General features: G+C 66.5%; 56 protein-coding genes and 1 riboswitch (2 of these 57 only partly in view). Of the genes, 24 read left to right on the forward strand and 32 right to left on the reverse strand.

The features are described 5' to 3' along the window. Window positions 1-792, forward strand: partial view of a glycoside hydrolase family 32 protein gene (locus AC5RUM_RS15825; RefSeq protein WP_494035821.1) — the 3' portion only. The gene continues 723 nt to the left of window position 1, outside the view; only the last 792 of its 1,515 coding nucleotides appear in the window; the start codon falls outside the window, past its left edge; the stop codon is at window positions 790-792. Window positions 793-893: 101 nt separating this feature from the next. Here the strand turns inward: AC5RUM_RS15825 and AC5RUM_RS15830 are convergent, their stop codons facing one another. Continuing rightward, complete coding sequence (locus AC5RUM_RS15830) at window positions 894-1,487, reverse strand: DUF5655 domain-containing protein (RefSeq protein ID WP_494035822.1); 594 nt, start codon at window positions 1,485-1,487, stop codon at window positions 894-896. Between the two features lie 76 nt (window positions 1,488-1,563). After that, window positions 1,564-2,082 carry a COG4315 family predicted lipoprotein gene (locus tag AC5RUM_RS15835; RefSeq protein ID WP_494035823.1) on the reverse strand — a complete coding sequence of 173 codons (519 nt, stop codon included), beginning with the start codon at window positions 2,080-2,082 and terminating at the stop codon, window positions 1,564-1,566. Between the two features lie 185 nt (window positions 2,083-2,267). Between AC5RUM_RS15835 and AC5RUM_RS15840 the strand changes: the two genes are divergently transcribed. Genes AC5RUM_RS15840 through AC5RUM_RS15850 form a run of 3 tightly spaced genes read left to right on the forward strand, consistent with a single transcriptional unit; the run spans window position 2,268 to window position 5,343 of the window. Further along, complete coding sequence (locus AC5RUM_RS15840; RefSeq protein ID WP_494035824.1) at window positions 2,268-2,768, forward strand: sigma-70 family RNA polymerase sigma factor; 501 nt, start codon at window positions 2,268-2,270, stop codon at window positions 2,766-2,768. Further along, complete coding sequence (locus AC5RUM_RS15845) at window positions 2,765-3,439, forward strand: anti-sigma factor (protein ID WP_494035825.1); 675 nt, start codon at window positions 2,765-2,767, stop codon at window positions 3,437-3,439. The genes AC5RUM_RS15840 and AC5RUM_RS15845 overlap by 4 nt, the downstream gene beginning before the upstream one ends. Before the next feature lie 59 nt (window positions 3,440-3,498). Next, window positions 3,499-5,343: a hypothetical protein gene (locus tag AC5RUM_RS15850; RefSeq protein WP_494035826.1), complete on the forward strand. Its 1,845-nt coding sequence runs from the start codon at window positions 3,499-3,501 to the stop codon at window positions 5,341-5,343. On the opposite strand, the gene AC5RUM_RS15855 is transcribed toward AC5RUM_RS15850, so the two are convergent. The 3 genes from AC5RUM_RS15855 to AC5RUM_RS15865 form a co-directional block, all read right to left on the reverse strand. Next, the gene (locus tag AC5RUM_RS15855; protein ID WP_494035901.1) at window positions 5,340-6,167 is read right to left on the reverse strand and encodes a DUF1206 domain-containing protein; all 828 of its coding nucleotides are present in this window, start codon (window positions 6,165-6,167) and stop codon (window positions 5,340-5,342) included. The genes AC5RUM_RS15850 and AC5RUM_RS15855 overlap by 4 nt on opposite strands. A gap of 208 nt (window positions 6,168-6,375) precedes the next feature. Continuing rightward, a complete protein-coding gene (gene trmB, locus AC5RUM_RS15860; protein ID WP_494035827.1) occupies window positions 6,376-7,323 on the reverse strand; it encodes a tRNA (guanosine(46)-N7)-methyltransferase TrmB in 948 nt (315 codons plus the stop codon). 83 nt (window positions 7,324-7,406) lie between these two features. Further along, window positions 7,407-7,808 (reverse strand): hypothetical protein, encoded by a 402-nt coding sequence (locus tag AC5RUM_RS15865; RefSeq protein ID WP_494035828.1) that lies wholly within the window; start codon window positions 7,806-7,808, stop codon window positions 7,407-7,409. A gap of 202 nt (window positions 7,809-8,010) precedes the next feature. Here AC5RUM_RS15865 and AC5RUM_RS15870 point away from each other — a divergent pair, with 202 nt between their 5' ends. After that, window positions 8,011-9,336 (forward strand): MFS transporter, encoded by a 1,326-nt coding sequence (locus AC5RUM_RS15870; RefSeq protein WP_494035829.1) that lies wholly within the window; start codon window positions 8,011-8,013, stop codon window positions 9,334-9,336. A gap of 20 nt (window positions 9,337-9,356) precedes the next feature. Here AC5RUM_RS15870 and AC5RUM_RS15875 read toward each other — a convergent pair whose 3' ends face one another. Continuing rightward, on the reverse strand, window positions 9,357-10,646 hold the full coding sequence (locus AC5RUM_RS15875; RefSeq protein ID WP_494035830.1) for an MFS transporter: 1,290 nt from the start codon (window positions 10,644-10,646) through the stop codon (window positions 9,357-9,359). A gap of 23 nt (window positions 10,647-10,669) precedes the next feature. After that, on the reverse strand, window positions 10,670-11,962 hold the full coding sequence (locus AC5RUM_RS15880) for a M20 metallopeptidase family protein (RefSeq protein WP_494035831.1): 1,293 nt from the start codon (window positions 11,960-11,962) through the stop codon (window positions 10,670-10,672). A 117-nt stretch (window positions 11,963-12,079) separates the two neighbouring features. Between AC5RUM_RS15880 and AC5RUM_RS15885 the strand changes: the two genes are divergently transcribed. The 3 genes from AC5RUM_RS15885 to AC5RUM_RS15895 all read left to right on the forward strand — a co-directional run bounded on the left by AC5RUM_RS15885 (window position 12,080) and on the right by AC5RUM_RS15895 (window position 15,339). Then, a complete protein-coding gene (locus AC5RUM_RS15885; protein WP_494035832.1) occupies window positions 12,080-13,129 on the forward strand; it encodes an Lrp/AsnC family transcriptional regulator in 1,050 nt (349 codons plus the stop codon). Window positions 13,130-13,229: 100 nt separating this feature from the next. Continuing rightward, window positions 13,230-14,591, forward strand: coding sequence for an MFS transporter (locus tag AC5RUM_RS15890; protein ID WP_494035833.1), 1,362 nt, complete (start codon window positions 13,230-13,232; stop codon window positions 14,589-14,591). A gap of 157 nt (window positions 14,592-14,748) precedes the next feature. Continuing rightward, window positions 14,749-15,339, forward strand: a complete 591-nt coding sequence (locus tag AC5RUM_RS15895; protein ID WP_494035834.1) for a ferritin — start codon at window positions 14,749-14,751, stop codon at window positions 15,337-15,339. 65 nt (window positions 15,340-15,404) lie between these two features. Here the strand turns inward: AC5RUM_RS15895 and AC5RUM_RS15900 are convergent, their stop codons facing one another. Further along, window positions 15,405-15,983, reverse strand: coding sequence for a flavin reductase family protein (locus AC5RUM_RS15900; protein WP_494035835.1), 579 nt, complete (start codon window positions 15,981-15,983; stop codon window positions 15,405-15,407). A gap of 228 nt (window positions 15,984-16,211) precedes the next feature. On the opposite strand from AC5RUM_RS15900, the gene AC5RUM_RS15905 reads away from it, so the two are divergent. After that, window positions 16,212-16,562, forward strand: coding sequence for a metal-sulfur cluster assembly factor (locus AC5RUM_RS15905; RefSeq protein WP_494035836.1), 351 nt, complete (start codon window positions 16,212-16,214; stop codon window positions 16,560-16,562). Between the two features lie 44 nt (window positions 16,563-16,606). Here AC5RUM_RS15905 and AC5RUM_RS15910 read toward each other — a convergent pair whose 3' ends face one another. From AC5RUM_RS15910 to AC5RUM_RS15930, 5 genes are read right to left on the reverse strand one after another with little or no spacing between them, the layout of a single operon-like run. Continuing rightward, window positions 16,607-17,359 (reverse strand): SAM-dependent methyltransferase, encoded by a 753-nt coding sequence (locus AC5RUM_RS15910; RefSeq protein ID WP_494035837.1) that lies wholly within the window; start codon window positions 17,357-17,359, stop codon window positions 16,607-16,609. A gap of 3 nt (window positions 17,360-17,362) precedes the next feature. Beyond that, the gene (locus AC5RUM_RS15915) at window positions 17,363-17,758 is read right to left on the reverse strand and encodes a DUF1801 domain-containing protein (RefSeq protein WP_494035838.1); all 396 of its coding nucleotides are present in this window, start codon (window positions 17,756-17,758) and stop codon (window positions 17,363-17,365) included. 40 nt (window positions 17,759-17,798) lie between these two features. Then, on the reverse strand, window positions 17,799-18,143 hold the full coding sequence (locus AC5RUM_RS15920; protein WP_494035839.1) for a Rieske (2Fe-2S) protein: 345 nt from the start codon (window positions 18,141-18,143) through the stop codon (window positions 17,799-17,801). Then, a complete protein-coding gene (gene nirB / locus AC5RUM_RS15925) occupies window positions 18,140-20,653 on the reverse strand; it encodes a nitrite reductase large subunit NirB (RefSeq protein WP_494035840.1) in 2,514 nt (837 codons plus the stop codon). Before nirB ends, AC5RUM_RS15920 begins: the two co-directional genes overlap by 4 nt. After that, a complete protein-coding gene (locus tag AC5RUM_RS15930) occupies window positions 20,653-21,000 on the reverse strand; it encodes a molybdopterin oxidoreductase (protein ID WP_400580093.1) in 348 nt (115 codons plus the stop codon). Before AC5RUM_RS15930 ends, nirB begins: the two co-directional genes overlap by 1 nt. Before the next feature lie 488 nt (window positions 21,001-21,488). On the opposite strand from AC5RUM_RS15930, the gene AC5RUM_RS15935 reads away from it, so the two are divergent. Next, window positions 21,489-23,378 (forward strand): DEAD/DEAH box helicase, encoded by a 1,890-nt coding sequence (locus AC5RUM_RS15935; protein WP_494035841.1) that lies wholly within the window; start codon window positions 21,489-21,491, stop codon window positions 23,376-23,378. Window positions 23,379-23,503: 125 nt separating this feature from the next. Here the strand turns inward: AC5RUM_RS15935 and AC5RUM_RS15940 are convergent, their stop codons facing one another. From AC5RUM_RS15940 to AC5RUM_RS15965, 6 genes are all read right to left on the reverse strand, one after another. Further along, window positions 23,504-24,154 carry an MBL fold metallo-hydrolase gene (locus AC5RUM_RS15940; RefSeq protein ID WP_494035842.1) on the reverse strand — a complete coding sequence of 217 codons (651 nt, stop codon included), beginning with the start codon at window positions 24,152-24,154 and terminating at the stop codon, window positions 23,504-23,506. Window positions 24,155-24,286: 132 nt separating this feature from the next. Next, a complete protein-coding gene (locus AC5RUM_RS15945) occupies window positions 24,287-25,306 on the reverse strand; it encodes an aldo/keto reductase (protein ID WP_494035843.1) in 1,020 nt (339 codons plus the stop codon). A gap of 111 nt (window positions 25,307-25,417) precedes the next feature. Next, entirely contained in the window at window positions 25,418-25,807 is a 390-nt protein-coding gene (locus AC5RUM_RS15950) for a DMT family transporter (RefSeq protein ID WP_494035844.1), read from the reverse strand. After that, on the reverse strand, window positions 25,807-26,130 hold the full coding sequence (locus tag AC5RUM_RS15955; RefSeq protein ID WP_494035845.1) for a DMT family transporter: 324 nt from the start codon (window positions 26,128-26,130) through the stop codon (window positions 25,807-25,809). Before AC5RUM_RS15955 ends, AC5RUM_RS15950 begins: the two co-directional genes overlap by 1 nt. 10 nt (window positions 26,131-26,140) lie before the next feature. Next, window positions 26,141-26,206: riboswitch (guanidine-III (ykkC-III) riboswitch) on the reverse strand. A gap of 85 nt (window positions 26,207-26,291) precedes the next feature. Beyond that, the gene (locus AC5RUM_RS15960) at window positions 26,292-26,822 is read right to left on the reverse strand and encodes a ferritin (protein ID WP_494035846.1); all 531 of its coding nucleotides are present in this window, start codon (window positions 26,820-26,822) and stop codon (window positions 26,292-26,294) included. A gap of 76 nt (window positions 26,823-26,898) precedes the next feature. After that, window positions 26,899-27,552, reverse strand: coding sequence for a HutD/Ves family protein (locus AC5RUM_RS15965; RefSeq protein ID WP_494035847.1), 654 nt, complete (start codon window positions 27,550-27,552; stop codon window positions 26,899-26,901). 184 nt (window positions 27,553-27,736) lie between these two features. On the opposite strand from AC5RUM_RS15965, the gene AC5RUM_RS15970 reads away from it, so the two are divergent. Together AC5RUM_RS15970 and AC5RUM_RS15975 are read left to right on the forward strand one after the other, a co-directional pair. Further along, complete coding sequence (locus tag AC5RUM_RS15970; protein WP_494035848.1) at window positions 27,737-28,333, forward strand: phosphoribosylanthranilate isomerase; 597 nt, start codon at window positions 27,737-27,739, stop codon at window positions 28,331-28,333. Between the two features lie 64 nt (window positions 28,334-28,397). Continuing rightward, window positions 28,398-28,799 (forward strand): YccF domain-containing protein, encoded by a 402-nt coding sequence (locus AC5RUM_RS15975; RefSeq protein ID WP_494035849.1) that lies wholly within the window; start codon window positions 28,398-28,400, stop codon window positions 28,797-28,799. 3 nt (window positions 28,800-28,802) lie between these two features. Here AC5RUM_RS15975 and AC5RUM_RS15980 read toward each other — a convergent pair whose 3' ends face one another. The 4 genes from AC5RUM_RS15980 to AC5RUM_RS15995 all read right to left on the reverse strand — a co-directional run bounded on the left by AC5RUM_RS15980 (window position 28,803) and on the right by AC5RUM_RS15995 (window position 32,677). Further along, window positions 28,803-29,684, reverse strand: a complete 882-nt coding sequence (locus tag AC5RUM_RS15980) for a DUF4031 domain-containing protein (RefSeq protein ID WP_494035850.1) — start codon at window positions 29,682-29,684, stop codon at window positions 28,803-28,805. A 47-nt stretch (window positions 29,685-29,731) separates the two neighbouring features. Then, a complete protein-coding gene (locus AC5RUM_RS15985) occupies window positions 29,732-30,808 on the reverse strand; it encodes a hypothetical protein (protein ID WP_494035851.1) in 1,077 nt (358 codons plus the stop codon). Between the two features lie 73 nt (window positions 30,809-30,881). After that, on the reverse strand, window positions 30,882-31,880 hold the full coding sequence (locus tag AC5RUM_RS15990) for a glycosyltransferase (protein ID WP_494035852.1): 999 nt from the start codon (window positions 31,878-31,880) through the stop codon (window positions 30,882-30,884). 2 nt (window positions 31,881-31,882) lie between these two features. Next, window positions 31,883-32,677 (reverse strand): glycosyltransferase family 2 protein, encoded by a 795-nt coding sequence (locus tag AC5RUM_RS15995; protein ID WP_400580080.1) that lies wholly within the window; start codon window positions 32,675-32,677, stop codon window positions 31,883-31,885. Between the two features lie 307 nt (window positions 32,678-32,984). Here AC5RUM_RS15995 and AC5RUM_RS16000 point away from each other — a divergent pair, with 307 nt between their 5' ends. After that, on the forward strand, window positions 32,985-33,869 hold the full coding sequence (locus AC5RUM_RS16000) for a glycoside hydrolase family 16 protein (RefSeq protein ID WP_494035853.1): 885 nt from the start codon (window positions 32,985-32,987) through the stop codon (window positions 33,867-33,869). Here AC5RUM_RS16000 and AC5RUM_RS16005 read toward each other — a convergent pair whose 3' ends face one another. Further along, window positions 33,870-35,003, reverse strand: coding sequence for a metallophosphoesterase (locus AC5RUM_RS16005; RefSeq protein WP_494035854.1), 1,134 nt, complete (start codon window positions 35,001-35,003; stop codon window positions 33,870-33,872). Between the two features lie 188 nt (window positions 35,004-35,191). Between AC5RUM_RS16005 and AC5RUM_RS16010 the strand changes: the two genes are divergently transcribed. The 5 genes from AC5RUM_RS16010 to AC5RUM_RS16030 all read left to right on the forward strand — a co-directional run bounded on the left by AC5RUM_RS16010 (window position 35,192) and on the right by AC5RUM_RS16030 (window position 39,358). Beyond that, window positions 35,192-35,602, forward strand: a complete 411-nt coding sequence (locus AC5RUM_RS16010; protein ID WP_494035855.1) for a TOBE domain-containing protein — start codon at window positions 35,192-35,194, stop codon at window positions 35,600-35,602. Next, a complete protein-coding gene (gene modA, locus AC5RUM_RS16015; protein ID WP_494035856.1) occupies window positions 35,599-36,423 on the forward strand; it encodes a molybdate ABC transporter substrate-binding protein in 825 nt (274 codons plus the stop codon). Before AC5RUM_RS16010 ends, modA begins: the two co-directional genes overlap by 4 nt. Window positions 36,424-36,448: 25 nt before the next feature. Next, window positions 36,449-37,396 (forward strand): ABC transporter permease, encoded by a 948-nt coding sequence (locus AC5RUM_RS16020; RefSeq protein ID WP_494035857.1) that lies wholly within the window; start codon window positions 36,449-36,451, stop codon window positions 37,394-37,396. Continuing rightward, window positions 37,393-38,511 (forward strand): sulfate/molybdate ABC transporter ATP-binding protein, encoded by a 1,119-nt coding sequence (locus tag AC5RUM_RS16025; RefSeq protein ID WP_494035858.1) that lies wholly within the window; start codon window positions 37,393-37,395, stop codon window positions 38,509-38,511. The genes AC5RUM_RS16020 and AC5RUM_RS16025 overlap by 4 nt, the downstream gene beginning before the upstream one ends. Window positions 38,512-38,572: 61 nt before the next feature. Then, the gene (locus tag AC5RUM_RS16030) at window positions 38,573-39,358 is read left to right on the forward strand and encodes a S1 family peptidase (protein WP_494035859.1); all 786 of its coding nucleotides are present in this window, start codon (window positions 38,573-38,575) and stop codon (window positions 39,356-39,358) included. A 21-nt stretch (window positions 39,359-39,379) separates the two neighbouring features. On the opposite strand, the gene AC5RUM_RS16035 is transcribed toward AC5RUM_RS16030, so the two are convergent. Next, on the reverse strand, window positions 39,380-39,715 hold the full coding sequence (locus tag AC5RUM_RS16035) for a hypothetical protein (protein ID WP_494035860.1): 336 nt from the start codon (window positions 39,713-39,715) through the stop codon (window positions 39,380-39,382). Between the two features lie 225 nt (window positions 39,716-39,940). Here AC5RUM_RS16035 and clpB point away from each other — a divergent pair, with 225 nt between their 5' ends. Further along, the gene (clpB, locus tag AC5RUM_RS16040) at window positions 39,941-42,598 is read left to right on the forward strand and encodes an ATP-dependent chaperone ClpB (protein ID WP_494035861.1); all 2,658 of its coding nucleotides are present in this window, start codon (window positions 39,941-39,943) and stop codon (window positions 42,596-42,598) included. Window positions 42,599-42,624: 26 nt separating this feature from the next. On the opposite strand, the gene AC5RUM_RS16045 is transcribed toward clpB, so the two are convergent. Further along, window positions 42,625-43,140: a septum formation family protein gene (locus AC5RUM_RS16045; protein WP_494035862.1), complete on the reverse strand. Its 516-nt coding sequence runs from the start codon at window positions 43,138-43,140 to the stop codon at window positions 42,625-42,627. A 577-nt stretch (window positions 43,141-43,717) separates the two neighbouring features. On the opposite strand from AC5RUM_RS16045, the gene AC5RUM_RS16050 reads away from it, so the two are divergent. Further along, complete coding sequence (locus tag AC5RUM_RS16050) at window positions 43,718-43,951, forward strand: DUF3073 domain-containing protein (RefSeq protein ID WP_205652002.1); 234 nt, start codon at window positions 43,718-43,720, stop codon at window positions 43,949-43,951. A gap of 325 nt (window positions 43,952-44,276) precedes the next feature. Continuing rightward, window positions 44,277-45,116: a VOC family protein gene (locus AC5RUM_RS16055; RefSeq protein WP_494035863.1), complete on the forward strand. Its 840-nt coding sequence runs from the start codon at window positions 44,277-44,279 to the stop codon at window positions 45,114-45,116. A 5-nt stretch (window positions 45,117-45,121) separates the two neighbouring features. On the opposite strand, the gene purM is transcribed toward AC5RUM_RS16055, so the two are convergent. From purM to uraD, 6 genes are read right to left on the reverse strand one after another with little or no spacing between them, the layout of a single operon-like run. Then, a complete protein-coding gene (gene purM / locus AC5RUM_RS16060; RefSeq protein ID WP_494035902.1) occupies window positions 45,122-46,288 on the reverse strand; it encodes a phosphoribosylformylglycinamidine cyclo-ligase in 1,167 nt (388 codons plus the stop codon). Window positions 46,289-46,311: 23 nt separating this feature from the next. Beyond that, the gene (gene purF, locus AC5RUM_RS16065) at window positions 46,312-48,027 is read right to left on the reverse strand and encodes an amidophosphoribosyltransferase (protein ID WP_494035864.1); all 1,716 of its coding nucleotides are present in this window, start codon (window positions 48,025-48,027) and stop codon (window positions 46,312-46,314) included. A gap of 47 nt (window positions 48,028-48,074) precedes the next feature. Further along, a complete protein-coding gene (locus AC5RUM_RS16070) occupies window positions 48,075-48,488 on the reverse strand; it encodes a hypothetical protein (RefSeq protein WP_494035865.1) in 414 nt (137 codons plus the stop codon). 27 nt (window positions 48,489-48,515) lie between these two features. Beyond that, complete coding sequence (locus AC5RUM_RS16075) at window positions 48,516-49,373, reverse strand: fumarylacetoacetate hydrolase family protein (protein ID WP_494035866.1); 858 nt, start codon at window positions 49,371-49,373, stop codon at window positions 48,516-48,518. A 10-nt stretch (window positions 49,374-49,383) separates the two neighbouring features. Beyond that, complete coding sequence (gene uraH, locus AC5RUM_RS16080) at window positions 49,384-49,722, reverse strand: hydroxyisourate hydrolase (protein WP_494035867.1); 339 nt, start codon at window positions 49,720-49,722, stop codon at window positions 49,384-49,386. Then, window positions 49,719-50,216, reverse strand: coding sequence for a 2-oxo-4-hydroxy-4-carboxy-5-ureidoimidazoline decarboxylase (gene uraD / locus AC5RUM_RS16085; RefSeq protein ID WP_494035868.1), 498 nt, complete (start codon window positions 50,214-50,216; stop codon window positions 49,719-49,721). Before uraD ends, uraH begins: the two co-directional genes overlap by 4 nt. A 537-nt stretch (window positions 50,217-50,753) precedes the next feature. Between uraD and AC5RUM_RS16090 the strand changes: the two genes are divergently transcribed. The 3 genes from AC5RUM_RS16090 to AC5RUM_RS16100 all read left to right on the forward strand — a co-directional run. Then, window positions 50,754-52,055, forward strand: a complete 1,302-nt coding sequence (locus AC5RUM_RS16090) for a glycosyltransferase family 2 protein (RefSeq protein WP_494035869.1) — start codon at window positions 50,754-50,756, stop codon at window positions 52,053-52,055. A 99-nt stretch (window positions 52,056-52,154) separates the two neighbouring features. After that, window positions 52,155-54,413 (forward strand): hypothetical protein, encoded by a 2,259-nt coding sequence (locus AC5RUM_RS16095; protein ID WP_494035870.1) that lies wholly within the window; start codon window positions 52,155-52,157, stop codon window positions 54,411-54,413. A 38-nt stretch (window positions 54,414-54,451) separates the two neighbouring features. Continuing rightward, window positions 54,452-54,898, forward strand: the start of a protein-coding gene (locus tag AC5RUM_RS16100; RefSeq protein WP_494035871.1) for a hypothetical protein. 1,488 nt of this gene lie beyond the right edge of the window; only the first 447 of its 1,935 coding nucleotides appear in the window; it begins with the start codon at window positions 54,452-54,454; its stop codon lies off the right edge, out of view.

The raw sequence follows: 54,898 nt of genomic DNA on the forward strand, positions 1-54,898 counted from the left end.
GGCGGCCAGTACTTCATCGGAACGTTCGACGGCGTGACCTTCCGCTCCGAAACGACCGTCACCGAGGGTGAACAGGCAGACGGGAGCCGGATGGCCGACTACGGCTGGCTGGACTGGGGCCGGGACTACTACGCGGCGGTGTCCTTCAGCAACGCCCCCGACGGTCGGCGGCTCATGATCGCCTGGATGAACAACTGGCAGTACGCCGCGTCGACGCCTTCGGAGGGCTGGCGCAGCGCCATGTCCCTGGTCCGGGAGGTCCGGCTGGAATCCCGGGGCGGACGTCCCGTGCTGATCCAGGAAGCGGTGGATCCCTTCGCGGCCTCCGGAACCGGGCTGTTCACGCTCGGCAGGCAGGAACTGGAGAGCGGCATCACCTGGCTCCCGGCCGAGGCGTCCGGTGACGTGCTCCGGATCGATGCGGAGTTTGAGCCCGCAGGCGCGGGGAAAACGGGTCTGGTGCTCCGCGCCGGAAGCGGCGACGCCGCCAGCCTCGAGCGCACCGTGCTCGCTTACGATTCCGCCACGGGGGAGCTGACCCTGGACAGGACCGCGTCCGGCAACGTCGGCTTCCACGAGGATTTCCCGTCTGTGGAGCGGGTGGCCGTTCCGCTGATCGACGGCAGGCTGCGGCTCCGGGTCTTCCTGGACCGCTGCTCCGTGGAGGTCTTCGCCCAGGACGGACTGGCCACGATCACGGACCAGGTGTTCCCCTCGGACTCCAGCACCGCCGTCGGCCTCCTGGCAGAAGGCGACGGCGGCACCCTGGTGGGCCTCACCGTCACCGGCTGAGCCAACGGCCGCGTCGTGGCCCGCCGTTTCGACGGTTCCCTGCCGGCTCGACGCTTCCCAGCATCGAGTGTGCACGGAACCGTCGAATCGGCGGCATGGTCTCAGCTGTTTTGCTCCAGGGCCGTCTCCAGCAGGTCCAGCAGCTCTTGGTCCACCTGCTCGACGGCGGTGAGCCGGACTTTTCGATCGAAGAAGTCGCCGCCGCGGACGCGCACTGGTTCGAGACGTCCCCCAATAGGCATCTCGATGCGCAGCGCCACGTCCACGGCCGTCTTGTTGGCCCGGGTCACCTGGGCGAACTTGCGCCGGGGGCTGTGCAGCGAGACGTACCCCTTGCGCATCTGGATTTCCACCCCGTCAGTGGCTGCCGCCCACGCCAGGAGGGCATCGGCTATGGGCCGCAGGTGCGGGTGGGATTCGTACTGGCCGTCGATGAGTTCATCTGCGTCCCGCAGCATGAACTCGGGATAGCCGAACATTTCCCAAGACACGGCATATTGCGCGTAGCCGGTGATGCCGTGCTCGTCCCGCATCCAGTCGCGGAGCTCGCCGTCGTTCCGCAGTCCGGCCGTGCGCCCCTGCTCCGCCCACCAGCGCACGTCGTGGCCAGACTTTCGGAGCAGCAGCGCCTGGTTGCTTTCCACCATGGTCTGCCAGGTCTTGGCAGCGGATTTCAGGTTAGGTGTGTTCGCCATGCTCCGATGGTAGTGCCGGTGTCCGAGGGCATGGGCTCCGGCACTACCGCTTGTGATGCCTTACTTGATCGATGCCCTACTTGATCATCGTGCCGTCGGGGGCCACGAGATACCACACATTGCCTACGCCCTGGCCGGTGATGTCGCCGGGGGCCTTGTCCTTCTCCCACAGATAGACGGGCATGCCTTCGATGGTCACCTGCTTCTTGCCGTCAGGGGTGTCGATGGTTCCAACTTTTCCGGTGACGCCCTCAACGGTGGGGGTGTCCTTGGTGGTGAGGACCGGCGGCCAGGCAACGAGGCAGTCACCGGTGCAGTTGCTCTTGCCGGAATCCTTCACGTCCTTGGTGAAGTAGTAGACGCTCATTCCCTTGCCGTCCACCACGATTTCGCCCTTGGTCGACGATGCGGTCATCAGGTCAACTGCGGCCGTTTCAGTGGCTGTGGCCGTTTCGGTAACGGTTGCGGTGGGCGACTCGGCGGCAGTGGTGGTGGGGGCGGCAGTGGTAGGAGTTGTGCCGGTTCCGCCGCCGCAGGCGGTCAGCGACGCGGCAAGGGCCAAAACTGCAAGGCCAACGCTCAATTGCTTGTTCATGTGCTGCTCCTTGGCTCAGGCCGGAATCTGGGCACCGGCGCTATTTGGAATGACGCATGAAGGTGAAGAATGGTTCAAAGCGCAGACGACGGACCTGAATGAACTTTTCTGGGCCCGTCCGCGTCTTACATGCCAGAATGCCGGACCGCAGGGACCGGCCATTTAGTCACCTCCGGGAGGTCCTGGTGCCGCTGGACGAAGATGTGGTTGCCGCAATCTATCGCGACCATGGGATGGCCCTGCGCCGCTTTGTGATCAGCGCCTCGCATGACCCGATGCTGGCCGATGACATCGTCCAGGAGACAGTGCTGCGCGTCTGGCAGCAGGCGCCGACAATTACGGGAAGCATGCGCAGTTACCTGTTCAGGACGGCCCGGAACATCATGATCGACAATTACCGGAAATCCCAGCGCAGGCCACAGGAGGCCGAGGAGCGCGACCTTGCCGATCCGGCGGAGGTCATCGGGAAGGTCGACGAACTGCTCACCAGGGTGCTGATGGAAGAGGCCCTGCTCCGGTTGAGCATGGAGCACCGGGACGTACTCGTGGCGTTGCATTACCGACGCTTCACGGTGAATGAGGCCGCCGTCCAGCTGAACATTCCAAGCGGCACGGTGAAATCCAGGGCCTTCTACGCGGTGAAGGCCCTGCGGACAATTCTTGATGAAATGGGTGTGGAACGGTGAACGGCAAGGAACTCCATGAGTTGCTGGGGGCATATATCCTGGGCGGCCTCGACGACGCGGACAAGGCGCGCTTCGAGGACCACCTGAAGCAGTGCGCAGTCTGCCGGAATGAACTAGCGGACCTGGAGACCCTTCCCGGCCTCCTGAACGCCGTGCCGGTGCCCGACGCCGTGGCGCTCGCCGTTCCGGCTCCGCGGGCGCCGCGCACTCCGGAGCCTTCCGCCGAAGTCCCGCGACCTATCCTCGACGAACTGGCGGCCCGCCGTCGTCATTCCCGACGGCGATTGACCGCGTTCGTCGGGGCCGTCGCCGCCGCTTGCCTCGCCCTGGGCTTCGCTGCGGCGCCCCTTCTGGCCCCGGCTAACAGGCCTGATGCCAGCTATTCAGTGGAAGCCGATACCGGCATCCAGGTGACAGTGGGCATGGTCAAGAAGACGTGGGGTACCGAACTGGCGGTGGACGGCAAGAGCCTGCCGAACAAAGGAAAGCTGTCACTGTGGGTCAAGGACCGCGCCGGAACGGAAGACCGCGCCTGCGCATGGATGGCGACCCCCAGTGGCCGGGCCCAGGTCACCAGCGCGACCCCGCTGCAGTACTCGAGCATTGCCAGCGTCGAGGTGAGGAACGAACAGCAGCAGACGATTGCTGTGATCACCGTGCCGGGCGCCTGAATTAGCCCATTTTTGTCTCAGCCGGGTGTTCTACTGGAGTCCAGGACGAAGGGGACTCGATGGAGCAGCGCGGCGGGGATCACGGCCACGGCAGCCGGGAGCACAGGAACCGCGCCGCCACGGGCCGGCGGCCAGGCAACCGCGGCCATCCCCAGCGCGATCATGCGGGCGGCTCCTACGAAGTTGTGGCCTCCGGGGAGCAGCTCGCACGGACTCTGATGTCAGCCGGCCGGGTGCGGCCGGCGGCGGTGATTGCCTGGCATCCCGGCCAGCCCCGGAACAGGATCGACGTCGAGCATATCGCCCGTGAAGTGGGGGACCTCGCCGATGTTTATTACCTCGAAAACGGCCCCGAGACCTATAGGCTTGGCGACGCGCTGCCTCCCGGTGCCCACGTTTACGGGAACGCCGCCCGGGTCTATTCTGCAGACCTCGACTGGATGCTGGATGTGTACAGAAGCCCGCTCCGGATGGCACAGAGTCCGGATGCTGCTGCACAGGCAGCGGAACAAATCATTGACGACGTGCTGGGACGGCTTACCTCATCGCTGCCGCCGGCGGTCGTGCCGCAGTGCGCGGAAAAGATGGACGGCGTAGTCAAGGCCTTTGCGAGCGGTAGCTCCCGTGCCATCGTGGAGTTGTCAGACGGCCGCCGCTGCACCATCCAGCGCGAGCAACTCCTGCCGGCCGTGCGCCTGGACTGGATGCTGGCTGGAGGGCAAGCCGTGTCCGGGCTGTACGATGCCGATGCCAGGACCCTGGGCGTCAGCGCCCTGAAGGTGGTTCCCCGGCTCACGGATCTCTATTCCTCCGGTGACCTGGTGCTTGCGCTGGTGGAGGAGGTGACCGGAAAGGCGGCCACGCTCAACCTTTTCCCCGGCTGCAGGTGGCCAGTTCCCCTGGAGCGGATGTCGTCGAACCCTCTGGACACCGCAGACACTTTGGTGACGGAGGGGGAAGTGGTGGTTGTCCGGTTCCTCAGGGTCAAGGGCGCCGTTGTTCTTTCCCTCATCGACGTTGATGATGATGGGGAGGTCCGGGCGGCCCCCGAGTTGCTGCTGGGCGGGACTCCTTGGCTGCAGGCAGGAAGACACCTGCCGGAACGCATGGGCACCGGGATCGATGAAACCCCGTTGGCTGCAGGGGAACCGGTTCCGCCGGCCACGGCAGGACGCGCCCCTGACAGTCCTTCGCCCGCTCTGATCACGCTGCAGCTCTCCCTTGCCACCGAGAAGGCTGAGGTGGCCCGGCTCCAGGAGTTGGTCAAGGCGGGGAGCAGCGCCGGGCCGGAGCTTCTTCGGCTGGAGCGCGAGGTGGCGGCCCTGCGGGCGGAGCTGGAGCTGGAGCGACGGCAAGCGGCGGCCAGTGAGGGGCTGCGGGCTGGATTGGCCGCAAAGAACGCCAAACAGCTGGAGGACCTGCGCACGCTTCGCGCCCGCAACCGTGAAATGCAGCAGGCTCTGAAGCGGTCCCGTGAAGACGCAACAGAGGCTTTCGAAGCAGCGGATGAACGCGTACGGCACCATATCTATCTGGCCTGGGTACGCAACGTTCCCAGCGAAGACAAGTCCAGGTTTCCCCTGCCAAGGGCATACAGCGTGGGTCCCGACTTCGCCGCCTCACTGTATTCGCGGACGGAACAGGGCGCCGTACCCAAGGCATTGAAAGCGGTGGTGGAAGTGTTGACCGGTCTCGCGGAGCGGAGTTCGGCCCGGGAGGTGCATCCCCTTCGTGCCACAGGTGGCGGTGATGCAGCCCAGATTCAGCGCGAGGACGGTGCCAGGTGCTTTCGCGCATCCATCGAACGAAGCGTGGCGTCGGCGCGGCGGCTGCACTACTGGAAGACTCCGGAGGGCGGAGTGGAGCTTTCGCGCATCGTGCTGCACGATGACTTCAAGCCTTAGGTCCCGTGGCGCTGGGATTCCATGCGGCCGAGCCTGGCCCGAACCACCATAAAAAAGCCGTAGCAGATGAGCCCTGCCCCCACGGCGGCGAGCACGTATATGCCAAAGGGCTGTTCGCGCAGCGCCCGGAGGCCGCCGTCGAGTCCTGTGGATTGTTCGGGGCGGAGCGTGGCTGCGGCGGTGATGACGAGCAGGCCCGTCACGAAGAGGGCGACCCCTTTGGCCGCGTAGCCGGCGATGCCCAGGCCCGTAACACCCTTGCGTGCCGAGGGAGATGCAGGCATGCGGATGTGCCGTTCGAACTTCTTCTGGAGTCCGCGGACCACATAGACGACTCCGGTGACGGCTACTGCCGCCCCGACGACAATCAGGAGCAGGAGGCCGCCCGGTGCCTTCAGGAGACCCACGGTCATGTCACTCGTGGATTCCCGGTTGTCGCTGCCGCTGCCTCGCGCGAACGCGGCGAGTGAAACAGCCATTGCGGCGTAGACCACCGCCTGGCCGGCGGCCTTGAGCTTCTTGACTATTTTGTCCTTGGACGGAAGGTTCTGGTAGGCAAAGATGGCGTCACTGGCCTGCCACAGCGCCAGGGCCACGCAGGCGGCGAAGCTGGCCCACAGCAGCAGAGGCCCGAAGGGCTGGCTGCCCAATTCTGCGACAGCCCCGCTGACGTCAGCCCTGCCGCCCTTTCCCACTGCCAGCCCGATGGCGATCGTCCCCACCAAAAAATGGAGCACGCCGCTGACGGCAAACCCTGCCCGGGCCAGCAGCTCGAGTGCGCGGGAGTTGGTGACCTCTTCGGCTTTGTCTGCCGCGCCCTGCAGTTCTCGTTTGATGGTCGTTCCTTCGCGCCGGCATGGCTCATGCGTCTCCCGCGGCTACCCGCCACATTCCCCATCGTGCCACGGGCAGAGGCTGCACAACAGATGGGGCTGCGCAACCAAGCGCCGCAACTGTGCCCCGCATAAGCCCCCGCAGCTGTGCCCTGCATAAGGCCGGCAACTGCGCCCCGGACCAGGCTGCGGGGCGGCCTCAGATCCGTCGGTAGCAGAGGTCGAAGATCATGCGGCCGGCCTCATGCGCCTTGTTCTCAAAGCTCGTGCGGATGCGGCCCTCAAACCGCGGCGCCCAGCCACCGGTTTCATCGATGCCCTCGTTGGGTCCCGTGTGCTCGGTGCTGACCGGCGCCCGGCCTTCCTTCACCGGGGCGCCGCCCACGAGCGACTCGACGCCGGTCTGCCAGACGTGGGTGAGCGGGCTCTCGGGCCCCCTGCGTTCACCGTCATGCATATTGACGAACGCCGTGGAACCGGCGAGCACATCGCGCACGTGCACGGCGTAATTGGACCAGTCGGTCGCGATCCGCCAGAGCCCGCCGGGCTTCACGGCCCTGGCGGCCAGCTCGGCGAACTCGGGCTGAATGAGCCGGCGTTTGTGGTGGCGCGACTTGTGCCAGGGGTCGGGGAAGAAGATCCACAGCTCGCTCACCGATCCAGGCGGAAGCATGGTGGCGAGTACTTCAGGCGCGTTGGCCTCCACCACACGGACGTTGGTGAGGCCCCTGCTGTTGATCTTGATCATGGTGTTGGCCAACCCGGGCGTGTAAACCTCGACCGCGAGGAAGTCCGTGTCCGGGTTCTGCTCGGCGGCGTGGCAAACGGCATCGCCAAGTCCAGATCCGATCTCAACGATCAGCGGCGCTTTCCGGCCGAACTCGGCCTCCGCGTCAAAGGTGTAGTCCGGGTGGACCGAGGTGTTGGCCACGTGGCGCGGGACGTCCACTGCCCAGCGGTCCGAGTGCTCTTCCCAGGCGGCTTGCCGGCGTCCCTGGAGGCGTGTTCCGCGGCGCACGAAACTGACGGGCCTTCCGCCGTAGGTGCCGAATGAGGCCTGGCCGCCGGGCGTGACGGGCCTCGGCGTCCTGGGATTTTCAGGCGTCTGGTTCTCCGGCGGCCGGGGGGAATCTGGGGTTTCACTCATCACCTCCAGAATAGTGGAGTCCGCGGGGCAGGACGCCGCCGGCCTCGGCAGTGCGGGCGCCCCCGGGTGTTCAGTGCGGGCGTTCAGGGCAGGGCTGTGGCAACGACGTGGATGGCCCCCGGGAGAAGGAGGAAGGCAGCTTCCGTCCCCACCAGCCAGAGTCCTGCCACGCCGGCGCTCCATGCCGAGGTGTCGCGCTGATGCCGCCTCACGGCAAGGATGCCGAAGAGCGCGGCCAGCAGCCCGAAAAATGTTGGCAGGCTCCAGAAGACTGCCGCCGCCACCCACTCCAGGCCGTTGCTGCCGGTGTCGGGGCGGGTGAACAGCATGGCGAACATGGTGGGCACGATAGTCAGGAGCATGCTGGGCAGCACCAGCGCACCAAGCACGACGCTCGCCCCGCCTTCGCCGGTGCCTTCCGACGCCGCCCGGCCCCGTAACGGCGGGGGATGGTCGGGGACCTTGGGCGCAAACGGAATACTCATGGTTCTCCCGGTGGTAGGCGGGTGCGGGCGGCGCCGCGTCCGTTAGTTGGAGCCAGACTAATTCCGGGCCATGGACCGCCGTAACCGGTGTTCTTTCGTATGTGGACAACTCTCTTCGGGCACCGCTACCGGCCGGGGATATAGCCGTGGCGGTCCGGGGACAGGGTGCTCACGCGGCGCCGGCCCCTGCAAGAATGGCCGGATGACCGGTGGGAAGAGCGGGACAGCGAAGAGCGGAACAGTGAAGAGCGGGACAGTGAAGAACGGCGCGCCTCGGCCCGTCCTGGGCGCGGTATCCGGATCGCTCGTGGACGCCGAGGTGGACGACGTCCCATCCGCAGAGCCCACGCACGTCGGCGGCCGCCGGGGGCTGGCATACCTTGGCCTGTGCCTGGTGCTGATCGGGCTGAACCTGCGCACTGTGTTCTCCAGCTTTTCCGCGGTCCTCCCCGAAATAACGTCCGGCGCCGGCCTGCCGGGCTGGGCAGTGGTGGTGCTGACTACAGTCCCGGTGACTCTGCTGGGCGTGTTCGCGCCGCTGGCCCCCGTCCTGGCGAGAAGGTTCGGTGCGGAGCGCGTCCTGCTGGGCGCCATGGCGGTGCTGACGGCCGGGCTGCTGGCCAGGCCCGCCGACGTTCCGGGCGCGGGGCACCTGCCCGCCCTGCTCGCGGGCACGGCGGCATGCGGAGCGGCGATTGCGTTGTGCAACGTGTTGCTGCCCGGGCTGGTGAAGCGTGACTTCCCGCACCGGCTCGGCCTGATGGGCGGGCTCTACACCACCGCCATCTGTGCCTCGGCTGCGCTGGGGGCTGGTTTCACCTATCCGGTGTTCAGCGCGAGCGGTCAGTGGACCGCGGCGCTGTGGTTCTGGGCGGTGCCGGCCGGCGTCGTCCTTCTTCTTTTCCTTCCGGTCGCGATCCGTCAGCGTCACGGCCAGCACAACGCCGTGCACGACGGCGTGAATGTGTGGCGCTCTGCGATCGCCTGGCAGGTCACCATCTTCATGGTGCTGCAATCCATGATGTCGTTCAGCGTCTTCGCCTGGCTGGCGCCGATCCTGCGGGAGCGCGGCATCGACGGCGGAACGGCGGGGCTGATGGTGTCCGCCTCGATCGTCCTGCAGATGCTCGGCTCGCTGTTCGCCCCGGCGCTGGCAGCGAGGCTGCGGGATCAGCGGGCGATCAACACGGTCGTAGCGCTCATGACCGGGGTTGGCTTCGCCCTGAGCATCTTCGGCCCGCTGGAGCTGATCTGGGTATGGACCGGACTCCTGGGCCTGGGCCAGGGAAGCCTCACCGCGGTGGCCCTGACCATGATCATGCTCCGCACCCGGGACGGGCATGCCGCAGCCCACCTCTCCGGCATGATGCAGGGGGTGGGCTACGGGCTTGGCTCCACAGGGACGCTCCTGGTAGGCCAGCTGCACCAGAGCACCGCCTCGTTCGCGGCGGCCGGAGTGCTGTTCCTCGCGGTGGGCCTGCTTGCGGCCGTCTTCGGCTACCGGGCAGGCCGCAACCGCTTCATCTGACCCGCCGCTTGAGCCTGTCTCTAGTGCGCCAGGTCCTTGCCCTTCGTCTCCGGGAGTGTGAAGACGAACGCCGCGCTGACGGCCAGCAGCACCACCGCATAAACGTTGAACAGGTCGGGCATGCGCAGCGACGTGCCGAGCCACTGCTGCAGGTAAGGGGCTGTTCCGCCGAAGAGTGCCACGCAGATGGAGTAGGGCACGCCCACGCCCACGGTCCGGATGCTGGTGGGGAACAGTTCCGCGTATGCGGCGGGCACAATGGCGGCGCTCGCGGCGATGAAGATGAGCATCACGGACATGCCGACGGCGAGCTGCCACGCCGAATCCTTCAGCAGCCAGGTCATCGGGAAGTGCATCACGGCCGATCCGATGGCGCCGGACCACAGCACCTTCTTGCGGCCGATCCGGTCGGAGAGCTTGCCCCAGAATGGCAGGGCGGCGATGAACACGATGTTGCCAATGACGCCTGCCCACAGTGCCTCGCCGCGATCGATCTTCAGGGCCGTAGTCGCGTAGCTTGGAGCCACGACGCCCCAGATGTAGTAGATCACCGTGAGCCCGACCGTCAGGCCGATGACCTGCAGGGCCTGCTTGCGGTGCCGGACGATCTGCGGCCAGATCGGGGCGCGCTTCTCGGTGACGGTCTCGCCCTCGAAGACGTCCGTCTCGTGCAGCCTGGCACGCATGATCAGCGCGTACAGGCCCATCGCGGCGCCGATGAGGAAGGGGATCCGCCAGCCCCAGGCGTTCATCACCTCGGTGCTTAGCGCCATGTTCAGGACCGCCCCCAGCAGCGTCCCGAACAGGATGCCGACGGTGCCCGAGGTATAGATCAGGGTGGCCCAGAAGCCGCGGTGTTCCTTGGGCGCCATCTCGGAAAGATAGGTCTGCGACGACGGCAGCTCACCTCCGTGCGCCAGGCCCTGCACCAGCCGGGCCACCAGCAGCATCAGTGATGCCCACGCGCCAACGGCTGCGAACGTCGGCGCGATGCCGATCATCAGGCTGCCCAGGGATGCGAGCCCGACGGCGAGCGTCATGGAGGCCTTGCGGCCCACCCTGTCGCCGATCCAGCCGAAGAGGAACCCGCCGAACGGCCGGGCCACGAAGCCGACGGCGAAGATCGCCAGGGTGGACAGCACCGCCGAGGCCGGGTCCGACTTGCTGAACAGCTGGCTCGCGATGAACGGCGTGAAGGTGGCGTAAATGGCCCAGTCGTACCATTCGACGGCGTTGCCGATGCCGGTGCCGACCACAGTCCTTCGCGTGGACGCCCGGTCTGCTCGCTGCTGGTTGATGGTGGTGGTCATGGTTTCTCCTGGTGGGGCTGGGCTTAGGAAGCTGAGGAGGCGGAAAGGGCGGCCGGTGCCGCCGCCGGGGCGGCAGCCAGCGTGGCCAGCCGCGAGATGGCCAGTTCCGCATAGAGGGCGGCCCCGTCGGCGAGAACTCCGTCGTCGAACGTTGCGTACGGTGAGTGGTTGAACGGGGACGTGGCAGGGTCTGTGTCCCGGGGCACCGCGCTCAGGCCGATGAAGGTGCCGGGCACCTTGGCGAGGACGCGGGAGAAGTCCTCGGAACCGCTGAGCGGGGTGGCCCAGCGCGACAGCCTGGAGTCGCCGAAGAGTCCCGTGATGACCCTTTCGGCGGTGTGCGTTTCATCCTCGTCCGTGATGGTGAGGGGGTATTCCTGCTGGTAGTCCACGTCCACGCCCAGGCCGTGCGCCGCTGCGATTCCCTTGAGCAGCCGGGGCACGGCGTCCATCATCTTTTGCCGTGACTCTTCCGAGAACGTGCGGATGGTTGCCTCGATGCGGGCCGTTTCCGGGATGACGTTGCGCTTGGTGCCGGCGTGGAGCACACCCACGGACAGGACCACGGGGTCGAACATGTTGAACTGCCGGGTGACCATGACCTGCAGGGCCGTCACCATCTCGGCCGCGGCCGTCACCGGGTCCTTGGCCGAGTGCGGGGCGGAGCCGTGGCCGCCGGCGCCGAGCACCGTGACCACCAGCCCGTCGGACGCGCTGAGCATGACGCCCGGTTTGGTGCAGAACGTGCCATGGGGTTCGAGGGAGGAGAACACGTGCATGCCGTAGGCGGCGTCCACCCGGCGGCCCGGGGCATCCAGCACGCCCTCGCGGATCATGTAGCTGGCGCCGTCGAAGCCTTCCTCGCCCGGCTGGAACATCAGCACGACGTCGCCGAGCAGCTGGTGCTGCCGTTCGGCCAACAGCGTGGCGGCCCCGGCGAGCATGGACGTGTGGAGGTCATGGCCGCATGCGTGCATGGCGCCGTCGATTCTGGAGGTGTAGTCCACGCCGGTCTTCTCCTGTACGGGCAGCCCGTCCATGTCCGCGCGGAGGAGAACTGCCGGGCGCCGGGCCGTAGCGCCGCCTCCGGCCGTGGCCTCATCGCCGTCTCCAATCTGGGCTCCGCCGCGCAGGACCGCAGTGACCGACGTCGTGTCCTGGCCCAGGGTGATCTCGAAGGGCAAGCCGTCCAGGGCCTTGAGGATTTTTTCCTGCGTCCGCGGCAGCTCGAGGCCGATTTCCGGCTCCCGGTGCAAGTTGTGGCGGAGACTAGCGAGGTCTCCCTGCATTTCCCTGGCGTCTGCGGCAATCGGCACGTGTACTCCCTTTGACTTCGGCTTACTCGGTCTTGGTCTATTCTGGGGTGACCTGCTTCACATGCCGTTCAAGTGCTGGAAAAATGCATGAATAGGCAAGAATTGCAGGAATCATGCATGAAGGGGGCTGCCGTGGAGCTCAGCGAGGAAGACCTGGCACTTATCAACGCCCTGCAGATCGCTCCGCGGCTCAGCTGGTCGGACGCTTCGGGCGTTCTCGGCGTCCACGCCACGACGCTTGCCGCCCGCTGGGACAGGCTGCGGGCGGCCGGCGCCTCGTGGACCACGGCACACCTGATCGGAGACCCGAAGCAGATGTGCCTCGCCTTTGTGGCTGTGGACTGCGAAATGGACCGCCGGCAACAGGTCACGGCCAGTCTTGCTGCGCTGCCAGAGGTGGTCACCGTGGAGGAGGCGGCCAGCAACCGCGATCTGATGCTGACCGTCGTTACCCGCTCCCTGGAGGACTTCAGCACGAAGGTGGTGTCCCGGCTGAAGGAAACAGAGGGACTGGTGAAGTACCAAACGGCCCTGTGCACACGGCTTCACACCGGCGCTGACACCTGGCGGCTGAACGTCCTGAGCCGTGGGCAGCAGGCAGCCCTCCAGGCGTTCGCCCGGCCCGCACGGTCGCACCCGGACCAGACTGGCGCCGCGCGGGAGCCGCTGCCGGCAAGCCACCTGGACCTGCTGCCGTATCTGGCCAGGGACGGACGGGCTACTGCGGCCGACATTGCCCGGGCCCTGGGCCGCAATCCTGCCACCGTCCAGCGCCAGCTGAACCGGGTGCTGGCCAGCGGCATCCTGTCCCTGCGGTGCGAGGTCGCGCAGCGGTACTCGTCGTTTCCGGTGACCTGCCAGTGGTTCGTCAACGTGCCTGCAGGCCAGCATGAAGCCGCCGCCGCGAGCATTCGGTCCATCCGGAATGTGCGGCTCAGCGCCTCGACGACGGGCCCCACCAACTTCGTGATCATCATGTGGCTGCAGTCCCTGGCCGACGTCATGGACGCCGAGCTTGCCCTGCAGCAAAAGGTGCCCGGCATCGAACTTGTGGAGAGCGTCGTCATGCTGTCCACAGTTAAACGAGTGGGATGGATGCTGAACGAGGACTCCACGGCGAGCGGGGCCGTCGTCGTGGATGCCCACGGCCTGGAGCTCGCCGACTAGTCGTCCTGCTCCACGCGGCTTGCTCCGCTACGGCTAGCTCCACATCGGCGCCGTCCTGTGGCAAGCTACCCCGTACCAACCGACTACCGATCAGGCTGCCGTGCACGAATCCGCTCCGCCGCTCTCCGCCGCCCCCGCCGCCGGGATCCTCCGGCACCCCTATCTTCTGGTGACCGTGGGATCGTGCGCCCTTGTGTTCCTTGCCGCCTTCGAATCACTGGCGGTCACAACCATCATGCCGCTCGTGAGCCGCGAGCTCGACGGCGCCAACCTGTACGCCCTCGCGTTCGCCGGGCCGCTGGCCACGGGGGTGATCGGCATGGTGGGCGCAGGTAACTGGTCCGACCGGCGCGGCCCCCTCGCCCCGCTCTATGTGTCGGTGGCGGTGTTCGTACTCGGCCTGCTGATTGCCGGCACCGCCGGCAGCATGGCGGTTCTCGTGGCGGGCCGGCTGGTCCAGGGCTTCGGTGGCGGGGCCATGACGGTGGCCCTCTACGTGGTGGTGGCCCGGGCCTACCCGCCCGGGCTGCACGCCAAAATCTTCGCGGCCTTCTCCGCGGCATGGGTCATCCCCTCCCTGGTGGGGCCCTTCGCTGCGGGCCTCGTGGCGCAGCTGGCCGGGTGGCCGTGGGTGTTCCTGGGCGTGGTGGGCCTGGTCATCCCTGCCCTTGCCATGCTCGTCCCCGCCCTGCGGGGCGTCCGCTCGGGGCCCGAAGACCAGCCGGTGCCCTGGGCATTCGGGAGGCTTGCCTGGGCTGCGCTCGCGGCGTTAGCCGTGCTGGGCCTTAACCTGTCCTCCGCCGTTCCGGTGGCCGGGGCTGTCGTGGCGGGCGCCGCCGTCGTCGTTGCGCTGCTGGCCGTCAGGCCGCTGGTGCCGCACGGCACACTGGTTGCCCGGCGGGGCCTGCCGAGCGTGATCCTCACCCGCGGTTTGGCGTCGGCCGGGTTTTTTGGCGCCGAGGTTTACCTGCCGTACCTGCTGGTGGAGCGCTACGCTTTCGCGCCGACGTTCGCCGGCCTCACCCTGACCGGCGGCGCGCTCGCGTGGGCAGCCGCCTCGGGCATTCAGGGCCGGCTGGGAAACCGGCTCGGCAGCCCCGTCGCGGTGCGGATCGGTTCGCTGCTGGTGCTGTCCGCCATCGTCCTCGCCCTGGTGACCACAGCGTTTGGCTGGCCGGCCGCCGTCGCGATTTCCGGATGGATTCTCGCCGGCGGCGGCATGGGGCTGATGTATCCCCGGCTCAGCGTCATGACGCTGGCCCTGTCCACGCCGGACACCGAAGGCTTCAACAGCTCGGCGATGTCCATCGCGGACTCCCTCGGCGGTGCCCTGGCGCTCGCCGCTACAGGCATCGTGTTCAGTGCATTCACGACGACGGCGGCTTCTTTCGCCGGAGTTTTCGCCCTGACGGCGCTGATCGCCGCCGCCGCGGTGGCCACAGCGCCCCGCGTCGCCGGCTAATTTCCGGGCTTCTCTGAGCAGGAGCGCCCGCTCCTGGAAACAAAGCCGGGGAGGTATTGACCCGGCGCCGGCGGCGGAGGATTCTCATTGCAGGCCCCGCCCGCAGCCCCGGCCCGGGCGCTGGAACAGCCTTGAACGCCGACCCGAGGAGACCCCGGTGCCTAGCTCTAAATTCAATGATCTGCTGGCCCACCAAGTCGGCAACGAGTTTGCCGCCTCCCAGCAGTACATCGCCATTGCCGTCTGGTTTCACGCGCAGGACCTGCCCCAGCTGGCCAAGCATTTCTACCGTCAATCGCTGGAAGAACGCAACCACGCCATGATGATGGTCCGCTACATCCTGGACCGCGGACTGAGGATCGCCATCCCCGGCGTGGAACCGGTCCGCAATGACTTCAACAAAGTAGAGGAACCATTGGCCCTTGCGCTCGCCCAGGAGCAGGAAGTCACCGAGAACATCAAAGAACTGTTTGCCGCGGCACGGGCGGAAAACGACGCCCTCGGAGAACAGTTCATGCTCTGGTTCCTCAAGGAACAGGTCGAGGAAGTGGCCTCGATGACGACGCTGCTGAACATCGCCCGGCGCGCGGACAACCTCTTCGACATCGAAAACTTCCTCGCCCGCGAACGCGTCGGCGATCACGGGCGCCCCGGCGGCCATCATGGCGGTCATCACGGACACCACGGCGGGCACGGTGGAGGAGGCCACGACTCCGGAACACCGGAAGCCGCCGGAGGGACGCTCTGACAGCCATCCCGCGCGGCAGCAGCCGGCCGGCTCTGAGTCGCCGGCCGGCCGCGGGCAGTGATGTCTTAACTGACCATGGAATCAGCGCTGAGTGAGTGCCAGGAACGGTGGTGGTACACGAGCGGCCGGGACGGCCCGGCAACCTCGTCCCCAGCGGATCGGACGTTGACCTGCAGCACACGCATCGCGACGACCACCGAGTCACCGGCATGCATCTCGTTGACGATGGTCCCTCGCAGCCAGGCATCGGCCGCGGGCAGAACGGGCTCACCGGTGACCAGGCGGGACCAGACGGACGTGTCCTCAAAGCGGTCGATGCCGCCGGTGGCAAAAGTTTTCGCAAGACCAATCTGGTCTGCGCCGAGCAGATGCACGACGAGGGTCCTGGCCTTGCGGATTGCATGCGCGGACGATGACTGTGCAGAGAGCGAAAACGCCAGGAGCGGCGGATTGACCGAGACAGAAAAGACCGAACTGGCCGTCAGCCCCACCGGGCCGTCGGCGCCCTGGGCGGTGATGATGGCGACGCCGGCCGGATGGTTGCCGAAAGCTGCCTTGAAATCATCGATGCTGGGCATGTCGGAAGAGAGGCTCGTGGCCCCATGACGCGGCCTGGAGGCTGCGAGGGCGTACTGGATTGCCATAAAAGGTCCTTGGGGTTTGGCGGACGAAAGCGGTGCGTCTCCACTGCTCAACCACGGTGAAGGCCCACCCCTGGCACGCTTGAGACTGGGTGTTTTCATCGCACCGCTTCCCAACTACGATCAGGAGGAAAGCGCTTAGGTAAGGCTTACCTTGCCTCCTTCGGAAGACTGTATCAAGATCTTTGAATTGCGTGACAAACGCATGACGTAATAGAAGGTCCCGGGCCGATGTCAGAAACAGAGTTCAGGCCGACGCCACAAGCGATGAGCCCCGCCACCGCGCCCCTCGAGGATGTCATAACGGCCCTCAAGGGTGTTGTTGACCCCGGACTGGGTGTGAACGTGGTCGATCTTGGGCTCGTCTACGGCCTGGAATATGAGCGCGACAGCACCTTGCTGATCAGGATCACGCTGACCTCGCCTGCCTTCCCTTTGACGGGGCCGATCGAGCAGCAGGTTGCCAGGGCGCTGGACGGAGTCGTCGACGGATGGCGACTGAGCTGGGTCTGGATGCCTCCGTGGGGACCGGAACGGATCACTGAAGAGGGCAGGGCCCAGATGCGAGGATTCAAACCATAGGACTTGGGCGGACCGTCGGCCCGGCCGGCCGCCGGATGTGGCGCCTACTGCAGCGGCAGCCGGGTGGCGCGCACGACGGCGTCGGCCAGGATGGCCATCTGCCCGTCCGGGCCCGTCGCTTCCCGTTCCCGGCTTTCAGCCACCTCCACGTCCCACTCCGGCGGTTCGATGCCGAGTACCGCCACGAGCTGCCCGGGCGTGAAGTACCGCCCCGTCCCGTGGCCGCCACTCCCGTGGCCGCCCGGCGCCTGGCCACCCGGCGCCTGGCCGTCCGGCGCGTCGGAGCCGTGGCTGCTGTTGCGGTGGCTCGCCCAAGGCGGCAGCCCGTCCGGGTGGTGACCCACGACGAGCAGGGTCCCGCCCGGCCGCACCGCGTCCGCCGCGATCCGGTGCGACCGCTGCCAGGGCATTTCCGTGGAGTGCAGGAACTGCGCGGAGACCAGGTCAAACTGCACGTCCGGAGCCCACGTTTCCAGGTCCCGCTGCAGCCAGGTGACGCGGTGGCCCGCCTCGGATTCCGCTGCGCGTCCGGCCGCCCGTTCAAGCGCGACGGCGGACACATCTACCGCGGTCACCGTCCAGCCCCGTTCGGCGAGCCACAGGGCATCGGCCCCTTCTCCACAGCCGAGGTCCAGGGCCGTTCCAGGCGTGAGCCCGGCCGCTTCCACGACCAGCTGCGGATTCGGCCGGCCGCTCCAGACGCGGGCGCGGCTGCGGTACATCTCGTCCCAAAGGCGGGCCGCGCCGTCGTCCGTTGGTTCTGCCTGCCCGCCGGGGGAGTGCTGCTGATCGCTCATCGGTTACTGGCCCTTCTGGATCCGGCGCCAGCCGCCGGCACGGTTGTTGGCGATGATCGACCTGAACATCTCGAGCAGGGCCGGCGCGTTGATCGCTTCCCCCTCGTAGAAGGCCACCGTCCGGCCGGTCTTGTTCCCGTGCCCGCCGGTGATGAGGTGTTCCGGATCCGGCGTCAGCCCGCCGTCGTACAGGAACACGTTCACGTGGTCCTTGGCCGCCAGCAGGGCGGAGACATTGCCCTGCAGTTCGAAGTACGGCTGGCGCGTGCGCTTGATGGTTTCGGTGACCTCCGGATCGGCGGCATGCACCAGCTCCCTGACCTGCCGGCACACTGCCTGCTGCCACTCCGGCAGGGCATCGATGTAGGCGTCCACGCGCGGATCGGCCGTGTAGTGCATGGGTATCACCCTGCCACAGAACCCCGCGCCCAACTAGGTGTCAGGGGGCGTCAGGGAGCTGCAGGACGATGTTGCCCGCGCCGTCCTCTCCGACCGAATAGCTGCGCAGTGGCCCGGCGCCGGTGGTGGAGCAGCCTGTATCCAGTTCGAAGGAGTGCTGGTGCAGCGGGCATATCACCACGGACCGGTCGATGGTGCCGTCGGCGATCGGACCGCCTTTGTGCGGGCATACGGCTGACACCGCCCGGAGGGAGCCGTCCCGGAGCCGAAACACCGCCACCTGCTCACCGGCCACCCCGAAGGCGCGTCCCTCACCAATGGGTACCTGCTCGAGCGGGCCGAGGACGTGCACGCTGCCTGGTACAGGACCAGCCCCGGCGCTCATCGGACCGGCACCTGGGGGAGGACCGTGAGGGGAAGCGAGGTGCGGAACTGGCCCGGGGTGAGGGGGTCGTCCCGCTCGGCCCAGGGGTCCACGTAGGCGTCGATGGACTGCTGCATGGCGGCGTCCAGTTCCGGGCCGATTCCTTCTGAATCCTCCACGATCACCGAGCGGAGGTGCTCGATCCCGACCCGCGGCACAAAGGCGTAGGTCCGTTCCAGCCAGTTGGCCCGCTCGCGGTAGTACTGCATGAAGCGGCCTGTCAGGAGCTTGACCCTCTCGGGATCGTCCACGGTGGCGAGCAGGTCACCCTTGCGGATGTGTGCTCCGGCGGCGCCGCCCACATAGATCTCCCAGCGTCCGCCCTCCACGGCCACCACGCCCACGTCCTTCACCAGCGATTCGGCACAGTTCCGCGGGCATCCTGACACGGCCAGCTTCAGCTTCGCCGGCGACTCGATGCCCTGGAACCTCGACTCGATCTCGACGCCCAGCTTCGTGGAATCACCGGTTCCGAACCGGCAGAACTCCTGCCCCACGCAGGTTTTCACGGTGCGGAAGCTCTTGCCGTAGGCGTAGCCGGACGGCATGTCGAGATCGGCCCAGACCTTGGGAAGGTCCTCCTTGAGGACACCCAGCAGGTCGATCCGCTGCCCGCCCGTCAGCTTCACCATCGGAACCTTGTACTTGTCCGCGACGTCGGCGATCCGGCGGAGCTGCTCCGGCGATGTGACGCCGCCTTTCATTTGCGGGACCACGGAGAACGTGCCGTCGCGCTGGATATTGGCGTGGACGCGGTCGTTCACGAACCGCGCGTCCCGCTCATCGATGTACTCGCCGGACCACATCATCTTCAGCAGCGACGCCAGGCCCATCTTGGACTTGGCGTCCTCGGCGCCGCCCGGGGCCAGTGCTGCGAAGACTGCCGACACGGACCGCAGCCCCTGTTCCCGGATGGCCTTCATCAGGTCCGCTTTCTCCAGCGGAACGCCCGGCACGTAGTACGTGGCGGCCGGGTCCTCCCCGACGGCCCCGTCCGCGGCCCACTCCACCACCTGCCGGACCAGCAGCTTGCAAGAGCCGCAGCCCTTGCCCGCCCGGGTCGCGTCCATGACCCCGGCCAGCGTGCTGCAGCCACCCTTCACCGTATCCACCAGCGCCTGCTTGCTGACCCCGTTGCAGTTGCAGACCTGCGCGTCGCCGGCGAGTTCAGCGACTCCCGCCTCCTCGGCCGGCCCGCCGACGTCAAACAGCAGCGAGACGCGCTCCTCCGGAAGCGGGAGGCCGCGGTCGAACGCCTGCGTCAGATATGCCACCTTGCGGCTGTCCCCGAGCAGTGTGGCGCCCACGATCTTGCCGTCCCGGATCACGATCGATTTGAAGACGCCGCGGCTGGGTTCAGAAAACATGACGTGTTCGTCCGTGTCGCGTTCCGGGGCCTGCAGTCCCATGGAGGCGACGTCGACGCCGGCCACCTTGAGTTTCGTGGCGGTCCGGGTCCCCAAGTACGCCGCTTTGGGATTGGCCCCCGTCACGTGGTCCGCCAGCACGGCGGCCTGCTCCCACAGCGGCGCCACCAGGCCGTACACCTCGCCGCGGTGCTGGACGCATTCCCCCACTGCGTAGATGTCCTCCTCGTCCGGCACGCGCATGTGGTCGTCCACCACGATGGCCCGCTCCACCGGCAGGCCGCTGGTGACCGCCACTTCAACGTTCGGGCGGATGCCGGCCGCCACCACCACCATGTCGCAGCCGATGTCCGGCCTGTCCCGCAGCCGGACGCCGCTCACTTTGTCCCCGCCCAAAATTGCCGTGGTGCGGCTGCCCGTGTGGACCCTGATGCCTAGGGCCTCCACGCTGCGGCGCAGGACCGCGCCGCCGTCGGGTCCCATCTGCGCGTTCATCAGGTGGCCGCCGGAGTGCACCACGTCGACGTCGATGCCGTGGCTTTGCAGCCCGCGCGCGGCTTCCAGCCCCAGGAGTCCGCCGCCGATCACCACCGCGCGGCGGTGGTGGTCCTGCTGCGCGTACGCGACCATGTTGCGCGTGTCGTCAATGGTGCGGAAGGCGAATATCCCGGGCAGCAGGCGGCCGCCGGGCGTGTACATGCCGTCCATCGGCGGCAGGTGGGAGCGGCTGCCGGTGGCGATCACCAGGACGTCGTACGGCGTTGCCCTGCCGTCGTCGGAAAATACCAGCCTGGCGAACCGGTCGATCCTCTCCACCCGGACGCCCGCGTGCAGGGTGATGTCATTTTCCTGGTACCAGGCCAGGGAGTTGAGGAAGATGTTGCCGGTGTCCTCCTCGCCGGACAGGACGTGGCTGAGCATGATCCGGTTGTAGTTGCCGTACGGTTCGTCGCCGAACATGGTGATCCTGTACTGCACTCCGCCGCCGCGGGCCAGGATTTCCTCCACGGCGCGCGCCCCGGCCATGCCGTTGCCGATCACCACGAGCCGGCGGCGGGAATCAACGGTTTTGGTCCGGGCGGCCCGGCTGGCCAGTGTGGTCATCAGTGCTCCACCATGCCGAGGTCAACCACCACGGAGCCGCTGACGCCGGTATCCGCCAGCAGCCTGAGCTCGATCAGTGAGCCGCCCTCGATGTCCTCCACCACCCGCAGCGGAACGTGGACGTCGCTCTTGGCCCCGATGGGGAAGTAGCGCATGGGGATGCCGTCCCGCATCAGGACGACAGTGATCAGTTCCCCGGAGGAGTTTCCTCCCCGGAAGTACAGCGTCTGGTTGATCACGCCGTCCGGTACATAGCGGGAAAGCTGGCTGTGGATGGGAACCGGTTTTTCCAGCCCCGCTCCGTTGAACGGGAAGATGCCTTGGAGGAAGAGATTCTTCAGAACCATGGTCAGACCCTTTCGGCGAGTGGTGCACTTATCCCGGCATAGGGCCATCCTGCGCTCGCCGTGTTACAGCCCCCTGCGGGCTGTGTAATTTCCGCTTAACACCTTTCTCACCACGGGCTTTTCTCACCTCACGGTTTAACGTACGAGCAGCTGCAATCACGTCCCCCGCCACCCGTTGCCGAGCCGCCTTGTCGGGGCTGCGTGCTGCCGGATGCTAAGCTGGTGGAACTTGATGTGCAGTGATGCCCACTTTTGAACCGGTTCATCAACCGGTTTCCCCGAAGGATTTATCCGGCAGGGAGTGGGTTTTTTCATGTGAGAGGCACATCCTGCGTCGATGAACGCGTTCTATTTGGTCCCGACTGCCGCATTGCATCACTGGCAGCAGCCCGGTTGATCACCTGACTTTTCTTCGGCGAACCCCCTGTGCCAACCGGCGTCGGGGGCCGATATCCGCATGGATACCGCCTGAAAGACCTTTGAAACACATGACTACTTTCGCTGCCCTCGGCACGCCCAAAGCACTTGCCGACACTCTGACAGCACAGGGGATCGAGACCCCGTTCCCCATCCAGGTCAAGACCCTGCCGGACACCCTGGCCGGACGCGACGTCCTGGGCCGCGGCCGCACCGGCTCCGGCAAGACCATCGCCTTCGCCATCCCGCTCGTGGCACGCCTCGCCGAGCGCGAAGCCAAGCACTTCCGCAAGCCCGGCCGCCCGATGGGCCTGGTCCTTGCACCCACCCGCGAGCTGGCCACCCAGATCAACGCCACGATCGAGCCGCTGGCCAAGGCCGCCGGGCTGAACACCACCGTGATCTACGGCGGCATCTCCCAGGCCCGCCAGGAAAAGGCACTCCGCGCCGGCGTCGACATCGTCATCGCCTGCCCGGGCCGCCTGGAGGACCTGATCCGTCAGCGCATCCTGACCCTCGAGGCCGTGGAGATCACCGTCCTGGACGAGGCCGACCACATGGCCGACCTCGGCTTCCTGCCGGTGGTGAAGAAGCTCATGGACATGACCCCCAGCCAAGGCCAGCGCCTGCTCTTCTCCGCCACCTTGGACAACGGCGTGGACAAGATCGTCCAGCGCTACCTGTCCAACCCGCTGACGCACTCGGTGGACGATCCGCAGGCCGCCGTGACAACCATGGAGCACCATGTGCTGGTGGTCAACGACCAGACCGTCAAGAAGCAGCTGATCGTTGAACTCGCTTCGGGCGCCGGCCGCCGCGTGCTCTTCATGCGCACCAAGCACCACGCCCGCAAGCTGGCCAAGACCCTCACCGACGCCGGAATTCCCGCCGTCGACCTGCACGGCAACCTGTCGCAGAACGCCCGCGACCGCAACCTGGCCGAGTTCTCCTCCGGTGAGGTCCGCGTCCTGGTGGCCACCGACGTCGCCGCCCGCGGCGTCCACGTGGACGACGTCGAGCTGGTTATCCACGTCGACCCGCCCACCGAGCACAAGGCGTACCTGCACCGCTCCGGCCGTACGGCCCGCGCGGGTTCGGACGGAACTGTGGTCACGCTGACCCTGCCCGAGCAGCAGTCGGACGTCAAGAAGCTGATGAAGGCTGCCGGCGTCGAGGTTAACTTCGAGCGCGTCACCGCTAACTCACCCCTGGTTGCTGAACTGGTGGGCGAAATGGCGGACAAGATTGATCCCCGCACCCGTGCAGCTCTCCTTGCTGCCAAGGCGCAGCAGCAGGGCGGCGGTACCTCCACCGGCGCCAATGCCGAGCGCAAGCGCGCCCGCCGCCAGGCCGCACCCACGGCCGGCGGCCGCGGCGGACGTGGCGGACGCGGTCGCGTTTCCGCAGAGCCGGCCCGATCCGATGCTCCCCGTGCCGAGCGCCGCGCAGCAGCCTTCGAAGGCCGCACCGAAGCCCGCGCCGCATTCGACCGTGTGGCGGAGCAGAACGAGGACCGCGCTATTGCAGCTGCTGCTGCACGCCGCAACGCCCGCGGCCGCGGCACTGCCTCGACGCACCGCAACGACGTCCCCGCAGCAGGTGGCCGTTCCTCGGCCGGCCGCGGTTCGGACGGACGTTCTGAATCCCGCATCACCCGCAGCGATGCTCCCCGCGGCGGCACGGGCCGCCCGCCCGCATCCGGCGGCCAGCGCGGCGGACGTCCGGCCACGGGCCAGCGCGCCGCGGCAGCCGGTGCACGCACTGGTGCTACGGGCGGCGACCGCGCTGCAACCGGCGGCAAGTCGAGCGGAAGCGCCCCGGTCTGGTCCTCCAACACCGGTGGCACCTCAGGCGGCTCCTACGCCGGCGGCGGAAATGGCCGCTCCGGTGGCGGCCGGCCGGCCCGCAGCGGCCCCCGCCGCGCCTCGGCTCCGGCGTCGAACGAGCGCCGCGGCCGCTAGGGTTACTGTTTTTCGCTAGCCAAAAAGCCGGACGCTACGGGAATTCCGCGGCGTCCGGTTTTTTGCGCAGCGTCAGGCACTTTGCGCAGCGACAGGCACTTTGCGCAGCGACAGTGGCGGCGGCATCACCAGCCGCGGGCACGCCACTCCGCCAGGTGCGGACGCTCCGCGCCAAGGGTGGTGGGCCTGCCATGGCCGGGGTGGACCACGGTGTCATCCGGGTAGACATCGAACAGCCGCTCGCTGACGTCGGCGATGAGCTGGTTGAACCTTGCGGGGTCCTTCTGGGTGTTGCCCACGCCGCCCGGAAAAAGGGAGTCACCGGAGAAGATGTGGGCGGGCCCCGCCGGGTCCTGGTAGACGAGTGCCACCGAGCCGGGGGTGTGTCCGCGCAGATGTACGGCCGTGATGTCGAAGCCGTCGAAGGTGCCGACGTCGCCCTGGTCCAGCAGCACGTCCACCGCGACGGGCAGCGCCGCAGCATCATCCGTGCCCGCCGCCGTTTTTGCCCCCGTGGCTTCCACAAGCTCCGCAAGTGCGCGGACGTGGTCCCAATGCTGGTGCGTGGTGGCGATCAAGGCCAGCTTGGGCGTGGCCGCGGTGTCGGCGGCAGCGTCCGCGAGGAGACCTTGGATTGCCGGCAGGTCATCCGCCGCATCGATCAGCAGCTGTGCGCCTGACTCCTTCGCGGTCAGCAGGTACACGTTGTTGTCCATCTCGCTGACGGAAATGCGGCGGACGGTGATGTCCCGGAGTGAATGAATGAGCGTGTCCATGCGCCTCAGTCTACGAAGGTTGAGCGCTGACGCTCCTGCAGGGCCGCCGCGCCCTCCGCGGATTCCAGAATCGGAATGCGGAGGGCCGCGGCGTTTCTGCGTTCAGTACGCAGCACACATGCCGGGAGTTGCTTACTCGCGGCCCAGAGACACCCACTGCGGATCAGCGGACCGGGAACCGACGACGGCGTCCGCGGCGGCGTCGAGCGCTTCCAGTTGCGCCGGGGTCAGCTCCACAGCCAGTGCGCCCAGGTTCTCGTCGATGCGGTGCGCTTTGCGCGTGCCGGGAATCGGGACCACCGGCAGGCCAAGCCGCCGGCCTGTGGCCAGCAGCCAAGCCAACGCCACCTGCGCCGGCGTTGCCTCCAGCACGGTGGCCACGAGCTGCACGGCCGCCACCACCGCCCGGTTTGCATCCGCTGCGTCCTCGGCGAAACGCGGGATCTTGCGCCGGAAGTCGTCGTCGCCCAGCTGCGCCGCGTCGACGGTTCCGGTGAGGAATCCCCTGCCCAGGGGAGAGTACGGCACGAAGCCCACGCCCAGCTCCGCCGCGGCCGGAACCACGTTGCGTTCCACATCCCGGCTCCAGATGGACCACTCGCTCTGTACCGCCGCTATGGGGTGGATACTGCTGGCCTCGCGGAGTTCACTGGCGGTCACTTCGGACAGTCCGAGATGCCGGACCTTGCCCTCGCGGACCAGTTCGGCCATGGCACCCACGGTTTCTGAGATCGGAACCCGGACGTCCCGGCGGTGCATGTAGTACAGGTCAATGACGTCCGTCCCCAGCCGCTGCAGGCTGCGGTCGACGGCTGCCTTCACGTAGGGCGCGTCCCCGCGGACTTCTCCGTGACCGGCATGCGGGTTGCCGACGATGGCGAATTTCGTAGCCAGCTGGACGTCGTCGCGCCGGTCCTTGAGCAGCCGGCCGATCAGCTCCTCATTGCTGCCGCCGCCGTATATGTCAGCGGTATCGATGAAGCTCATCCCGGCGTCCACCGCGTGGTGAAGGGTCCGGAGGGCCTCGTCAGGGTCCACCCCGCCGTACACGGGTGTGAGGGCCATGCCGCCGAAGCCGAGGGGGCTGACGTGGAGGCCGTCACCCAGATGCACTGATGCTGCCTGAACCGATGTTGCCGCGTTGTCCGTCATCTCAATCTCCGTCTCGTCGTCAGCAGTATCTTGGTCAACAGTCTGTTGGTATACAGCTTTCCCAGCCAAGAACCCTGGCGGCGATCCGCATATTCCACCCGGCTAACCCCGCTACCCGTGCGGTGTCTGGCGCTGCCCGCCCGCAGTCCCGGCGGGGAGCAGCTTCAGGCCCGCCGCGCAGCCCACGATCCCGGCAATAAACAGCACCTTGAGCACGCTGAAGGGCTCGACGCCGGTGGCCATGGCCCAGCCGACCGTCAGCGCCGCGCCGATCCCCACCCAAACGGCGTAGGCCGTGCCGAGCGGGATGCGCTTCACCGCCAGGCCGAGGCCCCACATGCTCAACACCGCGGCCACGACAAACACCAGGGACGGCACCTGGCGGGTCAGGCCGTCGGACAGCCCCAAGGCTGTGGCCCACACCGCCTCAAGGACTGCGGAGGCCAGCAGCATGAACCAGGCCGGGCGGTGCTTTCTCGAGGACATCTGGTTCGCAGTCATCACGCCACCACCTTCAGGCCGACCACGCAGGCGGCGATCCCGCCGAGCAGCAGCAGGCGCACCGCCGTCGGCCGTTCTACCCTGGTGACAATCGCGTAGCCGGAGGTCAGGACGACGCCGACGCCGACCCACACGGCGTAGGCCGTGCCGGTGGGGATGGACTGCATCGCAAGGGCCAGGCCACCCGTGCTGGCCACGACGGAGGCCAGAAAGAGCGCGGCGGCTGAGATCCGCCGCCGGCCGGTGGACTGGGAGGCACGGTGCAGCGCGGCGGCCCACACCGCCTCGAGGGCACCGGAGAGAATGAGGATGAACCACGACATGACTGCTCCTTGTGGCCAGTCTTGTCGCGTGCCGGGTACTGAACCGTCGTCCGGAGGTCCGGGAAAGGGACCTTGGTTTTCACCCTAGCAACGCCCGACGGCGGGTGCCACCGTTGGTGGTTAACCTCACCGCGGCGCGGGTCCCGCCACGGCAGCAGCTCCTAGAGTGTGCCTCCGGCGGCCATCGGTGCAGCTGCGTCATGCCCGCTGTCGCCGATGGTTTCCCGGGCGACAAAGTTCTCGATGTCGAAGAGGTTCTCCGCCCGCTCGGCGATATTGAGGAGAGTGCTCATCGAAGCGACTTCCTCGACCTGTTCCTTGAGGAACCAGAGCATGAACTGCTCGCCCAGTGCGTCATCCTCCGCCCGGGCTGCCCTGAACAGGCTTTCGATGCTCTTGGTGACTTCCTTTTCCTGCTGCAGCGCCAGGGCCAGCGGCTCGGTCACGGAGGCGAAGTCATTCCGGACGTTGGGCACACCGGGAACGGAAACGGGAAGGTTCCGGTCCAGCATGTACTGCACCATCATCATGGCGTGGTTGCGTTCCTCCACCGACTGCCGGTAGAAGTATTTCGCGAGCTGGGGGAGGTCCTGGTTGGCGAACCAGACGGCCACCGCAATGTACTGCTGCGAGGCTGAGAACTCGTTGCCGACCTGGAGCGAGAGGAGATCATTGAACTTTGATTTCGTCATGGCTCCGAGTCTAGGTCCGCCGGTCCCGCCTAACCAGTGTGGCAATGCTGGGCTAAGGAAGCGCAGGCTTCCCTGTTCAGGGCCCGGCCGGGACCGCGTCGATGGACACCACAGCCAAAAACCCGCGGCCCAAAATCTCCGGTGACCGGGAGCGGGAACCGACCACCGCGTCATAGCGGCCGAGCGGCTCAGGAACGCCCGGGCTGGCATTCCCACCGGTGTCCGCTTCGTCAGCGGAGGCCTCGGGGGCGTCAGTGGATGCCTCAAGGTCGGGGCCGGGGGTCGCCGTCGCCTCGCCCTGGAGCAGGATGCCCAGCTGCCCCTCGAACAGCGGGTGGGCCCGCTTCTTGGAAAGCTCCACGATCGAGGCGAACCCTTTGTACGCGCCGTCGCGGGTGATCACATTGAGGGCGCGGATGTCGCCTGTGGGCAGGGCGGCGGAGCAGTCCGCATCCCCGGAATGGCGGAACGCCCGGTACTTCTCCAGAGGATGTTCGCCACCGTCGACGCTCAGGAGCAGGAGCTCGCCCTCGATCACCGTCAGTACCCGTTCCATGCCGGGGAAGGGCGAAAAATCGCCGGACTTCGTGATGTCCGCGATGCTGACCCGCCAGTCCCAGGCGCCGTCCTGCGCCGAGGCGGCCAGGGGATGGCTCACCAGCTCCCTGGTCACGCCGCCTCCGTTGCGCCACGGCTGCGGTCTGAGGTCTGCGAAGCGAATGATCTCCATCCGCCCAGCCTAGCCTTGCCGCGCGGAGCCCCGCCGCAAGCACATGCCGGAAGCACCCGCCGCAAGCATCTGCTGGTGCGGGAGGCTTCGTTACCCGGCCTCGTTGCCCCCGCCATTCCGCCCGCGTAAAGTCAGCGCAGGATGACTTCGTTCGCCGGAGACATATCAACGCTAGGAGCCGTAAATGTTCGTCAAAGTGTGTGGGCTGAGTACGCCTGAGTCGATCCGGGAGGCGGTGGATGCCGGAGCGGACGCCGTGGGCTTCATACTGACGGCCAGCCCCCGTGTGGTCTCCCCGGCACAGGTCACCGAGCTGCTCAGGAGTGTTCCCGACGGCGTCGCCGCCGTCGGCGTCTTCCGCCACGAGCCGGCCGCGGACGCCGTGGCGATAGCCCGCGCGGCGGGCCTGGAGTGGATACAGCTGCACGGCGACCGCACCCCGGACGACATCAAAACCGCGCACGACGCCGGCATGAAAGTCATCCGGGCAGTCACCAAGGGCGCCGCACCGGACGACTTCGCGAACTGGGGCGAAGAGTTGCTGCTCGTTGACGCCGCCGTCCCCGGGTCGGGGGAAAGCTGGGACTACGGCTCCATGCGCGCCAAGGGCCTGGAAGGACGCGACTGGATCCTCGCCGGAGGGCTGGACGCCGAAAACGTTGCAGAAGCGGCGCGGGCTGCCGGGGCCTGGGGCGTCGACGTCTCCTCCGGCGTGGAGCAGTCCCGCGGCGTCAAGGATCTGGCGAAGATCCGGGCCTTCGTGACGGCCGCGAAAGCCTGATTCAGGGTTAAATTCAGGGCATGCCCCGAGGCGCCCACCGGCCTTCAGGCCGCAGAATGGACAGATGAAGACACTCCTCAACGTCATTTGGCTCGTATTCGGCGGCCTCTGGCTGGCCATCGGTTATTTCCTCGCCGGCGTGGTCTGCTGCCTGCTGATCGTCACCATTCCCTGGGGCATTGCCTCGTTCCGGATCGCCTCCTACACGCTCTGGCCGTTCGGCCGGATGGTGGTGGACAAGCCGGGCGGAAACGGAGTGTTCGCCCTCTTGGGAAATGTGATCTGGCTCCTCGTGGCCGGCATTTGGATCGCCGTCGGGCACGTCGTCACGGCCATCGCCATGGCCGTGACCATCATCGGCATTCCGCTGGCTATCGCCAACCTGAAGCTCATCCCTGTCTCGCTCATGCCGCTGGGCAAGCAGATCGTACCTACCAGTGCGCCCTTTGTGACCAGCTACCACTGATGTTCACTGCCCAGCCGCCTCCAGCTCGCCCATGAGGTTCCTCCGGGCAGCGTCCAGCCACAGCTCCCGGCCGCGTTCCGTATTGAACAGTGGATCGAGTTCCAGCAGGTGGCGGACGACGGCGGCCCTTCCGGCCGCGAAGTCGGCGTCCCCGATGTGCGCGTAATCCTTCCGGACGGCGGCCACATACCGTGAGTAAGGCTCAGGTTCGCCACCCAGGACGGACAGGTCCGCATCGCAGAGGAGCGCGCCGTCGTCGTCCCCCGGTGCCGGCCGGTGGTCGGAGGTCAGCCTGACCAGGCGGGCCACCTCGTCGATTTCACGGGCGGGGAGACCGGCCTCCGAAAGCCTGGCTTCGGCGAGCCGTGCCGACTCTTCCTCATCCTCGCCAGCGACGCCGCGGTAGACGGCGTCGTGGAACCAGGCCGCGAGCAGCACAGTGCGCGGCGGCTCGGCGGATTCGGTGAGCAGGTCGAGTGCCTCGAGGACCGCCAGCAGATGGGTGCAGCCGTGGTACTGGCGGTGGCTTTCGCTCCAGCGGTCCAAAAGGTCCAGGAAAAGAGCGTCGTGGCCGGGCATCACCCTGTTCCACCGGTTCAGCAGCGGCAATTTCAGCGACTTGGTGCGCTCACGGGCCGGAATCCGCAGTCCGCTCGCAATGAGTTTGCGGACCAGGATCCGGGCTTCCACGGGAATGGCACCCGCGGCCACCAGCGAGTCGTAGCGGCGTTCGGGGACATCGTAGTGGTCGCCGTCGAAGGCCCGCTCCGGTATCCCCGCCGCCGCAGCGAAGGCGTGCAGCTCCGCCAGGGACGTGTCAGAGATCAGGTGGGAAAAGTGCGTTTCGTGTGCAGGCCAAAGTGGCGGATCAAGGTAGATGGCCATGGAGCAAAGTCTAGTCTTCGGGGCGCACACCCACGTTTAGCAGCGCGTCACTCTTCCAGCTTGGAATTCACGAGCCCGACGACGTACTCCGATGTCCGCCCCGCGGGCCAGAATGCGGGCACGCGCAGCAGGAAGCACGGGACTTCGGAGAGCGCTCGGCGGGCCACGGCGGCTTTTTGTCCGAAGTGGTCCTCGAGCGGGACGAGCCCAGTGGCGCCCAGCGCTTCGATCAGCCGCCGCGACGCCGCGGGCAACCCGGCGTGGAAGTTGCCCACAACCCGTGACGTCATCCACTCTGGACTCCGTGGTTCCAACCGCGCATCGCGGCCGTCAAAGCGCTCAAGGAAGATGGCCAGCCGGGTGAGTGCGGCCGACGAAATCCGGCCTGGGCCGAATACCTGCTCCGGGGCCACCGTCCGGGGCGACCAGTTGCGGGCAAAAGCCCTGCCTGCGGGGTACCGCTCCAACATCGGCTGCGCTGATGCCGCCAGCTTTGCTGCAGATCTGGCCAGCCATTCGGGTGCGGGCGGCTGGGGAAGCAGATTCAGGCCGCCGGCGTGCCTCGTTCCTTCCGGCGGGCCATGCGGCATCGGCTTCGCGTATCCCAGGAGCATTCCGTCAGCATCCAGGAAGGACCAGTCATCGGCCATGAAGCGCACGCCGGGCTGTGCAGCGAGTCTGGTGACCGTTCCGGGCTCCAACGCGCCCGAAGCCGGCAGCAGGACTCCGGAACCGCGGTACTCCACTGCTGCAGCGTGGATCATGGCCACGTTGGCCCTGATGCACAGACTGTCCAGCAGGGGTATAAGCGCAGACAGCAGCTCGCCGCGTCCCTGGATCACATAACCGTGTCGATTTGCCACGATCTGGACCTCGTGCTGGACCTCGTGCGCGGGCAGATAGAGCGAGTCCTCCGTGAAGCGATGCCCGTCCGCGTGGGACTGCTCTGGAACGGGGGTTACGGTCCCGCAGAAGCGGAGTTTCAGCGGAGAGCGGGACCCACCCCGGAACGGCGCCAGCACGTCGTGCAACTCGGACCCGCCCGGCGTGCCGGAGTCCACTTCAATGCCCACGAGACCGTGGACGTCAAAACTCGCTCCGGTCGACGCGTCTGAGTCCTTCATTACGTCCTTTTTCGGCTCGCAGTGCCGGGGCGTCTCGACGCCCCGGCACTGCTAACGGAGGTCACGGCAGGTATCAGCTGACTTCCCGCCAACTGGCGGGGGCGGCGTCCTGCCCGGGTTCCGCGCCAACCGGTTCACCGGGAAACCTGCGGCCCTGGACGTATCCGAAGGTGGTGACGGCGAGCACCGCAACAACCGTCGCAGCACGGCGCAGTCCGTCTTTGTCCTTGCCGACGAGCCAGTCCTTGACTCCCAGGAACACGGCACGGGGAAGCACCCTTCGGACGTAGCGGCGTTCTGGCCCGAGAGCCCTCTTGTGTCCCACGACCTTGCTCACCTGGGCCTTGGAAATCCCTTCGGACCAAGCGCGGCTCAACATGTATTTCAGGGACCCGCGGGTGGCCGGGACGAAGTGCCGCACCACGGCCTCGGGCTCGTAGACGATCCGGGAGCCGGGGGAGCCGATGACTGCCCGGATGCAGATCTCGGTCTCTTCGCATCCGAGGGGCAACGTATCCTGGCGGCCGAGTGCCGTGTTGAATCCGCCCACGCCGGCCAGGACCTCTGAGCGGAACGACATGTTCGCCCCGATGACGTTGCGGACCTCCGCGGCGACTTTGGGCAGCCCCTTGTGGCTGCACCCGACAATCCAGTCAAGCTCCGGGGCAAAATAGCCCGGCCGCCCGGCCTCCCAGTCGGGATCAACGCGGCCACCCACGGCCAGCACATCGGGGTCGTCATACATGGCGGTCATGCGCTCGAGCCAGTCGGGTGCGGCCTGGGCGTCGTCGTCGAGGAAGGCGACAATGCCGGTGGTCGCCGCTCCGACACCCGTGTTCCGGGCACCGGACAGACCCTTTGCCCCGGTGTTTTCGAGGATCACCACATCAGACACCGTAAAGATGAGCCGCTTGTAGAGGTCGCTGTTGTAGTCGACGACGACGATCGTCTGCCGAGGGGGGACAGTTTGGGTGCGGACGGAGTCCACCGCCGCCATCAACATGTCCCACCGGTCCTCCGTGTAGGAGCAGATCACCACTGAAACGTCAGGGACGTCGAAATAGCGGGACATCTTCAGTCACCTGCCGTGGCGCCGAGGACCGTACGGGGGTCCGTGGGGACATGTGGGAAAGCGATACTCGGATACTTGTACTTCACCCGTCTGAGCGCCTCAGGCCGGGCCCCGGCCGTCGGTGCTTCCCACCCGACATACTCCCTGGCCAGGGTTCGCAGCACCCGCCAGCCGTCGCGGAATGTGTGGAGATTCGAGTTTCCGGAGATCCTCGAAAGCTCACGGCTGGGAACCTCGGCAATGCGGAGCCCTGCACGTGAAGCCCGTACGATCAGCTCCGTCTCGATTTCAAAACCGTCCGACTCCAGCTCAAGGACCTGGAGGCACTCGCGGCGCATGGCGATGTAGCCGTAGCACAGGTCCGAATAATCGCTGCGGAGCACCATGTTGGCCAGTCCGGTCAGTGCCCGGTTGCCGGCGCTTCGCAGCAACGTAATATCGTCCGAGCCGCCGCCCGTGACGTAGCGCGATCCCTTGACGAAGTCGAAGTCATGCTGCAGCGGCGACACGAACCAGCCGATCTCGTGCGGGTCCATGCTGCCGTCGGCATCCAGCATGACGATAATGTCACCTGTGGCCGCGGCCAGTCCTGCGCGGACGGCGACCCCCTTGCCCTTGTTGGGTTCGGCGACCACCACCACGTCGAGGCGAAGGGCCCGCGCGACGTCGACGGTGCTGTCCAGTGAGCGTCCGTCGACGATCACCACCTCGTCCACATACGAGGGCATTCGGCGAAGCACCCAGGGAAGGTTCAGTGCCTCATTCAGCGTGGGAATCACAACACTGACAGAAGGCATGCTTGCAGGGAGCGCAGTTGTAGAGCTTTGTGTTGAAAGGAGTATCGGGACGGTCACTAGCCTCACCACTCAATGGAGTCGTTTGCTTTTGCCTCAGTAGCAGGATTTCCTGGCTGCTAAGCCCAGGACGTAGACCCGGCACTCGCTGCTACTGGAGGCAACTTGCTTGCACTCCCCCTCGTCTAAGTTTGATTTGCTGACTTGTGAAAAGCTTGGAATTACTTGAAGGCACCCTGCGTTTTCGGCCGTTTTGCGCACCCCTTTTGGGGCTATTGAGTGCGTGGGGCTCCAATGCGAGACTTTCCCCATGTGGATTGCCCGCCGGCGGGGGGTTTCACCGGGCAGTTCGTACCGTCCCGGGTTACTCAGGCTGCTTGTTTCGTCGACCGTCCTGGTGCTGACCGGCTGCAGTGTCGCGGCCGTAGAGCGGCCAAGGACGTCCGCTCCGGCGCCGTCCCAAAAGGCCTCGGGCGACCTCCCCGGCTGGAAGCAGGTGTTTTGGGAAGACTTCGACCGGGGGGACGTTCCGATTGGAGAATTCCCGGGCGATGCCTACCGCCCGCAGTGGAGCGCGGGGTACAAGGACGGCACACCGGACACGGCCGGCCAGAAGGGAAAAGATTCGGGGTATTACCCGGGCAAGGTCCTGAGCGTGAAGGACGGTGTACTGGACTGGTATCTCCACAGTGAAAACGGCGTATCCATGGGGGCGGCACCCAGGCCCAGGTTCCCCAACAAGGCTGAGAACCCGCGGCGGGACAACAGCTTTCTGTACGGGAGGTACTCGGTCCGGTTCAAGGCTGATTCCCTCAAGGGCTACAAGATGGCGTGGCTTCTGTGGCCGAACAGCGACGAATGGCCCAGGGACGGCGAGATCGACTTCCCGGAAGGGGATCTCTCTGAATCGCCCCATGGCGCTGTGCACTTCAGGAGTGACGATCCTGCCGACTTCAAGATGTTCGACTCGAACAAGACGTTTACGAAGTGGCACGTTGGCACAATGGAGTGGAGCCCCGGGAAGGTGGAGTTTTTCCTTGACGGGCGCTCCATCGGGGTCGCAACCAAGAACATCCCCAAAACCCCTATGCACCTGATCCTGCAGACGGAGTCCTGCCTGCCAAAATGCCCGGATCCCAGCACGGAAGGGCACGTCCAGCTGGACTGGATTGGTGTGTGGACCCGGGCCGAGTAGCTATTTCTTCTCGATGGCGAAGGAATCCTTGAAGGACGAGCCCTCGGCCGGAACGAATCTTGCGTCGAGCCGGTCCGGTGTTGCGGTGACGTCAAGCGTGCCGAACGCCGCGCGGCGGTTCTGGCCGGACCAGGTCGCGAAGTAGCGGATTTCCGAGTCGTCCTCTTTCACCGGGTGCAGCCCTGCTCCGCCGAGGCCGGATGTAGCGAAAACCGTGCCGGCACCCTTCGCCATGGACGCATCGGAATCCTTAACGCAGGCTTCGGAAAACGTCCCGGGGACCAGTGCCGTGCAGCCATTGCCGAAGCTTAGCTGGTGGGTCCGCTGGTACGAGTGGTTGTGCCCGGTCAGGACAAGGTCCACCTTCTTCTCGATCAGCATGTTCGTGAGGTCTTTGCCGGCCACACAGTCGTACTTGCCGATGCTGAGGCAGGGTGTGTGCATGCCCACCACGGTCCAGGGAATCTGCTTCGCCTTGGCCGCATCCACGGCCGCAGCGGTCCAGAGCCAGCGGGGGCTGTTCTTGGAATAGTCCAGCTTGTTGCCGTCCTGGAATTTGATGCCGGGCGACAGCATGATGATGCGTACCAGCGGGTTCTGCTCCGGAACGTCCACATACCACTGCGTTCCGTATTCGCCTTTGAGGCCCGGAAGCCTGTTGGGCAGGCATTGGACAAAGTTCCTGATATCGCCGTCGTGGCCGTCACTCTCATGATTTCCCGTGATCAGCTCATACGGAAAGTCAGCCCCCAGCTTTTCGGTGACCATGGCGCAGAACTCTTTTTCCTTCCCCGCCTGGTAGCTGAAGTCACCCAGTGCAAGACTCAGCTGGGGCTTCAGGCCCGCGATGGTATCCAGCACCCGTTTAGCGTCCTTGCCCATGCCGACGTCGCCCTGGGCGGTGAAGTGGACAGACCGTGGTGCGGCGGCGGAAACTCCCGCAGTGCTGCCCGCGGCCGGCGTCCGCCGCAGGAGTGGAGTTTCAGCCGGCGTTGCAGTCTCCGACGCGGTGGGAATGTCTGCCGGCGGCTGCGTGGCAGCCGGCTGGCACCCCGTCAGGAACAATGTCGCGGTCACAACCGCCGCGGCAGGGAGGGCTTTCGCCCGGAGCCGGGTACCTTTGGGGCCACTCATGATTCCTCGCATCACCAAAATGGAACCTGACGCCACAGCTCGGGCTGAGACGAAAGCATGAACATGCTTGGGCCCTAGCGTAACGCCGCAGGGCCAGCCCAAACCAGAGGCAGAGGCTTCTCCCTTTTAGAACGCAACTGCGGAGCATTCATGGAGAAAAGACCGCAGAAGCGGGCTAGGCTTGAGAGATGGCCATGATCCGCGTTTCCGAGGCCGCCCGCTTCCTGGGCGTCAGCGACGACACCATCCGCCGCTGGACTGAGTCCGGCAGCCTTACGCCGCACCGGGATGCGTCCGGGCGGCTGGCGGTGGACGGGCTGGAACTGGCCCAGTTGGCCGGCAGGCAGGCGCACCTTCCGGATGACCCGTCCAGAACAGGCAGTTCGGCGCGCAACCGCTTTGTGGGACTGGTCACCGGCATCACTGCTGACAAAGTCATGGCCCAAGTGGAACTGCAGTGCGGGCCCTTTCGTGTGGTGTCCCTCATGAGCAGCGAAGCTGTCCGCGAACTGGGACTTGAACTGGGATCGGTGGCCACCGCCGTGGTCAAAGCCACTACCGTGATTGTGGAAACGCCCCGGGGGAAGAGCGCCGTATGAGATTCCCCGGCACCCGCATCGCCGTCCTGCTGGCCGCTTCCACCCTGCTGGTGGCGGCTGCGTCCGGTTGCGCACCGGGCCCGTCCGGGCATTCGGCGACCAGCGGGACCCCCCAGCGTTCCGGCACCCTCACCGTGTTCGCGGCCGCTTCCCTCAAGGAAACCTTCACCCGGCTCGCCGCTGAATTCGAAAACCGCAATCCCGGCACAAAGGTCAGCCTGAGCTTCGCCGGGTCCTCGGACTTGGCCACGCAGATTTCCCAGGGTGCCCCGGCCGACGTGTTCGCCTCGGCCGACACCCGGAACATGGCGCGCCTTTCGGACGCCTCGCTCATTCACGGCCACGCCACGAACTTTGCCACCAACATCCTCGAGATCGCCGTCCCGGCAGGCAACCCGGCGTCGATCTCGTCCTTTGCGGACCTCGCCAGGCCCGGCGTGAGGGTGGTGGTCTGTGCCAGCCAGGTGCCGTGCGGCGCGGCGGCTGAAAATGCCGAAAGGGAAACAGGCACGGCGCTCAAGCCCGTGAGCGAGGAATCATCGGTCGCCGATGTCCTGGGCAAGGTCGCGTCGGGCGAGGCGGACGCTGGCCTGGTCTACACAACGGATGTGAAGAGCGCCGGCGGCAAGGTCGAAGGGATCCCGTTCCCCGAGGCCGGCAAGGCCGTGACCACCTACCCGATCGCTGTGCTCGAAGCCAGCGGGAACACAGGGTTGGCGGCGAATTTCATCGCCCTGGTTGCCGGCACCGAGGGGCGGACAACACTGGAGGACGCCGGTTTCGGGGTCCCCGCCGCTCCGGACCGAAGCCCGGCCCAATGAAACTTGGGCCTATGAGGACCGGCCAATGACGACCGGACCAATGAGGACCGCTCAGCGGCGGCCACACGGCGCCTACACCGGCATTCCGTCCTGGATTTACCTCATCGCTGCGGTAGGCGGACTGCTCGTACTGCTCCCGCTCGCCGCCATGGCTGCCAGGGTCAACTGGGCCCAGTTCATTCCGCTGGTGACATCCGAATCGTCGCTCACCGCCCTGGGCCTCAGCCTGCGGACATCCGCCGCCAGCACGGTCCTGTGCATCGTGCTCGGCATTCCGCTGGCTTTGGTGCTGGCCAGGGGCAGCTTTCCCGGGCAGCGGCTGCTCCGGTCCTTCGTGCTGCTGCCGCTGGTTCTCCCGCCGGTGGTGGGTGGCATCGCCCTCCTTTACACGTTCGGCAGGCAGGGGCTGCTGGGCCGGAGCCTGGAGGTCCTGGGGATCCAGATCGCCTTCTCCACTGCCGCAGTGGTCCTTGCCCAGACGTTCGTGGCACTGCCGTTCCTCGTGGTGAGCCTGGAGGGCACATTGCGGACCGCCGGCGGGCGCTACGAGGCCGTGGCGGCAACACTCGGGGCACGTCCCGGCACGGTTCTGCGCCGGGTGACGTTGCCCCTGGTCCTGCCGGGTCTTGCCTCCGGAGCTGTCCTGTCGTTCGCACGGAGCCTCGGTGAATTCGGCGCCACCCTCACGTTCGCGGGCAGCCTGCAGGGTGTCACGCGCACGCTGCCGCTGGAGATTTACCTCCAGCGCGAAACCGACGCCGACTCCGCCGTCGCGCTTTCCCTCGTTTTAGTGGCCGTCGCGGTCACCGTGGTGGCGGTGTCCTACCGCGGCCCGCGGCGGCCACCCGCCGGACCCTTCGGTTCCGGCCTCTTGACTGCGGGGCCCTTCAATACGGGGCCCGGCGCTGCCGGCGGGTCCGGAAACGAACAGCGTACGACGGCGATGCCCGGCCGGGGCGGAGGCAAGCGGTGAGCTTCCGGCTGGAAGCCGCGGTGGCGGCGCGCGGCTTTGACGTGGACCTGACAGTTGGCCCCGGGGAGACGGTGGCCATCATGGGGCCCAACGGTGCAGGAAAATCCACCCTGCTGGCCGTCATCGCCGGGCTGCTGCACCCGGACTCGGGCAGTGCCGACCTGGATGGCAGGATCCTGTTCAACCTTGGCTCCGGCCGGACGACATGGACGGCGCCGCATCACCGTGGCACCGCCCTGCTGGCCCAGGAGCCACTCCTTTTCCCGCATCTGACGGCCCTGGAGAACGTGGCGTTCGGCCCCCGAAGCCGGGGTGAATCCCGGCGTGCGGCGCGGAAAACCGCGCTTCACTGGCTCGAGGCCGTGGACGCTGGCGGGCTGGCCGGGCGGAAGCCAGCCGAACTTTCCGGCGGGCAGGCCCAGCGCGTGGCGGTAGCCCGGGCACTGGCCGCCGATCCCGGGCTGCTGCTGCTCGATGAACCCATGGCCGCCCTGGATGTCCACGCGGCCCCGCTGCTGCGCAGGCTTCTCAAGCGGGTACTCGCCGGCAGGCGGGCCATCATCGTCACCCACGACGCCCTGGACGCGCTGATGCTCGCAGGCCGCGTGATCGTCCTCGAGGACGGCAGGATCATCGAGTCCGGTCCCACGCGCGAGGTCCTGCAGCGGCCGCGGAGCAGGTTCGTGGCGGGCCTGGCCGGCCTCAACCTGATACCGGGCACCCTGACGGAACATGGCCTCAGGACCGCCGCCGGGCAGGACATCGCCGGGCAGCAAGACTCCCTCCACGACACCGGAACGGCTCCAGCCGCGGGGGCAGCCGTGGAAGAATGGTCTGGTTTGGATGCCGGAGCCGCTGCTCCGGGCCAGGCAGGCGTGGCGGTGTTCCCGCCGTCGGCCGTTTCGGTTTTCCTGACCGAAGCGCACGGCAGCCCCCGGAATTCCTTTCCGGTCACGATCACGGACCTGGAGCCGCACGGCGACCAGATCCGCGTCCGGGCGGGGGAGCTCTCCGCAGACGTCACACCCGCTGCCTCAGCAGATCTGGGGCTCACGCCCGGAATGGCCGTGTTCTTCGTGATCAAGGCCGGGGCGGTGTCCGTCTACCCGGCATAAGCGGGCATGCCCGAGGAATGACTATGGCCGACCGTCCGGCCTCTTGCGAAGGAGAGAGTTCTTGAAGACCGCCAAAGCCTTGGCCGCAGTTGCCGCTGCCGCCGCACTGCTGGCACCCCTGCCCGCCGCCGCAGCCCCCACGGGCGAGAGGCACGCCGGCGCCACGGAGGAGGGCAGCGGAGGCGGGACCATGAACCGGAAGGTTGCCGGAGGGAGCCCGACATCCATTTTCGCGGCTCCTGCGGCGGCCCAGATCTCGTTCGATGCCACCGGCACCGACGTTCGCTGCGCGGGAAGCCAGATCGCCGCCAGCTGGGTCATCACGGCGAAGCACTGCGACTCACCGGGCCTCAGGTCGGTCCGCCTCGGCAGCACGTATCTGGAGGCGCACGGGGCTGTCCGGACAGTGGCTGCGCGCTACGCGTCACCCATGGGTGACCTTCTGCTCCTCAAGCTGTCCACACCCTACGCCGGGGCCTACGTGGGCCTTTCCTCTTCCGCGCCCGCCCCCGGTACAGCGGCCAAGGTCTACGGCTGGGGCTACCAGGCCGAGGGATCCGGCAGCATGTCGTACTTCCTGAAGACTGCCGATGTCACTGTCACCGGACCGGGATCGGACACCTACGGCGGAGCATCCGTCCGCACGAAGTCACAGTCGGGGCACCCCATCGGCGGGGACTCCGGTGGTCCGCTGATGGTGGACGGCAAGCTGGCGGGTGTGCTCTCCGAATCCAGTGTCCTGCCCGGCGGGAATCCCTCGGACTACTCGCAGTACTACAGCGACCACGCGTCCATTGCCCGGAACTTCGGCTGGATCACAGGGACCATCGGCGTCACAGGTTTCTGACGCGGCCACCCGCCGCCGGAGCTATATCCCCGGCAGATCCAGGGCTTCGTAGACCTGGATGTTGGCGCCGGGCATCATGAGGTGCGGGTGCCCTTCAAGCAGGGCGAGGGCGCCGTCCGCATCCTCAGCCTGGAGGATTCCGTACCCGGCAACGTTCGTGCTGGTGTCGGAGGTGCCGGCGGCGCTGACCTCCTTGCCCGCGCCCAACGGATTGCCCATGTCCACGATCCCGTCGCCTGCGCGCTGCGCCCATTCCATCCACGCCTTCATGCCTTCCTGGGCGGCCTCCGGCGTGCTTTCTGCCATCTGCGCTTGTGCCGACTGGGGGGCGTTGTAAAGAACAACAAACTTCTTCATGGTGGCTCCTCGGTTCACGTATGCGATTAACGGTCGTCGCAGGTCACAGGTCGATCCTAGGGGGATTCGGGCGGCAGGGATACAGTTCAAGAGCGATGGTTTTCCCGAAGTTCACTTGCCCTGAGAGGCCGTTTCGCTGTGGGCAAACGGAGGCTCCAGGGGTGCCTTCAGCAAAGTTGAGCGTAGTAGACTCAACTTAGAATCACATCCCGGAAGGAGCTCTCTTTGGACGTCAAATTCACCACCAAGAGCCAGGAGGCTCTTTCGGCGGCAGCAATGAACGCCTCGACGGCGGGGAACCCCCAGGTCGAACCGGCGCACCTGCTGAAGGCGCTGATGGATCAGCGCGAGGGCGTCGCCGTCGCACTTCTCCGTGCCACCGGCGCGGACCCGGACACCGTCAGCGTTCAGGCGAGCACCGCCATCAAGGCGCTGCCCGCCACCTCGGGAAGCTCGGTCCAGCAGGCCCAGTTGTCCCGGCCTGCCCTGCAGGCAATTCAAAATGCGCAGAACGAGGCCGACAAGCTGGGAGACACGTTCGTCTCCACCGAACACCTGCTGCTGGGACTCTCGGCAGGCAGTGACGGTGTAGGAAGGCTGTTGCGGGACGCCGGCGCCTCCCACGAGGCGCTGGCAGCGGCGCTGCCGGGCGTCCGGGGCGATCGCAAGGTCGATTCCCCCGATCCCGAGAACACCTTCCAGGCCCTGGAAAAGTTCGGCACTGACCTCACCGCCGTGGCACGCTCGGGCAAGCTCGATCCGGTCATTGGCCGGGACAGCGAGATCCGCCGCATCATCCAGGTGCTCAGCCGCCGGACCAAGAACAATCCTGTGCTGATCGGTGAGCCTGGCGTCGGCAAGACGGCCGTCGTCGAGGGCCTGGCCCAGCGGATCGTGGCCGGCGACGTACCGGAGAGCCTGCGCGGTAAGACCCTGATCGCCCTTGATCTCGCATCCATGGTGGCCGGCGCGAAGTACCGCGGCGAGTTCGAGGAGCGCCTCAAGGCTGTCCTTGAGGAGATCAAGAACTCCGAAGGCCGGATCGTCACGTTCATTGATGAGTTGCACACGGTGGTGGGTGCAGGGGCCACCGGAGAAAGCGCCATGGACGCCGGCAACATGCTCAAGCCCATGCTGGCCCGGGGCGAGCTGCGGCTGATCGGTGCCACCACCTTGGACGAATACCGCGAGAACATCGAAAAGGACCCGGCCCTCGAGCGGCGCTTCCAGCAGGTATACGTGGGAGAGCCCAGCGTGGACGACACCATCGGGATCCTCCGCGGCCTCAAGGAGCGGTACGAGGCCCACCACAAGGTAGCTATCGCTGACTCCGCGCTGGTGGCGGCCGCGACGCTGTCCAACCGCTACATCTCCGGCCGGCAGCTGCCGGACAAGGCGATCGACCTCGTGGATGAGGCTGCATCCCGGTTGCGCATGGAGATCGACTCCGCCCCGGAGGAGATCGACCAGCTGCGCCGCGCCGTCGACAGGCTCACCATGGAGGAGCTTGCCCTGCAGGGCGAGACGGACGCCGCCTCGGTGGAGCGCCTCGCTGCCCTGCGGGCTGACATGGCGGACAAGAAAGAGCAGCTCGCCGCCCTTAACGCCCGCTGGGAGGCCGAGAAAGCCGGCCTCAACCGCGTCGGGGACCTGAAGGCCAAGCTGGACGAGCTGCGGTCCACGGCGGACAAGGCGCAGCGTGAGGGTGACCTGGAAACCGCCTCCCGGATCCTGTACGGCGAAATCCCGGCCCTGGAGCGTGAACTGAACGCCGCCGCGGAGGCCGAGGCCGCCGTCGCCGACAAGTCCGCACTGATGGTGGCGGAGGAAGTCACAGCCAACGACATCGCCGAGGTCATCTCGGCGTGGACCGGCATCCCTGCCGGACGCATGCTGCAGGGCGAAAGCCAGAAGCTGCTGCACATGGAAGAGGAACTTGGCAGGCGCCTGATCGGCCAGTCCAAGGCAGTGCAGGCCGTGTCCGATGCCGTGCGCCGCGCCCGTGCCGGCATCAGCGACCCCAACCGGCCCACCGGCTCCTTCCTGTTCCTCGGTCCCACCGGCGTGGGTAAGACTGAGCTGGCCAAGGCCCTGGCGGAGTTCCTTTTCGACGACGAACGCGCCATTGTGCGGATTGACATGTCCGAATACGGCGAGAAGCACTCCGTGGCCCGGCTTGTCGGCGCGCCTCCGGGCTACGTGGGCTATGAGGAGGGCGGCCAGCTGACCGAGGCCGTCCGCCGCCGTCCCTACTCGGTGGTGCTGCTGGACGAGGTGGAAAAGGCCCACCCGGAGGTCTTCGACATCCTCCTGCAGGTGCTCGACGACGGCCGGCTCACTGACGGCCAGGGCCGCACCGTGGACTTCCGCAACGTGATCCTGGTGCTGACGTCCAACCTCGGAAGCCAGTTCCTGGTGGACCCCACCCTGGATGCGCAGGCGAAGCGCTCGGCCGTGATGGCCACCGTGAATGCCTCCTTCAAGCCGGAGTTCCTGAACCGCCTGGACGAAGTAGTGCTGTTCGATGCCCTGACAGTGGAGGAACTGGCCCGGATCGTGGAGCTGCAGGTGACAGAACTTTCCGGCCGCCTCCACGAGCGGCGGCTCTCGCTCGAGGTGACCGACGCCGCCCGCGCCTGGCTGGCCATGTCCGGCTTCGATTCGGCTTACGGAGCGCGCCCGCTGCGCCGCCTCGTCCAGCGTGAGATCGGCGACCGGCTGGCCAAGGCGATCCTCGCCGGGGAGATCTCCGACGGCGACACGGTGCTCGTGGACACAGCGGCCGATGTCAGCGAACTCACCATCGAGGCGCTGGAGGCCATGGGAACGCCTGGCGGCGGCGCCCCGGCCGGAAACGGACTCTCGGTGCGCCGGAAGGGGTAAGGGGATCGCCGCTGATTGGGATCGTCTTAGGGGAGCAGGCTGGTCTTGATGATGTTCCCCGAAGCGGAAGTGATGTAGCAATCAACGCGGCGGTCTCCCCGCCGCCAGCTGTCGGGGCTGGGATAGGCGAGTTGGTACGTCAGCACATAGGCGTTGGTCTTGCTGTTCAGCTTCGCAGCCTGGCATGCCTCCCGCCCCTTTGTCTTCATCTCCTTGGCGCCCGGGAAAGAGTCCCCGGCCGGGTAACGGTGGATGGCCACAAGTTGGGCGGAATGCCCCGACGTGCAGGCCACCACCGTGGCGTCGGCCGCCGAGGCGTCAAAGTCCTTGAAGCAGTCCCCAACCCTGAAGTCCAGGGGGCTGACACCCTTCACGGGGAGGCTGGGGCGCGGTGTTGCCGGGGGCTGGGGAGCGGACGCTGGTGCGGCAGCCGGGCCGGGCTCGCCGACGGCTTGGAGCGTGGCGCCGGCCAGCAGCGAACCGAGGATCCACACGAGCATGCCGGCCACCGCCAGCAACGCGACCAGGAAGCCCGCTTTCATCAGGTTTTGCTGCAGACCGGGTCCAAGCTCCTCGAAGGGATTCGTCCCGGGTACTGAGGGACCGTCCTGCGGCTCGGAAACCGGAGGGTCAGGCACCGGAGGGTCAGACACAGGAGGGTCGGAAACCGGAGGGTCAGGCTGGGCAGTCCGCGGCGGGACGACGGGGGGCGGCGGGATGGGCCGGGGCCCGGCGCCGGGGACTGGATTGCCTTCATTCACTGGCTCGGCACCCCTTCCATGCGGTTGCGCGGCCTCGGACCAACTTCCTCCGCCGACTGTTGGAGGGGTCTCCGGCGCTGTCCGGCTTGCTGTGCTGCCGTATTTCCGGCGCTGCCCAGCGCAGGTTTCCCTGACCGGCCTATTTCACTCGTTCAGGAGACTCTACCGAAAATTTTCCCTCCTACCCCATGATTGCCGCGGTTGTGGCCCCGACACCGGCCCGGCCGATGCACAGGTGGCGAGCAGTTGCCGCCGAAAGCATGTAATCTAGGGATACGACAAATTGACCAATCATTCCGGGGCCTCACCGATCGCCAAGGTGACCACCTCCGGTCCAAGTACAAAAGGGGGTCACGCCATGGGGCGCGGCCGTCAAAAGGCAAAAGCTACCAAGCAGGCTCGGGACATCAAGTACTACTCCCCGAACACTGACTATTCGGCCCTTCAGCGTGAGCTCACGGGTCCGGGAAGTCGTGCCACGAGCCATTTCGCGAATGAACCGGTCGAACCGGACTATTCAGCCTACGTGGATAAGTACGCGGACGATTTGGAAGACGACGACGACGAGGTAGACACCCGTCGGATCGGTTAGTCGTACAGCCGGAACCTGCCGTAAGGCTTTCGGCTGCACGCGGCGTCGTACACTCCAGTTCGGCGTCACCCACCGTCGTCACATTCCGGCACCCTTCGTTTCGGAGAGAGTTTTCTTTCACGAAAGCTCTCCCTTAAGCGAGCGCGGCCACCAAGTTAACAGGCCCGTCGGGCATGCCAGCCATTGGCGTGCCCGGCGGGTTTTCTGCTTCCCGGACGCTGGGACTCGAACACTGGAACGCCAGCACCAGGACTCGAACACCGGGACGCCAACACCGGGACTCCACTAGGCTGTTAGGGGTTTCGGTCCGGCGAAGGGAATTGGCATGGTTCAGCGAAGCGCGTACGCCCATGGGGAAGTGTGCTGGGCGGACGTCCAGACTCCGGACGTTGCGTCCGCCAAGTCGTTTTATGCCGCTGTATTCGGATGGCGCTTTGAGGACCTGCCCACGCCGGACGGGCGCAGCTACTCGAAGGCCTTCATCGACGATGACCTCGTCGCGGTTGTGGCGCCGCAGAAGCCCGCCCAGCAGGCATCAGGCACCCCAGCGCAGTGGAACGTGTACTTCTCCGCGGACGACGCTCAGGCAGTGGCCGAGGAGGCGCCGCACGCGGGCGGCACGGTGCAATTTGGGCCCGAAGACGTGGGGGACACCGGCGTCATGGTGTTCCTGGAGCCGCCCGGCGGCGGTGCCACCGGCGTCTGGCAGGCCGGAACGCATCCAGGCAGCGGGCGGCACAACGAACCGGGGGCCTTCGCTTGGGCCGAACTCCTGACGCCCGAGCCTCGGGCCGCCGTCGGATTTTTCCAGCAGATTTTCGGTCACGAGGTGACCGAGTATCCCCAGGATGACGGCGGAACGTACACCACGCTGATCGTCCGCGGCTCGGAGGTGGCCGGCATAGCCCCCGTCCCCGAGAACGGGGAGGAGGCCGGTAACAGGGATGCGGAGCCGGGGAATGCGCCGGTCGCAGACGACGCCGAGGCCCGTGCCCGGCGTGGCTGGCAGGTCTACTTCGGAGTGTCCAGCGTCAAGGAAGCCGTGCTCGCAGCAGTGACGGCGGGAGCCGAAGTGCTCGTGGAGCCCGAATTCGTGGAGGACGCCGGAAGCATCGCCACGCTGAAGGACCCGCAGGGCGGGGTGTTCAGCGTCCTGGAGGTTTAGCGGATTTACGCGTAGGTGTTGACCATGTGGACGGCGCCGCCGTCCACTCCCTTGGCGCCCTGGACGTAGTCCGGGCCGGTCTTGAGGATGGAATCGGAGTCGGCGCTGACCGTGCCCATGATCCAGGACGGCAGTCCGCGCTCGTTGAGGCGGGCCACGGCGGCGTCGGCGGCGTCGGCAGAGACGATCGCCACCATGCCCACACCGAGGTTGAGCGTGCGCTCGAGGTCAGCCAGCGGGACGCGGCCGAGCTCGGACACCAGCTTGAAGATGGCCGGCAGCTCCCAGGTGGCACGGTCCACGGTGGCAACCAGGCCCTGGGGCAGGACACGGGCCAGGTTGGCTGCGAGGCCCCCGCCGGTGACGTGGCTGAACCCGTGCACGGCCTTGCCGCCCGCGGCAGAGCCTGCGGCCACCGGGAAGGTCCGGGCCAGGTCCAGGCAGTCAGCAGCGTAGACGCGGGTGGGTTCCAGCAGTTCCTCACCCAGGGTGCGGCCGAGCTCGGAAACCTGGCGGTCCAGGGCCCAGCCGGCGTGGTTGATGACGCGGCGGACCAGCGAGTAGCCGTTGGAGTGGAGGCCGGAGGACGCCATGCCGATCACCACGTCGCCCGCACGGACACGGTCCGGGCCCAGCAGGGCATCGGCTTCGACAACACCGGTGGCGGCACCGGCGACGTCGTATTCGTGTTCGCCCAGCAGACCCGGGTGCTCGGCCGTTTCGCCGCCCACCAGGGCGGTGCCCGCCACGGAGCAGGCGGCCGCGATGCCGCGGACGATGTCCGCGATGCGCTCGGGGACCACCTTGCCGCAGGCGATGTAGTCCGTCATGTACAGCGGCTCGGCGCCCACCACGACGATGTCGTCAACCACCATGCCCACGAGGTCGAAACCGATGGTGTCGTGGATGTCCATGGCCTGGGCGATGGCCACCTTGGTGCCGACGCCGTCCGTGGACGTGGCCAGCAGCGGACGCTTGTAGGTCAGGAGCTTCGAAACGTCGTACAGGCCTGCGAAACCGCCGACGCCCCCGATCACCGAGGCGTTGTGCGTCGCCTTGACGGCATCCTTCATGAGTTCGACGGCGCGGTCTCCCGCTTCGACGTCGACGCCGGCGGAGGCGTACGTGATGCCGGCGGCGTTCTGTGCCACGCCGTTTTGGGCAGCGTTCATGTCAGCAGTGGGGAAGGCGGAAGTCATACGGACTCTTTCTTGTCAGCGCCGACGGGGGCAGCGTCGTGGTGGACTTCAGGCACGAGGTCGGCCTCGGTCAGCAGGTTCTCAAATTCGGAATCCGGGCCGGGGTCGCATCCCGTTGCGCCGGGCTTCTCGGCCGGGTCTTCCGTGACGGTGATGCTGTCCGGGTTGCCGGGGGTGGCTGCTGCGGCGGCGGGAGCAGCGGTGCCGGGGGCATCGGCGCGGGCCGCGTCCGCGGGGAGGCCGCCGAGGTCCGTGCGCTCGAGCAGGTTCTTGCCCAGCTTGTCCGAGCCCGGGAGTTCGATGGGGTACTTGCCGGTGAAGCATGCGGTGCACAGGCGCTCCCGGGGCTGCCGGGTGGCGCCGATCATGCCGTCCTCGGAAATGTAGGCCAGCGAATCAGCACCGATGGCCTGCGAGATTTCCTCGATGGTGGCGCCGTTGGCGATCAGTTCCGCCCGAGAGGCGAAGTCGATGCCGTAGAAGCAGGGCCACTGGACGGGCGGGGAGGAGATCTTGACGTGCACGGCGGCTGCGCCGGCTTCGCGGAGCATGCGGACGATGGCGCGCTGGGTGTTTCCGCGGACGATCGAGTCGTCCACCACCACGACGCGCTTGCCGCGGATGACCGACTCCAGGGCGTTGAGCTTGAGCCGGATGCCGAGCTGGCGGAGGGTTTGCGACGGCTGGATGAACGTGCGGCCCACGTAGGAGTTCTTGACGAAGCCATGGGCGAACGGGATGCCGGATTCCTCGGCGTAGCCCACGGCGGCGGGGGTGCCGGACTCGGGCACCGGGATGACGATGTCCGCTTCCTGGGTGTTTTCGCGGGCCAGCTGGCGGCCCATCTCCACTCGGGACTCGTAGACGGAGCGTCCGGCGATCGCGGCGTCGGGGCGGGCGAGGTAGACGTATTCGAATACGCAGCCGGCCGGCGTCGGCTCGGCGAAGCGCTGGGACCGCACGCCCTGCTCGTCGATGGCGATGAACTCGCCGGGCTCGATCTCACGGATGAAGCTGGCGCCGACGGTGGCGAGTGCTGACTGCTCAGAAGCAACCACCCAGCCGCGCTCCAGCCGGCCGAGGCAGAGCGGACGGATGCCGAATGTGTCCCGGGCGGCATACAGGGTGCCTTCGTCCATGAACACGAAGCAAAAGCCGCCCTTGATCTTTGGGAGCAGCTCGATGGCGGTCTGTTCGAGGGTTTTGCCCTCTTCGCCTTCGAGCAGCGCCGTGACCAGGGCAGTGTCCGAGGTGTTGCCCTGCTTCATTTCGCCGCTGAGCTGGCCGCCGTTGCGGTCGTTGATCATGGCATTGAGTTCGGCCGTGTTGGTCAGGTTGCCGTTGTGGGCCAGGGCGACCGTACCGGTGGCCGTGGCACCAAGCGTGGGCTGGGCGTTTGCCCAGTGGCTGGCGCCGGTGGTGGAGTACCGGCAGTGGCCGACCGCGAGGTGCCCCGTCAGGGTGTTCAGGGTGGTCTCGTCAAAGACCTGGGATACCAGGCCCATGTCCTTGTACACGTTGATCCGCTTGCCGTCACTGGTGGCTATGCCAGCCGACTCCTGACCGCGGTGCTGCAATGCATACAGCCCGTAATAGGTGAGTTTTGCTACTTCTTCGCCTGGTGCCCACACCCCGAAGACGCCGCATGCGTCCTGAGGGCCCTTTTCGCCAGGGAGAAGATCATGAGAAAGTTTTCCATCGCCGCGTGCCACTGGTCGATTATCTCACGTCATCAGGTAAGGAACTTCCGGCGGCACGTTTATGACCGGACGTCCGGCTCGTTGCCGTTGTCCTGCCGGTGCCCGGTAGCAGGGTGCCCGCCGGCGCCCGGCCCGGGCTGTTCCGCGTCAGGAAGGGGCTGCTCTTCGGTCTCGGGGACGGCCTCGACGACGGCCTGCCGCGCCCGCCTGACGCTCAGCCGGTCCAGGACCAGCGCCGCAATTGCGCCGAGAATCACACCGCCGCCCCCGCACAGGACCATGAAGAAACCGAAGACCGTGCCCGGGTCGTAGGTGTTGTTGCCTGGCAGCGCATAGGCGATGACCGCCGCCACTGCGATGCCCACGAGCCCGCCGAGAATCAGGAACGGGACGTACTTGGGTGCGCGGCGTACGGTGATCTCGCGCCGTTCAGGGTTTTCGCGCCGTTCAGGGGTGGGGTCGTCAGAGGCCATGCCATCTAGCCTACTGTCAGGGCAGTGTCAGACCAGAACCGGAGCGTCCACGAGCCGCTGCCGCTGTTCGCCGAGCACCTCCCCGCCGGACATGCGCATGACGTCCCCGCTCTTGAGGTACGGGTACCGGCCGGAGAGAGCCACGCCGGCCGGCGTGCCGGTGGTGATCAGGTCGCCCGGCTCGAGCACCATGTACTGGGACAGCCGGCGGACAAGTTCTGCTGCGCCGAAAATCATGTCCTGCGTTGAACTTTTCTGCCGCGGTTCGTCGTTGACCCAGGATGCGAGGTCGATGCTGCCGGCGTCTGCCGATGCGGCGGGAACCAGCCACGGACCCAGCGGGTTGAACGTGGGGCAGGATTTGCCCAGCGACCATTGCGGCCCGGAATGTTCCAGCTGATATTCCCGCTCGGAGACGTCGTTGGACAGCACATACCCCGCAATGCAGGCTGCGGCAGCGGCGTCGGACCCGAGGTAGCTGGCGCGCCGGCCGATAACCACCCCGAGCTCCACCTCCCAGTCCACGCGCTGGGCGCCCGGCGGGATCACGACGTCATCGTTGGGTCCAACCACGGTGTTGGGGTGCTTGAAGAAGATGATGGGCCGCTCCGGCTCGGGGAGGCCCGATTCGGCGGCATGCGCGGCGTAGTTCAGTCCTACGCCGATCACCGCGCCCGGGCGGGCGATGGGCGCCCCGATCCGCTTCCCCTCGACGGAGACGAGCGGCAGGCCGGTGAGGTCGAGGTCGTCCAGCTCGTGGGCCCAGGTTTCGAGGAAGGCGCCGTCGATGTCGGCGGTGACGGGCCTCAGGTCGTGCGCCTTGCCCTCGTCGTCGATGATGACCGGGATCTCGTTCCCGGCAGTGCCAATGCGCATCAGCCGCATGCTTGTCCTTTCAGCTTCCACGGTAGGTGGAGTAGGCGAACGGGCTCAGCAGCAGCGGCACGTGGTAGTGCTCGGGACCGGTCACCTCGAAGATGAGGTCCACCTCGGGAAAGAATGTGGCCGTGCCGAGGCCGGCGTAGTAGTCGCCCGTGGCGAAGTTGAGCCGGTAATTGCCCGGTGCCAGCTCCTCGGGGCCGAGGTCCTTCGCGCGGCCGTCCGCATCGGTGGTGCTGCTCGACAGCTGTGTCCAGCGGCCTCCGTCGTTCGCGTAAAGCACGACGGCGACCCCCGCCGCCGGGCGTCCGGCGCCGGTGTCCAGAATGTGGGTGGTGACGTGGGAAACACTCATTCGCTGATCACTCCTTCGAGACGCAGCAGCGCGATCTCGCGCAGTTGCTGAGCCACAATGACGTCTTCTTGGCCGGGGCTGTTGGACAGGCGCTCCTGCAGCGCCGCCAAGATTTCCGGTGCCGTGCGGCCGGCGGCGCGGATCAGGAAAACGCGGCCGAACTTCTCCTCATACGCGCGGTTCCCGGCGGCCAGCGCCTCTGTGACCGCCGCGTCCGCGGGGTCGACGCCCGCCTGTTCGGAACGGGACATGGACGCCTCCGCGGTTGCCGCCGTCGGGCGTTCACCGATCCGGGGGTGGTGGGCCATGGCGGCCTCAACCTCGTCCGGAGTGAACGGCGAGGCGGCTTCGCGGGCGAAGCCAAGCAGCGCGTCGCAGGACGCGAAGGGGCGGGCGTCGGTGATCTGGTCCACCCAGCGTTGGACGTCGATGCAGGGCCGGAGCACGGCGCTGGCGGCCGTGCGGTCTGCCTCATTGAATTCGGCAAGCTTCATGCTTGTGGTTCTCTCTGCAGATGCTGGCATCCATGGTGACGGCTATGCGGCATGCCGGGTCCTCTCCCGGCGAGACCGGAACTCCATTCGCTGCCCCGAGTCTTCCGCATCATGGAACTGTTATTTCAGCATACGTAATAGTGAAGCTGAAGGCCGGCGGTAATGTCAAGAACATTCCGCTCCAATCAGTACTTACCCTTTCATTGCTACCAACCAAGTAGTGAGAGCCGATTAGCGCTTCGAAAAACAGGTATTGCCTACTGGTGACACTAAGTGGGCCCAATCATAGGCTTTTAGCCCACAAGGCCTAACTGTGGCGCACAGAATATCGTCGCCGCGGATACACGCCTTATAGTGCCGCAAGTTGCCGTTGGTTTCTTCTGAAAAGTGGAATCCGCCGGCGCCACCAGAAGTCGCTACCTTTCATGAAGCGGTGAGGCCCGTGTCCAGACCCAGAGCAGTTCCAGCTCCGTATGCAGAGCCCGCGGGCCGGGCAAGACCTTCGCGGAGCAGCACGCCGGCGTGGCAGGCATGGACGTGAGCGACCCCCTGGGGGCGCCGGTTCATCGGGAAGAGGGGCACGAGCACCTTGTCCTGGACCTGCCGCGCGCGATGGAGAGCCCCGTCCCCCCGGACTGGTCCGGAGCCAGATGGATTGGCGCCGTGGACCTGGCATCACTTAACGGGCACAAAAGCCTGAAGCTGCAGGATTCCAAAGGATACGAGCGTGCCCGGTTGCTGGTGCGTGAGGGCTCATCCCTGCGGGGATTCGTCGATGTTGAAACGCCCGATGGCGTCCTGGACCGGGCGGTCCTGGATTCCGCAACGGCTGAACTGCCCGAGGCTGAGCCGGTTTCCGCCGCAGTGTCGGCCCCATTTATTACCGTGATCATTTGCACGAGGGACCGGGCCGCCGTGCTGCGCGGCGCCCTCGAGGCCTTACTGCGCCTCGACTACCCGGACTACGACATCCTGGTGGTGGACAATGCGGCGCGAACCACCGAGACAAGAGACATGGTGCGGGAGGAGTTCCAGCATCCCCGCGTACAGCTGATCGAGGAGCCCGTCCCGGGACTGTCCCAGGCGCGCAACACCGGACTCAAGCACGCCCGGGGCGACATCGTTGCTTTCACGGATGACGACGTCGTCGTGGACCACGCCTGGCTGCGGGAGATCGCGGCCGGTTTCGAACGGGCGCCCGGCACGGCGTGTGTCACCGGGCTCGTGCCGGCAGGTGAGGTGCGTTCGCGCGCTCAAGGCTACTTCGATTACCGGGTGAGCTGGTCCAAGAGCATCACACCGAAGGTGTACTCCCTTGCCGACCCTCCTGCTGATCTTCCGAACTTTCCCTTCTGCGTGGGCGCTTACGGCACAGGAGCCAACTTCGCGCTGGACCGCCGCCTGGCGCTCCAACTGGGCGGTTTCGACACCGCCCTGGGTGCCGGGACCAGGACCGGGGGAGGCGAAGACATTGACATGTTCACCCGGGTGATTCTTGCGGGCCATCCCTTAGTGGTCCATCCCTCAGCAGTGGTCTGGCACCGTCATCGCGACGGTCTGGAGGAACTGCAGGCCCAGGCGCGGAGCTACGGCAGCGGATTGGGCGCCTGGCTCACGAAGATCCTGCTGAATCCCCGTACTGCCCGGCTCGCGCTGGCACGGACGCCGCATGCGGTCCGCCAACTGCTGGCCAACGCCCGGCACCACTCCGTGGAACCGACGGCCGGCGGAACGGGAGCCTTCGATCCTTGGGATCCACAGCTTGCCAAGGTCCTGCGGCTGGAACTGCTTTCGGTCGCCCGGGGACCCCTGAATTACCTGCTGCAGCGCCGTTCATGACGTGAGTCAGGCGGCCGTCTTTCGCGGCGCCGAACTGCCCAAAGTTCGCGTTCGCGTCTCCCCACATTTTCTTCATTCGGACCAGAAGGGTTCAGCCACATGAGTCGGTCATTGCAGGAGGAAGTCGGTACGTCGAGGCTGCTGATTTACCGGGAGTTGGCCCTGAGTTCATTCCGATCGTGGGATGGAGTCATTGGGGTTCTGGGCCTGGCGGCAGCACTCCTGATTCTGCTGGACGCCGGCGGGCCAGTACTCGCGCCCTTCAAGCTCATCATGTGCCTGGCCTTGCCGGGATGGGCCCTGGTCAGCCGTCTTGCTGACGCCGACCCGGCGGCACGGCTGGTGTGGACCGTTGTGGCTAGTGCCATGCTGTTCACGGTGTTCGCTTTTCTCATGGCGTGGTCCGGCACTTGGCATCCACGCCCTGTTGCCGCGGCGGGCCTGGCGGCCGCATCGGCTGCCATTGTTCTGCTCCCGGCCACCCACGGGTTCGGATCCCGGCCGTTCGACTGGCGGTTGCGTCCGCTGCGGCAGCTGATTCCGCTGAGCCAGCTGCGTCCGCTGGAGCGGATGCGCGAGCGGAGCCTCCGGGAACTCCTGCCCTGGCTGATCCTCGCTGCCGCCCTGATCCTGTGGGGCATCTCGCTCGCACTGACCGGCACAGGCTCGTTGGACAGCTGGGGTCTGCTGTCCAAATATCCGGTGACTTGGTATGTTGCCGTGGCTGCTGTCTTGGGTCTTTGCATCTGGGGGATCGGAACGCGGCGGGAAATCTCCGCACGGTTCCTGATCGCCTCTGTCTCCGGCCTGGTCATCATGCTTTATGCGTCAGCGAGCCTGTTGACATCCGTGCCGCGCCTGCCGTGGAGCTACAAACACATCGCCGTGACAGACTTCATTGGCTCGACGGGCCAGATGGATATGTCCGTGGATATCTACAACCGGTGGCCGGGCTTTTTTGCGAGCAGTGCGTTTTTTGGCGAGGCGATCGGCGTCCGGGAGGCCCTGGACTACGCCGCATGGGCGGAGATCGGGTTCGCGCTCCTGAATGTCGTCACCGTCCTGGCCATAGTCCGCGCCCTTTCAAGGAATCCCCGGGTGTACTGGACGGCGACGCTGGTGTTCGTATTGGCTAACTGGGTCAACCAGAATTACTACTCCCCGCAGGCATTCGGATTCACGCTGTATCTGACCATGTGCCTCGTCGTTCTCACGTTCCTGCGCAGTACGCCGATCATGGTGGTGCAGGTACTTGAAGAACGCCTCACGAGGCCCCAGCTGCCGGTGATTGAATCCTATGAGCGGCCCGTTGGCCGGTCACTGAGAATCATGGCAATCGTTGCTGTGCTGCTTCTGCAGGCCGCGATCGTTGTGAGCCACCAGTTGAGCCCATATCTGGCCCTCCTGGGGCTCGTCCCGCTTTTGGTGCTGGGTTATTTCCGGCCACGCTGGCTGGCACCCGCCCTTGTGGTCATGACCCTCCTCTATCTGATTCCGAATATTGGTTACATCGAGGACAAATATGGCCTGTTCTCCGGATTCGATGTCTTTGAAAACGCTGGATACAAACCGCGAAGTGACACATTCACGGATCCGACGGCCTGGCTGATGACAACCCGGTGGATGGCTCGTGCGGCTGTGCTCCTGTCCGTCCTGACCGGGGTTCTGGCGGTGGCCGGATTCGTCCGGCGCCTTATGCAGGGTGAAGTCCGGACCACGCTGATGGTCGCGTGGATGGCGGTGGCCCCCGCGTTCGGACTGCTGGGCCAGTCCTACGGTGGAGAGGCGCGGCTCCGCATCTATCTCTTCGCACTGCCGTGGTTGGCCATCGGCGTTGCCTGGTTGTTCTGGTCAGGACCCCTGCGTACACGGAAGGCACTCGTGGGAGCCACAGCGTCCCTGAGTGCGATGGCCCTGCTGTTTAGCGTCGTGTATTTCCAGCCGGAGGAGGACCACCGGGTCCCGCAGGGCGACGTGGCTGCCAGCCAATGGATGGATTCCCGCGCCCGTCCCGGTGATGTGATCTTCGAACCGGGCTACTTTTTCCCGACGCTTATTGGATCGAATTATCCAAATTACTATCGGACAATCAGGGTGACGCCGCTGTCAGGCCTTATTAAGAACATGACCGGTCCGGTCAATGCGGAAAACATTGAGAAATACGCTGACAGCATCAAGCCCACATCCAATGTCTATGTTGTCTTTTCGGACGACAAACGCGAAGACGAGGCGGCGGCCAAGCTGTCACCCTCCGGGACGGTTTCCAACTTCGAACGGGACCTGGGATTCGACAACAGAGCGTCGCGCGTGTTCGAGAGTGAAACCGTCCGGATCTACCAAATTGCCGGAACTCCATAGGTTCGGCAGCAACAGGTAATTGGATTCGGGAGGAACGGATGACTGTGGACGAGGGACACCACAGCGTGCATGAACCGGGGAGCCTGCCCACGGTTCTGCATCCGGACGTGGCCAAAGTCTTCCGGGCATTGGATGGAACGGGTCTGCCATGGGTTCTGCTGAGGGGCGAGCACGACCTTGCCCGGCCCTCGGGCGACGTGGACATTCTGGTCGCCAGGGAACAGTTGCCAGGTCTTGACCACTTGATGGCCGGCATAGGTTTCCGCCGCGTTCTGGCTACCGGGCACGGCAGCCACCGGTTCTATTTCGCCTATTCCGGCCCGGATGACCTGTGGCTGAAGTTGGACTTCGTGTCTGACATCTCCTTCGGCCCGTATCAGCAGTGGCGTACCGGGCTGGCAGCCGGCTGCCTCCGCAGGCGGGTCCAGAACGGTCCGTTCTGGCTGCCGGAGCCTGCAGACCAGGCGTGGTTGCAGCTGCTCCAC

This window comes from Arthrobacter sp. B2060 (genome assembly GCF_059090445.1).

Coding starts and splice junctions, on each gene's coding strand:
- AC5RUM_RS16045 (WP_494035862.1), bottom strand. CDS start 43,140: ATGAAAGCGGGCTTCCTGGTCGCGTTGCTGGCGGTGGCCGGCATGCTC.
- AC5RUM_RS15830 (WP_494035822.1), bottom strand. CDS start 1,487: ATGGCGAACACACCTAACCTGAAATCCGCTGCCAAGACCTGGCAGACC.
- AC5RUM_RS15945 (WP_494035843.1), bottom strand. CDS start 25,306: ATGACGGACAACGCGGCAACATCGGTTCAGGCAGCATCAGTGCATCTG.
- purM (WP_494035902.1), bottom strand. CDS start 46,288: ATGAACGCTGCCCAAAACGGCGTGGCACAGAACGCCGCCGGCATCACG.
- AC5RUM_RS15875 (WP_494035830.1), bottom strand. CDS start 10,646: ATGACCACCACCATCAACCAGCAGCGAGCAGACCGGGCGTCCACGCGA.
- AC5RUM_RS15900 (WP_494035835.1), bottom strand. CDS start 15,983: ATGGCAATCCAGTACGCCCTCGCAGCCTCCAGGCCGCGTCATGGGGCC.
- nirB (WP_494035840.1), bottom strand. CDS start 20,653: ATGACCACACTGGCCAGCCGGGCCGCCCGGACCAAAACCGTTGATTCC.
- AC5RUM_RS15990 (WP_494035852.1), bottom strand. CDS start 31,880: ATGTCCCGCTATTTCGACGTCCCTGACGTTTCAGTGGTGATCTGCTCC.
- AC5RUM_RS16095 (WP_494035870.1), top strand. CDS start 52,155: ATGAGTCGGTCATTGCAGGAGGAAGTCGGTACGTCGAGGCTGCTGATT.
- AC5RUM_RS15955 (WP_494035845.1), bottom strand. CDS start 26,130: ATGTCGTGGTTCATCCTCATTCTCTCCGGTGCCCTCGAGGCGGTGTGG.
- modA (WP_494035856.1), top strand. CDS start 35,599: ATGAGATTCCCCGGCACCCGCATCGCCGTCCTGCTGGCCGCTTCCACC.
- AC5RUM_RS15970 (WP_494035848.1), top strand. CDS start 27,737: ATGTTCGTCAAAGTGTGTGGGCTGAGTACGCCTGAGTCGATCCGGGAG.
- AC5RUM_RS15985 (WP_494035851.1), bottom strand. CDS start 30,808: ATGAAGGACTCAGACGCGTCGACCGGAGCGAGTTTTGACGTCCACGGT.
- AC5RUM_RS15935 (WP_494035841.1), top strand. CDS start 21,489: ATGACTACTTTCGCTGCCCTCGGCACGCCCAAAGCACTTGCCGACACT.
- AC5RUM_RS16010 (WP_494035855.1), top strand. CDS start 35,192: ATGGCCATGATCCGCGTTTCCGAGGCCGCCCGCTTCCTGGGCGTCAGC.
- uraD (WP_494035868.1), bottom strand. CDS start 50,216: ATGAAGCTTGCCGAATTCAATGAGGCAGACCGCACGGCCGCCAGCGCC.
- AC5RUM_RS15940 (WP_494035842.1), bottom strand. CDS start 24,154: ATGGACACGCTCATTCATTCACTCCGGGACATCACCGTCCGCCGCATT.
- AC5RUM_RS15910 (WP_494035837.1), bottom strand. CDS start 17,359: ATGAGCGATCAGCAGCACTCCCCCGGCGGGCAGGCAGAACCAACGGAC.
- AC5RUM_RS16035 (WP_494035860.1), bottom strand. CDS start 39,715: ATGAAGAAGTTTGTTGTTCTTTACAACGCCCCCCAGTCGGCACAAGCG.
- AC5RUM_RS16070 (WP_494035865.1), bottom strand. CDS start 48,488: ATGGCCTCTGACGACCCCACCCCTGAACGGCGCGAAAACCCTGAACGG.
- uraH (WP_494035867.1), bottom strand. CDS start 49,722: ATGAGTGTTTCCCACGTCACCACCCACATTCTGGACACCGGCGCCGGA.
- AC5RUM_RS15950 (WP_494035844.1), bottom strand. CDS start 25,807: ATGACTGCGAACCAGATGTCCTCGAGAAAGCACCGCCCGGCCTGGTTC.
- trmB (WP_494035827.1), bottom strand. CDS start 7,323: ATGAGTGAAACCCCAGATTCCCCCCGGCCGCCGGAGAACCAGACGCCT.
- AC5RUM_RS15870 (WP_494035829.1), top strand. CDS start 8,011: ATGACCGGTGGGAAGAGCGGGACAGCGAAGAGCGGAACAGTGAAGAGC.
- AC5RUM_RS15865 (WP_494035828.1), bottom strand. CDS start 7,808: ATGAGTATTCCGTTTGCGCCCAAGGTCCCCGACCATCCCCCGCCGTTA.
- AC5RUM_RS15835 (WP_494035823.1), bottom strand. CDS start 2,082: ATGAACAAGCAATTGAGCGTTGGCCTTGCAGTTTTGGCCCTTGCCGCG.
- AC5RUM_RS15975 (WP_494035849.1), top strand. CDS start 28,398: ATGAAGACACTCCTCAACGTCATTTGGCTCGTATTCGGCGGCCTCTGG.
- AC5RUM_RS15965 (WP_494035847.1), bottom strand. CDS start 27,552: ATGGAGATCATTCGCTTCGCAGACCTCAGACCGCAGCCGTGGCGCAAC.
- AC5RUM_RS15915 (WP_494035838.1), bottom strand. CDS start 17,758: ATGCACTACACGGCCGATCCGCGCGTGGACGCCTACATCGATGCCCTG.
- AC5RUM_RS16050 (WP_205652002.1), top strand. CDS start 43,718: ATGGGGCGCGGCCGTCAAAAGGCAAAAGCTACCAAGCAGGCTCGGGAC.
- AC5RUM_RS16005 (WP_494035854.1), bottom strand. CDS start 35,003: ATGAGTGGCCCCAAAGGTACCCGGCTCCGGGCGAAAGCCCTCCCTGCC.
- AC5RUM_RS16075 (WP_494035866.1), bottom strand. CDS start 49,373: ATGCGGCTGATGCGCATTGGCACTGCCGGGAACGAGATCCCGGTCATC.
- AC5RUM_RS15980 (WP_494035850.1), bottom strand. CDS start 29,684: ATGGCCATCTACCTTGATCCGCCACTTTGGCCTGCACACGAAACGCAC.
- AC5RUM_RS15930 (WP_400580093.1), bottom strand. CDS start 21,000: ATGGTTCTGAAGAATCTCTTCCTCCAAGGCATCTTCCCGTTCAACGGA.
- AC5RUM_RS15995 (WP_400580080.1), bottom strand. CDS start 32,677: ATGCCTTCTGTCAGTGTTGTGATTCCCACGCTGAATGAGGCACTGAAC.
- AC5RUM_RS16055 (WP_494035863.1), top strand. CDS start 44,277: ATGGTTCAGCGAAGCGCGTACGCCCATGGGGAAGTGTGCTGGGCGGAC.
- AC5RUM_RS15905 (WP_494035836.1), top strand. CDS start 16,212: ATGTCAGAAACAGAGTTCAGGCCGACGCCACAAGCGATGAGCCCCGCC.
- AC5RUM_RS16000 (WP_494035853.1), top strand. CDS start 32,985: ATGTGGATTGCCCGCCGGCGGGGGGTTTCACCGGGCAGTTCGTACCGT.
- AC5RUM_RS15885 (WP_494035832.1), top strand. CDS start 12,080: ATGAAGGGGGCTGCCGTGGAGCTCAGCGAGGAAGACCTGGCACTTATC.
- AC5RUM_RS15960 (WP_494035846.1), bottom strand. CDS start 26,822: ATGACGAAATCAAAGTTCAATGATCTCCTCTCGCTCCAGGTCGGCAAC.
- AC5RUM_RS15850 (WP_494035826.1), top strand. CDS start 3,499: ATGGAGCAGCGCGGCGGGGATCACGGCCACGGCAGCCGGGAGCACAGG.
- AC5RUM_RS16020 (WP_494035857.1), top strand. CDS start 36,449: ATGACGACCGGACCAATGAGGACCGCTCAGCGGCGGCCACACGGCGCC.
- AC5RUM_RS15920 (WP_494035839.1), bottom strand. CDS start 18,143: ATGAGCGCCGGGGCTGGTCCTGTACCAGGCAGCGTGCACGTCCTCGGC.